The 45,266-nt window shown below is 42.3% G+C and carries 28 protein-coding genes (1 of these 28 cut by a window edge); 4 read left to right on the top strand and 24 right to left on the bottom strand.

What is annotated here, in order from left to right:
- The 14 genes from BUB08_RS12645 to BUB08_RS12710 all read right to left on the bottom strand — a co-directional run.
- Window positions 1–1,072, bottom strand: the 5' portion of a protein-coding gene (locus BUB08_RS12645) for a T9SS type A sorting domain-containing protein (RefSeq protein ID WP_139249694.1). The gene continues 641 nt to the left of window position 1, outside the view; 1,072 of the gene's 1,713 nt are visible here — the first part of the coding sequence; the start codon lies at window positions 1,070–1,072; the stop codon falls past the left edge of the window.
- Window positions 1,073–1,194: 122 nt separating this feature from the next.
- A complete protein-coding gene (locus BUB08_RS12650) occupies window positions 1,195–2,886 on the bottom strand; it encodes a glycoside hydrolase family 28 protein (RefSeq protein WP_073002227.1) in 1,692 nt (563 codons plus the stop codon).
- A gap of 54 nt (window positions 2,887–2,940) precedes the next feature.
- Window positions 2,941–4,329, bottom strand: a complete 1,389-nt coding sequence (locus BUB08_RS12655) for a pectate lyase family protein (RefSeq protein WP_073002228.1) — start codon at window positions 4,327–4,329, stop codon at window positions 2,941–2,943.
- An 81-nt stretch (window positions 4,330–4,410) separates the two neighbouring features.
- Window positions 4,411–6,294, bottom strand: a complete 1,884-nt coding sequence (locus BUB08_RS12660) for a cadherin-like beta sandwich domain-containing protein (RefSeq protein WP_175550002.1) — start codon at window positions 6,292–6,294, stop codon at window positions 4,411–4,413.
- A 164-nt stretch (window positions 6,295–6,458) separates the two neighbouring features.
- Complete coding sequence (locus tag BUB08_RS12665) at window positions 6,459–8,291, bottom strand: RagB/SusD family nutrient uptake outer membrane protein (protein WP_073002230.1); 1,833 nt, start codon at window positions 8,289–8,291, stop codon at window positions 6,459–6,461.
- Between the two features lie 101 nt (window positions 8,292–8,392).
- Entirely contained in the window at window positions 8,393–11,671 is a 3,279-nt protein-coding gene (locus BUB08_RS12670) for a SusC/RagA family TonB-linked outer membrane protein (RefSeq protein WP_083570751.1), read from the bottom strand.
- 371 nt (window positions 11,672–12,042) lie between these two features.
- Window positions 12,043–16,098: a hybrid sensor histidine kinase/response regulator transcription factor gene (locus tag BUB08_RS12675; protein ID WP_073002231.1), complete on the bottom strand. Its 4,056-nt coding sequence runs from the start codon at window positions 16,096–16,098 to the stop codon at window positions 12,043–12,045.
- A 150-nt stretch (window positions 16,099–16,248) separates the two neighbouring features.
- Entirely contained in the window at window positions 16,249–16,599 is a 351-nt protein-coding gene (locus BUB08_RS12680; protein WP_073002232.1) for a carboxypeptidase-like regulatory domain-containing protein, read from the bottom strand.
- A 97-nt stretch (window positions 16,600–16,696) separates the two neighbouring features.
- Window positions 16,697–17,152 (bottom strand): toxin-antitoxin system YwqK family antitoxin, encoded by a 456-nt coding sequence (locus BUB08_RS12685; RefSeq protein WP_083570753.1) that lies wholly within the window; start codon window positions 17,150–17,152, stop codon window positions 16,697–16,699.
- A gap of 234 nt (window positions 17,153–17,386) precedes the next feature.
- Window positions 17,387–18,631: a hypothetical protein gene (locus BUB08_RS12690; protein WP_073002293.1), complete on the bottom strand. Its 1,245-nt coding sequence runs from the start codon at window positions 18,629–18,631 to the stop codon at window positions 17,387–17,389.
- A gap of 69 nt (window positions 18,632–18,700) precedes the next feature.
- Window positions 18,701–21,427 carry a TonB-dependent receptor gene (locus tag BUB08_RS12695; protein ID WP_073002233.1) on the bottom strand — a complete coding sequence of 909 codons (2,727 nt, stop codon included), beginning with the start codon at window positions 21,425–21,427 and terminating at the stop codon, window positions 18,701–18,703.
- A 249-nt stretch (window positions 21,428–21,676) separates the two neighbouring features.
- Complete coding sequence (locus BUB08_RS12700; RefSeq protein ID WP_083570754.1) at window positions 21,677–23,443, bottom strand: sensor histidine kinase; 1,767 nt, start codon at window positions 23,441–23,443, stop codon at window positions 21,677–21,679.
- Between the two features lie 14 nt (window positions 23,444–23,457).
- Window positions 23,458–24,282, bottom strand: coding sequence for a hypothetical protein (locus tag BUB08_RS12705; RefSeq protein WP_073002234.1), 825 nt, complete (start codon window positions 24,280–24,282; stop codon window positions 23,458–23,460).
- Window positions 24,283–24,410: 128 nt separating this feature from the next.
- A complete protein-coding gene (locus BUB08_RS12710; protein WP_073002235.1) occupies window positions 24,411–25,097 on the bottom strand; it encodes a response regulator transcription factor in 687 nt (228 codons plus the stop codon).
- 242 nt (window positions 25,098–25,339) lie between these two features.
- On the opposite strand from BUB08_RS12710, the gene BUB08_RS12715 reads away from it, so the two are divergent.
- Both BUB08_RS12715 and BUB08_RS12720 read left to right on the top strand, forming a co-directional pair.
- The gene (locus BUB08_RS12715) at window positions 25,340–26,335 is read left to right on the top strand and encodes a hypothetical protein (RefSeq protein WP_073002236.1); all 996 of its coding nucleotides are present in this window, start codon (window positions 25,340–25,342) and stop codon (window positions 26,333–26,335) included.
- A 10-nt stretch (window positions 26,336–26,345) separates the two neighbouring features.
- On the top strand, window positions 26,346–27,656 hold the full coding sequence (locus tag BUB08_RS12720; protein WP_073002237.1) for a hypothetical protein: 1,311 nt from the start codon (window positions 26,346–26,348) through the stop codon (window positions 27,654–27,656).
- A gap of 94 nt (window positions 27,657–27,750) precedes the next feature.
- On the opposite strand, the gene BUB08_RS12725 is transcribed toward BUB08_RS12720, so the two are convergent.
- From BUB08_RS12725 to BUB08_RS12735, 3 genes are all read right to left on the bottom strand, one after another.
- Window positions 27,751–28,593 carry a UDP-2,3-diacylglucosamine diphosphatase gene (locus BUB08_RS12725; RefSeq protein WP_073002295.1) on the bottom strand — a complete coding sequence of 281 codons (843 nt, stop codon included), beginning with the start codon at window positions 28,591–28,593 and terminating at the stop codon, window positions 27,751–27,753.
- Window positions 28,594–28,825: 232 nt separating this feature from the next.
- Window positions 28,826–29,914 carry a phytase gene (locus tag BUB08_RS12730; protein WP_073002238.1) on the bottom strand — a complete coding sequence of 363 codons (1,089 nt, stop codon included), beginning with the start codon at window positions 29,912–29,914 and terminating at the stop codon, window positions 28,826–28,828.
- A gap of 314 nt (window positions 29,915–30,228) precedes the next feature.
- A complete protein-coding gene (locus BUB08_RS12735; protein ID WP_073002239.1) occupies window positions 30,229–32,502 on the bottom strand; it encodes an inorganic phosphate transporter in 2,274 nt (757 codons plus the stop codon).
- A gap of 224 nt (window positions 32,503–32,726) precedes the next feature.
- Between BUB08_RS12735 and BUB08_RS12740 the strand changes: the two genes are divergently transcribed.
- On the top strand, window positions 32,727–33,767 hold the full coding sequence (locus BUB08_RS12740) for a sensor histidine kinase (RefSeq protein WP_073002240.1): 1,041 nt from the start codon (window positions 32,727–32,729) through the stop codon (window positions 33,765–33,767).
- Window positions 33,768–33,853: 86 nt separating this feature from the next.
- The gene (locus tag BUB08_RS12745) at window positions 33,854–34,555 is read left to right on the top strand and encodes a response regulator transcription factor (RefSeq protein WP_073002241.1); all 702 of its coding nucleotides are present in this window, start codon (window positions 33,854–33,856) and stop codon (window positions 34,553–34,555) included.
- A 1-nt stretch (window position 34,556) separates the two neighbouring features.
- On the opposite strand, the gene BUB08_RS12750 is transcribed toward BUB08_RS12745, so the two are convergent.
- The 7 genes from BUB08_RS12750 to BUB08_RS12785 all read right to left on the bottom strand — a co-directional run bounded on the left by BUB08_RS12750 (window position 34,557) and on the right by BUB08_RS12785 (window position 44,837).
- Window positions 34,557–35,162: a hypothetical protein gene (locus tag BUB08_RS12750; protein ID WP_073002242.1), complete on the bottom strand. Its 606-nt coding sequence runs from the start codon at window positions 35,160–35,162 to the stop codon at window positions 34,557–34,559.
- 1 nt (window position 35,163) lies between these two features.
- Window positions 35,164–36,621, bottom strand: coding sequence for an RNA polymerase factor sigma-54 (gene rpoN, locus BUB08_RS12755; protein ID WP_073002243.1), 1,458 nt, complete (start codon window positions 36,619–36,621; stop codon window positions 35,164–35,166).
- 60 nt (window positions 36,622–36,681) lie between these two features.
- Window positions 36,682–38,118, bottom strand: coding sequence for an asparagine--tRNA ligase (gene asnS / locus BUB08_RS12760; protein WP_073002244.1), 1,437 nt, complete (start codon window positions 38,116–38,118; stop codon window positions 36,682–36,684).
- 231 nt (window positions 38,119–38,349) lie between these two features.
- Window positions 38,350–39,705: a Gfo/Idh/MocA family protein gene (locus tag BUB08_RS12765; RefSeq protein WP_073002245.1), complete on the bottom strand. Its 1,356-nt coding sequence runs from the start codon at window positions 39,703–39,705 to the stop codon at window positions 38,350–38,352.
- Window positions 39,706–39,739: 34 nt separating this feature from the next.
- Entirely contained in the window at window positions 39,740–41,275 is a 1,536-nt protein-coding gene (locus BUB08_RS12770; RefSeq protein WP_073002246.1) for an SUMF1/EgtB/PvdO family nonheme iron enzyme, read from the bottom strand.
- Window positions 41,276–41,875: 600 nt separating this feature from the next.
- Entirely contained in the window at window positions 41,876–43,276 is a 1,401-nt protein-coding gene (locus tag BUB08_RS12780; RefSeq protein ID WP_217651612.1) for a sulfatase, read from the bottom strand.
- 112 nt (window positions 43,277–43,388) lie between these two features.
- Entirely contained in the window at window positions 43,389–44,837 is a 1,449-nt protein-coding gene (locus BUB08_RS12785) for a sulfatase (RefSeq protein WP_073002249.1), read from the bottom strand.
- Window positions 44,838–45,266: the final 429 nt, after the last annotated feature.

The raw sequence follows: 45,266 nt of genomic DNA on the forward strand, positions 1-45,266 counted from the left end.
CAGCCGGATGTGTTGTAACTTCTCCCGCATTATACGCTGTTTCCGACCTGATATCGTTCTTAACAATTCCCGGCGCATAACTTGTAAACGACGAGTGCATATTTACTCCTGCCCAGTTATCGTTGGTTACACCCGAACTGGCAGTTACAAAATTCCCTTCAATAAAAAACTTTCCATAAACTCCTGCGGACTGGCTGTTTGAACCATTGTCGGCATACGGCTGAATAATTCGGGAGCGGTTTGACGATGTAGCCGGGCCGGCTTTGTAATAATTATTGACAAGATTGTAGTGCCCGCCCTCGCCACCATAAACACTGTTAGCTCCCCAGTTATAAATTACATTATTTCTGAAATCCACCAACTCATTTTCCGCGTTATTGGAGTAACGGCTGCCACAAAACCTGGGGTTCCGGCTGTCGTGATGCGCCAGCAAATTGTGATGAAACGAAGCATTTGCTCCACCCCAGATTCCTCCGTAACCATGTTTCCCTTTATCATGAACTGAAATTCGAAGGCTTTCAGACAAAAGACACCACTGAAGCGTAAAGTTTTCATTGTCGTAGAACGAAACACACTCGTCTGTTGACCAACTCATTGAACAGTGATCAATAATTACATTTTTGTTGTAACGCCCGCCGAGTGCATCGGCTTCCTGGTTGGTTACATTTCCCATGCGAAACCGCAAAAAACGAATAACCACTTCATCGGCCTGCACGGTAACCGGGTAATCCCTCAGCGTAATTCCGTCACCCGGAGCCGTTTGTCCGGCAATAGTAATCCTACTATTCCTGATCTTCAAGTCCGACTTTAGCCGAATTGTTCCGGAAACCTTAAACAAAACAATGCGCGGTCCGGTCTGATTTACGGCATACCGCAAGCTGCCCTCGCTGTTACTATCCTCCAGGGTGGTTACATAAATTACCCTGCCACCCCTACCGCCTTCAGTGTACTTACCAAATCCTTCGGCCCCCGGGAACGCAGGCAAAGCACTGTTTTGAGCAAAAACCGGCGTTGCAAATCCAGTTGCCAGGGCAATAAAAAAGAAGCATTTCAGCAAAACCGGTACTTTCATCTGTATAAAATTTTTTGCTTTCTGAATGTTCAAAAAATATGAAGACATTCAGGAACTCCCATCATTTTAATCACTGCTTTTTATGAATTTTGAATGAAGAAAATTTATGGTCGTTTCATTCCCTATTTCAATTTAATGGTGCTTTTATCAACTTCATCTCCAATTGACACCAAATCAGAAAGCGGCTTTTCACTCTTCCCTTTCAGGAAAATGTGAGCAGACCTACTTCCATTTATGCTGATTCCTTCGCCTCCATTTTGGGAAAAATCCAGCCCGTTAACATCCACGTTATTAACGTCATACATTACAATTGCATCACTGCTTTTCGTCTCGATATTGATATCTGTCATTTTTACTCCTGTGGCATCAACAATTGTAATGCCCTGATCGGCAGACAAAATCATATTATTCAGGCTTATGTTTTCCAGGTTCATTTCTGGAAGTCCCTGCAATAAAACAGCCTGAAGCGCGCCGTCCACAATTATATCTGATATTTTAATATCTTTAAACTGAGGCGTTTCTTCTGTAACAGGAAGCATGTCAGACCTTTTTTCCGTTCCTCCCGCAGCAAGCATCTCCGAGGCTGAAATTCCGCCGTAATAAAGATTGAAAGAAATGGCAAAAGTGGGGATATCTTTCATCTGAATATTCGAAATAAAAATATCTTCAACCACGCCTCCGCGGCCCCGGTTACTTTTAAACCGCAGTCCAACGTCAGTTCCAATAAACGTGCAATTGGAAACATGCATGTTTTTCACTCCGCCCGACATCTCGCTTCCAACGGTAACGCCACCATGCCCGTGAAATACAGTATTGTTTCGAATTACAAGATTTTCGCACGGAATGCCCCGTTGCCGGCCATCTTCATCTTTTCCCGATTTTATGCAGATGGCATCGTCTCCAACATCGAAGTTACAGTTTTCTACCAAAACATTTTTACAGGATTCGATGTCCAATCCATCGCCATTTTGCGAATACCACGGATTTCGAACTGTAACATTCCTTACAATAAGGTTTTCAACAACCAGTGGATGCAGACACCAAGCCGGTGAATTTTGAAAAGTAGGACCGTCAAACAGCACCTGTTTGCTGTTTTGAATACTCACCATTACCGGGCGCAAAAAATCACGGATTTGCTGGAACTCTTCCCTGGTAGTAAGGTCATGACGAATATTTTGGTCTGCATTTTCCATTCCACTTCTAAACTGCTCAGAGGGGTACCACTCATCTCCTTTTTCATTCACAACTCCGCCCGAAGCCACCAGCTTTTTCCAGTGAGATGCTGTAAGTTTACTTCGTTTTACATAACGCCACGCATCGCCAGAACCGTCCCAAACTCCGGTGCCCGTAAAAGCAACGTTTTCAATACTAACACCATAAATTGGAGACATGCAGCGCCAGGTGTTCAACCCTTCGAAACTTGTTTCTACCAGAGGATAGAGATCTTTATTGTCGGAAAAAACAATCAGCGCACCGGTTTCGGCATGAAGTTCCAGGTTACTTTTTAAATGGATTGGCCCTGTTAGCCAAATGCCCGCCGGAATTACAACTTTCCCGCCTCCTTTTTTGCTGACCGCTTCAATGGCATCTGCAAACGCCTGCGTGTTCAACACCTTTCCGCCTTTTTTCGCACCAAAATCAGTGATGCTCACTGCGTAGTCGGGAATTACCGGCTCCTGAATTGACGGCATGTTAAACTCAATTCCGCTAAACTCAATTGTTGCAGGTTGTTCTTCTGTGGAACTTTTCTCTGTGCATGCCGCCGAAAAAATAATCAGCAGCAACGTTAGTTTTGATAATGTTCTTCTTATCATTTTTTTGTTTTTACTTCAGTTAAACAATGCAGGCTCAACCGTCCTTCCGCCAAATCAATTCTCTTTTTTCTTCGCTACCAGCGAATTCAGATAAACTTCAAGATTTGTATACCCTTTGTCAAGTGTAAACAGGTTTTGATCTGCTTTTTCCGGATTCAGGTTATTCCGTTTTTCCCAGCTGTCGGGCATGCCATCGTTATCTGTATCTTTAGGTGGTTTCCCTGATTTAAGTTCGGGCCATCCGCCAACATCATTCTGAGAATCGATAATGCCGTTGCCTCCTCCATCGTAACTTTTCCCGTATTTTTCCTTTCCTGTTTTTGCTTCGGTCACTATTCTTTCATCCACAGCATCGCGCGACAGGCTTGCCCCGGCAGAATCGAGCACCTGATTAAATGCGGTTTTCGCATCGGTTGTATGCACCGAAGAAAACTCAACGGGTTTGCAAAGTCTCGATTTACTGATAGATTCGGCGTCCACGCCTTTTCCCTGAACACCACCATTCCAGTTGTCTTTTGAAATCCCGGGATTCCCTTCCACCACATTTCCATCAATAAAATAAAGCCCGGCCCCTAAAGTATCAGGATTAACCGACGGGCTGAAAAACATTTGGGTAAGATCCAAAATACGATGCCTTGCACTTTTTTTGGTTGCAGCACCTGCTTTATAGTAGTTATTCACGATGTTGTAGTTTCCTTCTTCGCCGCCATAAATACTGTTAAATCCCCAGTTATAAATTACATTGTTCCGAAAATCGGTTTTCTCTTTTTCTGCGCTTCTTGAATAGCGCGAGCCACAAAACCTCGGGTTTCTGCTGGTGTGATCAGAAATAAGGTTGTGGTGAAAAGAAGCATTCAATCCGCCCCAGATTCCGCCGTAACCATGGTCGCCTTTGTGATGGTAAGAATGGTACAAGCTTTCGCTAATGATACACCATTGCATTGTAAAATTCTGGTTATCGTAAAACGAAGCAACCTCATCGAGCGCCCAGCTGAAGCTACAATGATCGATGATTATATTTTTACGCCGAATACCGGTAATGGCATCATTCTCCTCTTTCATTTCGTCGCCCGGTCGCACACGAATATATCGGATAATAACATTATCGGCATCAACTCTGATCCCGTAGTTTTTAAGGCAGATCCCGTCGCCCGGAGCTGTTTGCCCGGCAATGGTAAGATCGCCATGTTTTATGTGGATTGTTTTTTTCAGGTTAATTGTCCCCGACACCCTGAAAATAATGGTTCGCGGTCCTTCGGCTTCAATGGCTTTCCGAAAGCTTCCGTCGCCTTTATCATTTAAATTATCGACAAAAATTACTTTGCCTCCTCTGCCGCCGGTAACGTATTTTCCGCCTCCTTCGGCACCCGGGAATGCAGGGGTTTGCGCACCTGCCGAAAAAACAAAAGCCATCAAAAAAAATACCCACAAATTATTTTTCATCCGATGATGTTTTCGCACAATGAACTAAAAAAAGGGGAGGAACTTAGTTCCATCCCCATGAAACCAACTTTAAATCCTGTATTACGGATAAACAACTTTTACGTAATAGATATTAACACCACTGCTTGGCGAATAGAGATACAAAGATCCGGCGCCACCGGTGTAATTAAACGTCTCCATCGACGAACTTGATCCGAAAGCATTTATCGTCCCAATTACGTTTGTTCCATCGTCTACGTTCAAAATACGGTCAGATGAAGAACTTGAGCTAAGTGCGTAAATTGTTATTGTACATTCTCCTGTTACATTAAATTTTAAGGCACGGCTGGTTGTACTTCCGGAGCCATTAAGTTTCAAGCGTTTATTAAACTCAAAAGCATCCACGGTTTTATTGTTGTTATCGATGGTAACTGTCGGGAAAATAGTAAGCCCGTCAACAGTTGTTTCTTCTGTAATATCACCTGCCGGCAAAAATCCGTCGGCAACAAGCTGGCTTATGTTCCACTCCTTATTTGCGCTTGGTTCTGACGGGGTAAACCTTCGTACAGTTACCGAATAGTTTTTAACACTGCCTTTATCTTCAGAAATAACGGTAATGCTAAAAGGACCATTGTTGCCTAATTTCAGGTTACTATAAGTTGCGTCGCTACCCCCAACCGTTGCATACGGATGGTTGGCAACTCCGGAAAAGGTAACCTCGGTAACTGTAGTATCAATGGTGAAAATATAATCTGTTATATCGGGCGAAAATGCGGGATCGAATTCTCCACCACCTGTTATAACCAGATTCTTTAGCGTTGCATCAGAACTGGGCGCTTCTTTAACAATATTAAAAATATAAGTAGAAACTGATATTCCATCTTCTGCCACAACTTCAATCCGGTGTTCGGTTTCTTCTGCAGTAAGTTCTGCGGTAAGTTCGCTATTGATGGTTTGTTTAGCATGGCCGAGAGTAGGAGAAAAATCAACTCTGCCGGTGCTGTGCGGAACGGTAATGGTATATTCCATCACGTCGCTGTTAAAAGAAGGAACCAGGTCGCCTTCGCTGACAGACAGCTTGGTTAACGTGGATACACTACTTGGTTCGTACACTTCTCCGATAGAAACCCGGATAAGATAGAGATAAATGCCCGAGCCCTGGGAACGAATGTAAACAGTTTCTTTTCCGCCGGTCCAGTTGATCATCATCCGCTGGGGCTCTTCCGATTTGCTGGAAGGAACAACAAGAGTACCGATAACTTCCTGTGCAGTGTACGCCTCCAGAGTACGGCCGGCGCCACCACCATTGGCGTAAACCATAATAATACAAGGCTCGGTTACTTCGAACGAAACGCAACGGTTTTTATCGCCATCGGCAACGATTCTGTCTGTGCCACCACCCTGCAAATCGAGATAATGTGTAAAGTCATAATCGCCGGTACTAACTTCGTTGGATACTACACGCATCGATTTTCCCGATGCAGCATGAAGTTTCAATCCATTAACTTCCAGCGTTTCGGTAAAAGGCGAAACATCGGCAAGCGCCACCAGCTCTCCTTCAGAAAAATTCCATTCGGTTATTTTAACCTCTTTTGCCTTGGTAAGGAAGTAGTAACCTTCCCATTTCGATTCCGTTCCATCTTCTTTAATGGCTTTCACCCTTGCAGAATACTTAACATTTTTCTCAAGGTCTTTAAAATGAACTGGTATATCCTCCGGAAGAATATCGGAAACCGTTTGCGCCAGGTTTTCGCTATTAAAACTAAGAGAATCATTCTTGTAAAGCTCAAGAATATAAGACTTCGCATTATTCACCTTCTTCCAGGTGATGGTAATGTCATCCAGGTTCCCCAGATTCGCCTCAATGTTTGTTGGAGAAAACGGACGGGGATAACTTCCTTCAGTTATTTCATCCGCAAAATCCTTACATCCTGCTATCCCAACAACCAAGGCGATTAGCATTATTAAATATGTTTTTTTATTCATTTTGTTAAAGTTGTTTGTTTTTATTGTGACGGACGAACCCGCTTTATTCTCTTCCAGAAAACAGCTTACTATTTTAAAATGAAGAGATTTTAACACAGCCGATTCTATCCTTTTCATATTCCATATTTTCTCTGTAATGAAAACTTAAAAAACTAACAATATTATTACGGCATATTGTAATCATCGTTGTTCAGTGCACCTTCGCTTGTATTAATGAAGTTCTGCCAAACAGGCCAGTACGGCTGCAAATTCGGATTACGAAGTGCAATGTAATCCCACAACGGAACATCGTTCAGGCTCCACTCTTTTGTTCCTGAATAGGAAGCATCAGGAGCAGCATCAGGATCGCCATAATTGAGACCGTGAATTACGATGCTTTCGCCGTCTAGCGCCGTTTTGTAGTAAATTCGGTCAGGCAATTGCGAATACGGATAAACCGTCCCATCGAACTGGCTTGTATAGTCTTGCCGGTTGTCCCATGCCTGCAATTTGCTCCCGGCTTCATCCATGGCACTTCCAAGCATATTCCAGCGGATGAGGTCGCCCTTACGCAACATCTCTCCTGCAAACTCCAGTCCCCGTTCCTTTACAATCGCCTTAAAAAAAGCATCTTTACTGCCTGAAATACTATTCATATATGCATCAACCATTTCGGGGTTTTCGGGATACGCACGGTTACGAACCTCACGGAAATAAGGCGCTGCAGCACCCGGTCCCTCCAGTTCGTTAATAGCTTCTGCTGCCATTAGCAACACATCAGAATAACGCATGTACAAATAATTTAGTCCGTCGTCGTTTGAACTTTCGTTACGCCAGCGTGCCTGAGACAACCACTCGTAACGGTATTTACCAATGCACCACGATTGTGCGCTTGAAGGAACTTGTTTTCCGTCGGTCCAAACAAAAGGACAAGCTGTTACGCTCCGGCGGGCGTCTTCTTTTTCGTAATCGTACCACAACGTTGGCATAATGAGCGTTGAGCCACCTTTGTTGGCGTGAAGCTTAACATATTTATCTTCTGTAGTGTGCGTTAACCCAAGATCGAACAGAACACGCCCACGGGTAGATGAAAACGGAATTGACCACAATACTTCACCTCCTGCTACGTATGTTTCGCTGCAGAAATCTTTAAAACACTCTTCAAAATCCAACAGACGACACGTTCCACTGTTAATTATATCCAGGCATTCATCTTTTACAATCTGGTACATTTTTTCCGGAGCCAAATCAGGATCGTTACTCAGCGTAAGTTGTGAAGACCCATTGGGAGATGAGGCCAGGTGTTGCGAGTAGCCAGCAGCCGCCAACGCCAAACGGGCACGAAGTCCTTTTGCAAAAGCTTTGTTTATCCTTTCTGAAGATGTTGTAACTCCTATTTCGTTTGGCCATGCACAATAGTTTCCTGCCTCTTCAAGGTCGGCAAGCAGTTGTTTCAATATCTCGTCGCGGTCTACTTTAGGCAGGTTAACTGTTTCGCTGTTGATTGGTTCAAAACGGGCAGGAACATTTCCCCAACCTCTGAGTAAATCATTATAAACCACAGCACGAAGCGTTAACATTTCACCCAAAAGCTGAGCCATTTCCGGACGGTTCTCCACGTCGCCATAGGTGCGAAGGCCGCGGATGGCAAGGTTTGCTCTTTCAATACCTTCGTAAAATTTTGCCCAGGCATTATTTGCAGCGTCCATATTTCCATTGGTCGGGGTGGTGTAATAATTTGCCAATGTTTGGGCAGCATCCGAAGTACTTCCACTAAGCGATTTACGAATTTCCAAATCGGTATTTATTCCGTAGTAGGCGATAAACCGCCCGCGGTATGAATTTGTTTCGCAAAACGACTGTATCACACCGGCAATTGCCTGTTCTGCAAATGTTGCATTAGAAAAGATTGTTTGCTCGTCCAATGTCGATTTGGCCGGTGCGTCTAAATAGTCATCGCAGCTTGCAAATGCAAGCACGCCAGCCAATACAAATATTTTAATCGATATATTTTTCATTCGTTTATATTTTTAATTTTCAACAAGAACTTTTGAAACTCGCATGAATATGTCTCTGTGTAAAAAAGAATTTCTGAGCTCGTTTCATCTTCTTCTAAGTATTAAAATGTTAAGTTCAAACCAAAAACAACTGAGCTAGACCGCGGGTAAGCCGAAAAATCGACTCCCGGTGTAAGATTGGTTTTTCGCCGGGTAGAAACTTCGGGATCAAACCCGCTGTAGTTTGTCCAGAGGAAAACGTTGTATGCCGAGCAGTACAAGCGTATGTTCTGAATTTTAACCTTTTGCAATGTTGATGCCGGTAAAGTGTAACCAAGAGTAACAGTATTTAGTCGCAGGAATGAACCATCCTCAACTGCCCAATCAGAAAATACATAGTTAGCAACATAAGGACTCCACATGGTTGTATTTGCATTCATTGCTGCAAGCTGTTCGGGATTATTCACCAACTCGCCGGTAGCCACATCCAGGTCAGTCCAGCGACTACCAGATTCCATTGTAGTTAACATGTTGCGCATGGTGTATTTATGTGTCATTGTATAATCAACCTTATTGGCATTGTAAACATCGTTGCCGTAACTCCAGTTGAAATTCAGTGCCACATCAAAACCATATGCATTGGCATTGACGGCAAAACCACCGGTATGCAGCGGATTTGCGTTTCCAATAATGGTTTTGTCCAAGTCGTCGCCATAGGTAACTTTCCCGTCTTTTCCATCTGCCCCTCCAATATCTTTCAATTTCATTTTACCAGGGCGCAAATCGCCAACAACGGCAGATGCGTCTACCACGCCTTCCTTCAGAATCCAGGCTCCAGCAACTTCGTCGTAACCTTCAAAGTCAGAAACCTCATAACGCCCGTCACTCAGGTAACCCCACATTTGGCCAACCTGTCCGCCAACTGCTACAATATAATCGTTGTAAACACCTCCTGCTCCTGAACCTGCCCATCCCGAGGCATCGTAAAAGTTGTCGCGCCCAAGTTCGAGTATTTTATTTTTGTTGAAGCCAATGTTAAAATTGAAGCTCAATCCCCATTTCTTTTGTTCAACGGCAATCCAGTTAGCAGAAAATTCTACTCCCTGATTTCTTGTTTTTCCAAGGTTCCTGTACTGATTATCATACCCGGTACCTGAAGTAAGGAATTGTATTAGCAAGTCTTTTGTTGTATTCCGGTAGAGTTCAGATGTCACATTCAGGCGGCCTCCAAGAAATGCCAAATCAAGCCCTAAATTTCGGGTAACAGTGGTTTCCCATTTTAAATCGGGATTTGCCATGGACTTAGAAGGTGCCCAGTAGTTATCCAGAATGGAAACCCATGTTGTTTGCCTCGATTCAAAAATCTGAACCATTTGATTGGATGGAATATTGTTGTTTCCGGCAGTACCGTAACTTGCCCTGAACTTGAGGAAATGCAGCCAGTTTGATGAACTTTCCATAAATGACTCTTCGCTAACAACCCAGGCTGCACTTGCGGAAGGGAAATATCCCCAACGATTGCCCTTGGCAAACTTAGATGACCCATCTGCACGCATAGTAGCGCTTAACAAATATTTGTTGGCGTAATCGTAATTCCAGCGCCCGAAGAAAGAGAGCAGCTTATCATCAGCAGAGTAACTGTTCTTCACCTGTTTGTTGGTGCCAATGTTCAGCGCCATTGCAGAGGCAAGATCAAAACTTTTGTCTAACCCGTAAACTTCAGAAACCAGCGCTTCGTTTTTTGTAACCAGCATTTCCTGACCAACCAGCAAATTCATATTATGGCTTTCCGGAAGGAGGCTTTTGAAGTTATATTGCAGCGTGTTTGTATTTCTGAAAGACTCGCGTATTCTATTCGTAAAAATAATTGCCGGTTGCCCCAGCGGGTCAGTATTGTTTTTTACAAAATAAGTCGTCAATCCATAAAACCGTGAATCCTTGCTGGTGTAATTATCTAAACCGACTTCCGAACGAAATTTCATATTGTTTACAAGTTCCCAGTTGAATGCACCGTTAAGATTCAAACGCTGTTGAACACGGTTCCGGTCATTATCTTTGATGCTTGTAATCGGGTCGTAAAGATTGGCCGCTGCATCGGTATCATCGTCATTTGTAGTTACTCCGCCCGAAAGAGGAATTGGCGAATAGATCATTGCATTTCGCAAACGCCCCTCTGTAGACGAGCCTTTTTCATCGCCTCCTTCGTTTACACCGCTTCCGCTAATTTCGGTATCCGACCAACGTACAGAAAAGTCCAGCTGAACCTTGTCATTTGGATTATTTGTTAATTTCAACGAAAAATTATCGCGGACATAATCAGAACCGTACATTATTGATTTTTCGTCGTAGTGGTTAAAACTGAAAGCGTATTTCATTTTTTCCGTACCCCCGGTCAAACTGAAATTATGATTCTGAGTCTCACCAACATTCCCAAAAGTAATTCCTAACCAATCATTTCCGGGAGAAGCCTGATACATATCAATATCCTGCCAGTTTCCGAGATACCTGGAGTACTCTTCAGGGTCAGGGCTCGTCCAATCGCTGCGTAGCAAAGCCAGTTCATATTGCCAAAGGGCGTAATCAGATGCGCCTAAAACATCAAGTGTTTTGGCAATTTGCTTTACACCATAGTAACCGTTGTAGTTGGCTGTCATTTTTCCCAGCTCGCCACTTTTGGTTGTAACAATAATAACACCGTTTGCTCCCCTCGCACCATATATTGCTGTTGACGATGCATCTTTTAATACATCAATTGATGCGATGTCATTTGGCGAAATATCGTTAATCGAATTTACCGGAAATCCGTCTACAATATACAACGGAGCATTACTTTGAGTAATAGAACCTCCGCCTCGCACCCGAATCATTATTTCCGCATCAGGAGAGCCCTCGGTTGAAACAATTTGTACACCGGCCATTTTCCCCTGCATTGCCTCTGCGGCGGTAGAAACAGGTATTGCAGCAATTTGCTTGGCATTTACAGATGCCACTGAACCGGTCAGGTCTCTTTTCTTTACAGTCCCATAACCAATTGCAACGACTTCGTCCAACTCGGTAGTTTCCATTTCCAACGCTACGTTAATAGTAGTATTTCCATTCACAGGTACTTCGTACAGTTTAAAACCGATGAATGAAAATAACAGTACTGCATCGTTTGCCGGAACTTCCAACTGGTAAGTACCATCTGCCATTGTAACGGTGCCTGTTGTGGTTCCTTTCACCACCACATTAACACCGGGCAGTTCTTCTCCGGAAGCGGCATCGATTACTTTTCCCTTAACCGTAATGTTTTGCGAAAAAACAGTGAAAGCAAAACAAAGTTGCATTAGAATCAAAATCCCTGCGTATCGAAAAGGATTTTTCCAACGCAGAGCCTGATTTGTCTTGTCAGAATTTGCCATAGTTTATTATTCTTAGATTTAAATGTTATTTATTTAGTTGTAGCTATCTTAATATCAAATTGAGTAAAACAATTAATAATACCACAAGAAAAACAACAGAAAATAAAATGATTCTATTGGTTTTCTTTAGATTTTTTTGGATCTCTCCCATAGTTTTTCGTTCGTTAATTCATAGGATAGCAAGTTATAAGCAAAAACGGAAAATCAGGGTTCTGTTTTTCCCAAATCCTGTTGTGCGGTTTCCCTAACAACGGTGTATTTCCCAAAATGCGGGCTATATTTCTCATCGCTTTAACCGACACCAAGAAACAAGCTACTACACCACTGAATAACAGTAGATTAATTGGGATTACTCAAAAAAAAACTAATAGTTACTTTTTGTCCTTTTTAGAAAGGTACTCGGTGGCACTCATGCCAAATTCGCGTTTAAAGCATTTTCGAAAATGAGAAAGGTCTTTAAAGCCGACAGCATAAGCAATTTCCGAAACGTTCAGTTTTTCCTGTTCCAGTAACTGGACGGCACGTTTTAACCTGATATGACGAATAAACTCCTTTACTGTCATATTAGTAAGCGCGTGTAGTTTGCGGTAAAGCTGCATCCGGCTCACTCCCACTTTGGTCGCAAATTTTTCAATATGAAGGTCGCTGTCTGCAATATTCTCTTCCACCACATCAATAACTTTTTGCAGAAAGCGCTCGTTGGGCGAAGAAAGAACAACGTTGGTGGGTTCCAGCACCATTGTTGCAGCATATTTTTCTTTCAGCACGTCGCGCATCGACAGCATATTTTCAACTTTAGCCTGCAGAACCGTTAAATCAAAAGGCTTGGTAATGTAATCGTCGGCACCGGTAATCAGCCCCCGAATTTCGTTTTCCTTCGAATGTATTGCAGTGAGCAACAGAACCGGGATGTGAGAAGTACGCTCGTCATTTTTCAGACGTTTGCACAATTCGTATCCATCAATTTTAGGCATAATAATGTCGCTGATAATAACATCCGGAATCGTTTCGAGAGCGGCTTTCCAGCCATCTTCACCATTAACGGCTTCCACAACCTGGAAGAAAGCATCAAAGTGACTGCGAATAAACTGGCGCACATCAGCATTGTCTTCAACAATCAGCATAATTTTTTCGCTTATTTTTTCTTCCTGGGAATCGGGAGAAGCAGCTGCTTTCTCCGGCTGAGTTTTTTCTTTAATTGTCGAGCCGGTTTCTATAGCAGCCTTGTAAGGAATCCGAACAGTAAATTTTGTCCCTTTTCCCGGCTTGCTGGTTACAAATATATTCCCTTTGTGCAGGTGCACCAACTCTTTAACCAAAGCCAGCCCAATTCCGGCGCCCGCATCTTTATCGCTGTCGTCCGACTGGAAAAACCGCATAAAAATCTTCTCTGTATTTTTATTCGAAATCCCTTTTCCTGTGTCGAGGATGCTGATTTCAATAAACTGCTTTTCCTCTCCCGGCTCCGAAAAATCGTCTCCTTCAGAATCAAAAACCAACGACAGTTTTACTGAAACTGCTCCTTTGGCCTCTGTAAATTTAAAGGCATTTGAAAGCAGGTTGTTTAATATTTTCTCAATCTTATCGGGGTCAAAAGCGACAAAGAGCCGGTCTTTTAAAGTGCTAAACGTAAGTTTTATTTCTTTCTCAATCGCGTAATCATTAAAAGAATCAACCACGTTACGAATAAAGCTGACGATATCACCATCGGCTAAATCGAGTTTAAGATTTCCGGTTTGCAGTTTTCTGAAGTCGAGCAACTGGTTAACCAACTTATTCAGATTGCGGGTATTCCGGTGCATCAGCGTCAGGTTTTCCAGCACTTCTCCGTCAATATTTTCTTTTCGGAGAAGTTTTTCCAGCGGGCCGAGAATTAACGTAAGCGGCGTTCTGATTTCATGCGAAATATTGGTAAAAAAGTTCAGCTTCATCATATCCAACTCGTGGAGCTTTCGTGCGTTGGAACGTTCAATAATCAACTGGCTTTTAATCTTTTCCCGATTTGTAAAAAAGCGGACGATTACATAAACCAGCGTAAGAATCAGTATTACAATCAGCGCAATAAACCAGTTTGTTTTCCAGAATGGAGGTAAAATAGTGATGCCAAGCTGCAATTCGGGCCCGTCTTCCTCACTTTCGTGAAAAACCTTTTTCACGCGCAACGTGTAATCTCCCGGATTCAGGTTGGTAAAAGTTGCAACACGATCAGCCGAAGGGCCAATCCAATCGTCGTAAAACCCTTCCAGTTTATAGGCATATAAATTGCTCTGACTATTCACATAATTCAAAGCGGCAAATTCAAGGGTAAAAACATCCTGCCGGAAATTTAAAACGAGATGATCTGTCTCTGAAATGCTCTTCTTCAGAATATCATTTTTACTGTTTCCGACTGGAACCGACTTGTTAAACACTTTGAGGTCGGTAAAAACCAGCGGCACGTCAACATCGACTGCAATAATTTCGTCGGGGTTAAACATGTTAAAGCCGGAAACACTTCCGAACAGCAAATTGCCTGATTCTGTTTTATAAGCTGCACCGTAGCAAAACTGGTTATTTCCCAAGCCATCTTTGCTTGTAAAATTCTGAAAAACCTTTTTATCGGGGTCAAATTTCGACAGCCCGTTTGAAGTGCTAACCCAAAGATTATTCTGGTCATCTTCCTGAATACACAGCGACTGATTGTTAGCGAGGCCACTTTCTTCGCCATAATATTTTAAAGGCCCAGACCCCAGCGAATACAAAGCAATCCCTTTGTCTAAGGTTGCAATCCATATTCTGCTGAGCCTGTCTTCGTACATTGTTCTGCTGTGCTCGAAATACCGGGTTGTAGCATTTTTTTCGGGATTGAAAATGATTATTTCGTTGATGCTGCCCATCCATAAATTTCCTTTGGAATCGGGTTTTATCCAGAAGATTTGCTCGTTTCCGCTAAGTTGCGGATAATGAATAAACGAGTTGGTAGCAGAATCAAACCTGTCGATTCCACGGGTTGTGGCAATCCACATCCGGCCGCTTTTATCGAAACATAAATCCCAAACCCGGTTATCAGAGAGGCTGCTTTTTGAGTCAGGATTGTGTTGATAATTGGTAATTGCACCGGTTTTCAAATTAATTACATCAATTCCGCCCATATAAGTTGCCACCCAGAGGTTGCCTTTGCCATCGTCGAGAAAAGCTTTAATACAGTTCTTCGACAGCGAATTTTTCTGTGATTTATCGGCCGTCAGGTAAGAATATGTTTTTGTACGCGGATTATATATATTAATTCCTCCGTCTTCGGTTCCCAGCCAAATATTGTCGTTGTCGTCAATCCAGATTGCATACACAATGCTGCTGTTCAGGTACCTCGAATTGCCTGGCAACGCCGTAAAATTATGAAATACCTGCTTGCTTTTTGCCAGCAGATTCAGGCCGCCGCGGGTTCCAATCCAGGTTTCACCTTTGGCATCATGAAAAACAGAAAGCACTGAATTATTGGACAAACTACGCGGTTCCTGCAGGTTGTGCCTGAAAAACCCGGTTACACCAAACCCTTTTGAATATTTAAAAAGGCCGCCGCGAGTTCCAATCCAGTATTCGCCAAAAATACCTTTTGAAATGGCCCTCACGGTTTCGGTTCGGGATGCGGCAGGGAGCAAATCAACTTTCGTGTAATTGCCCGTTTCCGGCTCAATAATAAAAAGGCCTGAAGAATACGTTCCAACCCAAATATCACCTTCATCATCCAGGTAAATTTCCCAAATTTCGCGGTTTTCATTTTCTCCGAAAGGAAGATCATAATAAGTCAGCCTGCCACTTTCTCTACTATACATGTAAAGCCCGTCGTTCGATCCTATCCACAATTGGTTTTTTCGGTCGAAAACCAGGTTTCGGATGAACTTTCCTTCAACAGAAAATTCTGAATTAACAGGTTTTATAGGGGCAATACTATTCGCCGAATCGAGAACAAACACATTAAAATCAGTAGCCAGCCAAAGTCGTTTGTCCTCATCTTCGAGCACATCGTTCACCGAAAGCTCGCGGTATTGAAAACCCGGAATATGCTGCAACGGCTGCGAAAAAGTTTCTTTCTTCCGATCGAAAATATTCAGCCCGCCCTTTTCTGTTCCTACCAGCAAATTTCCCTGACTGTCTTCCTTAATTACACGAACTAGACTACCTTTAATACTTGTTGAATCATCATCGCCGGCGGAAAAATTTACAAAGTTGTACCCGTTGAAACGGCTCAATCCCTGGCTGGTGCCGATCCACATCCAGCCTTTGCTGTCCTGAAAAATACGCTGAATCTGATTGTTTGGAAGGCCGTCTTCCTGCGTAAAAATATCGAAACTGTATTCAGATTGCGCAGCAGCCTTTTCAACCTGAATTGTTAAAAAAAGGCACAACACAACCCACCTGCAAAAAAAACTAATATGTTGTTTATTCAAGCACACAGGTTTGAGTTTACACATATGCGAAAATAGCAAGTTTTTGCAATGATCGCTAATGAATAAACTCAAACAAAAAAAGGCTGTCCATTTTCTATAGACAACCTTTTTTCAATAACAAAGCTTTATTGTTTTTAATACTTATCCGTATTAATTTGAGTTCTTCAGCTGAATTTTCACCTCATTTTTTTTGCCGTCCAACTTCAGTGTTTCGGTGGCTTTATTGTATGAAATGTAGTTTGCAACAATTTTGCAATCGCCGGGTTTTACATTTTCAAATGTGAATTTTCCATCGAAGTCTGTGTATGCTTTTTCGGTTGTACCTTCGAGCTGTACTTCTACTCCAACCAGAGTTTCACCCGAGTCAGAATCATAAACGGTTCCGGTAAGAGCAACTGCAGCAGTGCTCTCCATGTCTGTATTTGTTTTTTCACCTTTGTCTTTTGCTGAAACAGCTACTGCCAGCATGAGTACGACTAAGCCAAGAAATAATTTTTTCATTTTTCGTTGAATTATAATGAATTCAATGCAAAAATAGGTTGGCTGGGTTAAATCGCAATTAAGGAAATATTACAGTTCAGTTACATTTTCAGAAAGGTTAGTACTTTCTCTTGTTCACGAGATTTCCTTCGCCGTCATAATTTTTCCAAACCCCCACTTTTTCGCCATTCCGGTATTGAAGTTTGTATAGCAGATTTCCCTGGTCGTTCCAGATAATCCACTTGCCATGCTTCTTTCCTTTTTTATATCGGGCAATGGAAATAAGTATGCTTTTATTATTGTACATCTCCCATTTTCCGTGCATCTCATTGTTTTTGAATGCACGAATTTCGTGTAGCTGTCCGTCTTCAAAATAGATTTTGGTTTTCCCGCATTTTTTGCCCTGCTTAACTTTCATCTCTGTGTCTACCTTCCCGTTATCGTGGTAGGTTTTATAAGTACCAGAGTAAAGCTCAGATCCCTGATAATAAATATCATCAATCTGTTTTAAATTTTGTGCATTAACAATAAGTGTACACAACAAAACTCCTATAAATAATACTACCTTTTTCATGATAGTTCCCTTTCTTTATTATTCACGTTAACATTATTTCGCTAACTCAAAGTTAGTAAAAAACAACAATTTGTAATATTCCTCAATACTTGTCTCAAAAAAGAACTCCGGCAAAAATCCGGAGTTCAAAGAGAGGTCAGCAACCTCCCTGTCATCAAACACTGCGTAGCAATAATTTCTAAGCATTATCAGGTAAAAAGGAGGAAGGAGAAAATCCTTCTTCCTTTTTTTATGTTATTGTGCAGCTACATCGAATCCCAATCCCCAAGGCAGGCTTTTTACCCAGCCAAATGCTGAAACATCGGCACCTCCTGTAGGCATGCTGGTTGCTTCTGTAACCTGTACAGACGAATAAGTTGTTCCTTCGCCTTTGTTGATTTCTTTTCCGGCAAGCGGGTTGGTTACGTAATAGGTTACGTTTATGCTGGTTTCTTCGGTTGCGTCACCTTTGCCATCGCTTAAGTCAATAAGATCTTTTATTGTACCACCGTCAGCAATAACAACACAGTTGGTGATGGTTGCAGTTGCACCACGACGAACTTTTATTGCATCGTGCATCAGGCCACCGTCGCCAGTTTCTTTTGAATCTGCTGTGTTTGTTGCTTTTGTTACAATGGTAATGTTCTTCATTGTATAATTAGACTGATGATTATGAGAAGAACCATTTCCATCGAGGTTACCATCAGATTCGATACCGCGTGGGTCACCTTCGGTACTGGTGTAACCGGCAGTCCAAATACCGTAAGCATTATCGAGCGTACCAGACCATCCTTGGGTTACGTCAAACATATCGTCATCAGAATCGACAGCAAGAAAGTTTTTTACGCTTACTGAACCGCCAAACCATTCAACTGCATCGTCGGCAGTGCTGGGAACATAAACGTTTTCGATAACTGTTTTACTACCTACACCATTAAGAGTAAGTCCATTGTGTTCTTTGTCAGAACCACTTTTTGAACCGGTGTGAGCAAGTACCAGGTATTTAATTCTTCCTGAATCATCTTTATCAACATTACCTCCGTAGGGGATGTTTGAGTTAACCTCGGTGCTTCCTTTGTTTGTTCCAACTTCTCCTGCACCTGAAACATACGCACCGCCATTAATTACAAGGCCACCCCAGTCACCGGGCTGTCCGTTTTCTCCTCTTTCTGACATCATGATGATAGGATCATTTGCAGTACCTTCTGCAATGATTTTACCACCCTGTTCTACGATAATATAAACCGAATATCTGTCATCCGGAGTACTTCCATATTTTCCTTTAATTACTGTACCGGCAGGGATGGTTAAAGTTGCCCCGTCTTTTACGCTAAGCGTTCCGGTAAGTAAATACTCAGGTCCAACCAATGTTCTGTCTGAAGTAATGGAACCAGACAATTCAGTTCCTTCAGGATCAACAATAGGTTCTTCTGATTCGTTTTTGTCACAAGCTACTGCAAGCATAGCTACGCAGGTTAGCAAATAAAATAGTTTTCTCATTTTCTTTGTTTTGATGATTAAAAAAACTTTAATTAAACTACTGGATATCATTTGTTTTTAATGTTCTTCTTAAAAATTATAAGAAACGCCCATGGTCAAAGACAACCCTTTTTTATAGTTCGAAAGAACCACCGGGTCGGCGTCTACGTCTGGCTCTCTTGTAAGCTCGTAAGATGGGTTCAACAGGTTGCGAAATTTGGCGTTTATTCCCCAATGGGAAGCGAACTTCGAGCTGAAAATAAAGTCGAGTGTTGGTACCGCTTTTTCTATTGTGTTTTTGAAGCCGCTTGTTCCAACCGTGTAAAGTTTGTCGCTTGTATAGTTAAGAACCAACGTTGCATTCAGGTTGGTTTTACTCTTTCTGTAATTGTACGAAATATCAGAATTAAGAATAAAAGGAGCGGCACCTTCCAACGCACTTTCTTTGTCGGTAAAAGGAATGTCGGGAACTCCCCATTTGTTCGGTGTAAAATCGAACTGCACCAGCGAGTAGATATACGAAGCATTTACTCCCAACGAGAGTTTGTTCATTTGCTCTTCAACAGCCTGCTTAAAAATGTTTTTGCGCAGCTCAACCTCCAACCCTGCTGCAGTTGCATAATCGGCAATATTTCTGTAGGTAAGGTACCCGGCAGCGCTGTATTCTTCAAGTCGCGAAATAGGGTCTTTAATGTGTTTGTAAAAACCTCCTACTGAAAGCAGTTCGTCAGTCGAAATGTAGTAATCGTACTTAACGTCCACGTTGTAATTTTCAGAAGGTTGCAGGTCGGGGTTACCCTGGCTGCTAAACGTTTCGCCAACATATTCAAAAGGCGCCATTTCTTTTGCCTGTGGCAATGTATATGTTTTGCTCAACCCCAGCCGGATTGCATGATCGTCGGCTAAACTGTACCTTGAGTTTAAGCTGGGCAGCAGGTAATTCTTATTAATGGTTGCAGTTCCCGGAGTGGTAATTACCGTTTTGTAATCCACGGTGGTATTAACAAGATCCATTCTGACACCACCCGACACAACAAGCTTGGGCGTAAACTGGTAAGTTGCATTTACAAACCCGGTATGTACGTATGATTTTACCGTGTAGGTATTGTTGTAAATATCGATGTAAAAATTTGTCCCCGCTTCCCGAATTCCGCCAAGCCCGTCCTGGTTAAAAAACTGGTCGAGATCCGGATTTTCCGGGTTGAAAGTATATGCCTTGTTGTTTAATTCCAACCCGTAAATTATGGCTTTAAAATCTCTGTCGATAATGCGTCCGTTGTAGCCAAAATCGATAGAAGATGAATTGCCTTCTTCTGAAGATAAGCTGTAATTAAAAACCGCTTTCAGATTGAGGTCCAACTCATTCAAATCAGAATCAAAGCGCTGTTGGGAAGTTTGCGAAGTGTAAAACCTCAGCAACCCGTCGTCTTGCGACTGAAACATGTTATTCACGCGCCTGTCTGGCTCGCTGCCTTTTACATAGTTTAACGACACTCCCGGATTGAATCTGATTTTATCGGTCAGTTTCAACTCTGCCGACAGTTGATTTATCAGCAACGTATTGTCGTTAATCTGTTGCCGGCGGGTAATAGACGGATCGCCCGCTTCACCTCCCCGGTTTTCAATTTCCGCGTCGTACCCTACATATTCGCCAAAATACCCTTTATTGGTGTGAATATACATAGCGCTATACGAAAGCACGTTATCGCGATTCAGATTGTAGAGGTAATTTCCCATTAACAAATGAGAAGTATTACTAATGTACTTTTTGTACTTTTTATCTTCGTCGATTCTTCCGGTAGTTGCTGTTTTTCGAACCGTTCCTTCGTTGTAGAAGTAGTCCTCGTTGTATGCACCCACCAGATAAAAGCTCATTTTCTCATTGCTAAGTAAAGAACCGCCGGCCACGTTGTATGCCTGGTTCATTCTGAAGTTTTGCACAGAAGGATTAAACTTGTTTTTAAAACCATACTCGGTTGCCGTTGCAGAACCGGCATCTTTTGCGAAGCCCAGACTGCTGTTTCCGTCTGTAACCAAGAAATCTTTACCCATTGTGGCGGTATTCATTCCCCACGAACCACTGGCCGACAACTCTCCGCTACCAACAAGTTCTTTAGACGAAATGTCAATAACAGCTCCGCCTACATCGCCTATCATTTCTGAGTTAAATGCTTTTTTTACGCCAACGGCCTTAATAACGTCAGACGAAAAGAACTCCAGCGAAATGTTTTTGTACTCGGGGTCTTCCGACGGCACCGGAAAGCCATTCAGCGATGTTGAGTTGTAGCGGTCGCCCAAACCACGAACGAAAACGTTTTTAACGCCGTCCTGTTTGTTCACGCCCGAAACTTTGGCTACAGCTCCTTCTGCATCGCTAATCCCTTTTCTGGAAATCTCCTGGGCACCAATTGCCTGGGTTGCCAGCAGCGCGTTCTTCTGCTCAACAAGCAACATGTTTTCCGACTCGCGATTAGCTTTTGCAACTACTTCAACCCCTGCAAGTTCTAGGGTTGCCGGAGACAGCTCCACGTTCAATACTATTTCTTCGTTTGCTTTTACTTCAATTTCGAACTCCTGTGGATCGTATGAAATAAAAGAAACGACTAACGTATAGTTGCCGGCATTAATGTTTGGTAGAAGGTAGTTTCCGTCAAAATCGGTGATGGTCCCCTGACTGGTTCCCTTTAGTAAGATGGTAGTTCCGATTAATGATTCCTGGGTTTTTGCATCAGTTACCATTCCTTTAATACTCCCTTTTTGAGCTACTACTGAAATGGTCTGAATTAGCAGTAAAATGCTAATAACAAATCTGTTCATACTTTAAAAAAATGCAGTGTTTATGACTTTTGTAATAATTTACGCTGCCAAAGCAAAGCCATAATTATTACAAGTGAATTAATACTCCTTTAAAGTATAATTACATTTTGTTAATCGATTTGTAACAATTACACAAAGCACCGGGAAGCCTATGTAGAATGCAGGTTTCCGAAAGGTTTTGCAACTTCCGACGCACTAAAATGCGGTTTTATGTGAACCTTATTTCTTAAGAGAATGTGAAGAGAATGCCTATTTTTTTGCCAGGGAAAACAAAAATTCGATCCCTCCTGTCGGACGGTTCTTTACAGAAATCTCTCCTTTGTGCAACTGAACGGCGTTTTTAACAATAGCCAGGCCAAGTCCGGTTCCGCCGGCTTCCCGCGTCCGCCCGTGGTCAACACGATAAAAACGCTCGAAAATCCGTGGCAGGTGCTCGTCCGGAATTCCGTTTCCTGTGTCGGAATAGGAGAAATAGCAAAAAATGTCGTCCTCGTGGTACATTTTTATTTCAATCGCTATTCCTTCGCCTCCGTAATTAATTGAGTTTTCAATAAAATTTTGAAAAATGGAATGCAACAACGATTCGTTTCCCCAAATAACAACTTCCTTCGGAACATCATTGACAAACACAATTTTCTTTTGATTTATCCGGTTGGCAAAATTCTCATACACTTCGTTAACAATCGAATGCACATTGGTGTATTCAAACCGAAAAAGATCGCCGGCGTCTTCAATATTTGTAAGTAACGAAACATCGTTAATTAAGCCGGTAAGGCGCTCCGACTGCAAAAATGCTTTCTCCAGAAAATACTTTTGCTTTTCTTCCGGAATGGGCCAGTTGTTCAGTATGGTTTCGAGGTACCCTTTTATGGACGCAAGTGGTGTTTTCAACTCATGGGCAATGTTCGACGTAAGTTGCTGCTTCATCAGCCTCCTCTTTTCAAGGCGGGTAATATCAATAAGCATTACTTCGAAACTGCCATCCGGAAAAATAATGCTTTGCACTTTAAAATATTTCTCTCCTGCCGAAATAGTAAAGGTTAGTTTTGGGAGCTTTTCGGGAGTGAAAACGGCTGCCCTTTTTCTGTTTTTTCGAAGAAATTTATTGAGCTTCCGAAACTCTTCCATTCTGAAAATGGATGCTGTGGACTGAATATTCTTATTCGAAATAATATTAATGTACTGTATAAAATGGCTGTTTGAAAGAGACTGCCTTTTCGTCGGCGAGAAAAAAGCAATTCCTTCGTTCAGCGCATTGAGGTGATTAAACAGTTTTTCTTTTTCGTTGGAAAGCTCGTCTTTGGTTTTTTTCAGCTTATTGTAAATACCAATTATCTGGCCGCCGATAATTCCCAGTTCGTTGTCGGGAAATGGCGTCCCGGGCTCCACCAGTTCATTTCGCCCTGCTCTCACGGCAAAATCTTTTAGTTTGGTAATGGCATCGGCCAGCCTCGAAGTAAAAAAGTAGAGCATAATTCCGATTGCCGCAAAAACAGCTGAAATGAAAAAGATAAAAGCCTGCTCCGCTTTCAGAAAGTTTTTTATTTGAATATCGTAAACAACCGCCGTGCGCACAAAATAGTCGGGAAAATTTCGGGCGTAGTAATAATATTCCTGGTTGGTAGTTTCTGAGTGCCTAATATTGGAACCAGCACCGTTCTGGGCCGATTTCTGTATTTCGGGCCGCAGCAAATGATTTTCCATCTCGGTGTATTCTTCCACAAAACTGTCGAAAAACACTTTGCCCTGTTTCGAAATCAACGTAATACGAATGTTGGGTTGCGGCAGCAGCTCCTGCAACTCTGCAATCCGCCCAACTTCGTTGTTCTCAATTAAATCATAACGATTTACAAACCGATGTGTTATCTCTGCAATATTATCGAGTGTATTTTCGAGTTGAGATGTGCGGTATTCTTTTTCGCGATGGTACTGAAATGTCAGAATTGCTACGGTAAAAAGGATAAATACAATTATGAAATAGAAAAATATTTCGCCCCTGAAAGATTTGCGTATCACGTGTTGCTAAAGTATTATAATGAATAAATTGGTTGCTTTTCCAACGGCGCCTTTTGCAAAACCGTTGCAAGTTTACGGTAAGTTTTTATCAGGCTCAACGTGTAACTAAGCATGTTTTTGGTTTCGGTTAACGTATTCAGAAATAAAGTAGAATTCCGGTTATTTACCAGTTTCGTTTTAATTCTTTTGATCTGCGAAATCCCCATGCTTTCAAGGCCTTTGTTCAGGTTTTCGCAAAACTGGACTAAACGCTCAGTCTGCCCAAAATCATCGTGCTTAATAAAATGAACGGTGTGGCTTAAAAACAGGTTAATATCTACAATAAGATTGTTCAGCTCCTCTGCCTGCGACTTGACAAACGGCCTGTGGGTGTTGCTCAAATGTTCGTACAAAGGGTCGAGAAACAGCGTAAGCGAACCCGCCATTCTCATCTGGTAATCTTTTAACTGAATGTAGTAGTGCCCCGATTTTGAGTCCGAATCGATTACCGACTCCGGACTATAAACTTTGTTTTTATCCAGCTTTTTGCTCAGTATTTTTTTGAGGTTTTCGGCATCCCGGAGGCTGATTAAATCTTCATTCAAAAAACCCGACATCCCGAGGGAATAAATGGCATTGGTTTTTTGCAACGAATCAATTAACTGCTCCTTGCTTTTTTTCATGAGTTCAGCCGCATGTTCATTTCCGGCGGGAATCTGTTCGCCGCTAACAACCGCCAACTCTTTTTTCTTATAGTGTTGGCGAAAGTGCAGCGTTAAAAATACGGCAGCAGGCAACAACAAAAAAATTAAAAACCTGAAGCCTGTTGATGCCAACCAAAAAGTAAAAATAAAAGTCATGGGAATTGAATTAATGACTGAAATATTAACGCAAAAACTTTCCATCTTTTATCTGTTGATTAAGTCTGAATCAGTTTTTATTTGCCGGTTCCAAAACGAACGTGAGTTCATGTGGCAGCAACCGTTTTTCAATTTTTGTCTTTAAAGCAGTAGCCATACCCCGACTTTCCTTTAATGTTGGTAGCGTAAGCCCCTATTTTTTTTCGCAGCCGGGCAATATTTACATCAACATTGCGCTCAGTTACAATTACGTCATCGTCCCAAATTCGTTTCAAAATTTCATCACGACTGATGTATTGATCCATGTTTTTCATCAGTAACAGCAATATTTCAAACTCTTTGCGTGTGAGGCTTATATTTTGTCCATCCAGAAAAATTTCTTTCTGTTTCTGGTTTACAATTAGCTCTTTATAAACAATATTGGTTTTTTCATCGGCTTTTTTCTTCCCTCTCTTCAGAATGGCTTTAATGCGGGCAACCACTTCTTTTATGGAGAACGGTTTTGAAATATAATCATCGGCACCCACGTTAAATCCGGTCAACACGTCGTTTTCTTCACCTTTTGCCGTCAGAAAAATAATGGGTACCTGAAAACCCCTGTCTTTACGAATAATGTTGGCTGTTTTAAACCCCGAAATTCCTCCCATCATTATGTCAAGCAAAATTAAATCGAAATCCTCAATCGGCTTGTCCAGGGCTTCTTCTCCGGAGTGTGCAATATCAATAGAAAAACCTTCACTCTCCAGGTTAAACTGTAATATTTCGCACAGGTCTTTTTCATCGTCAACAATCAAAATTTTTTGACTCTCTTCCATATTCCTTTTTGTTCTTGTTCTGTTAAAGTTAATGTAAATTTTTTTACACCTGATTATTAAGAAACTGTTAATACAACGTCATTTTGTTTTATCTTGAAGGACGTCAGCTCTTTTTTTGGGTATTTGCATCTCATTTTCACCGGTAAAATGGTATAAATAAAACAAAGTTGTTACAATTCAGTTACAGAAAAATTAATTGTTATTAATATATATTTGTACTAAGCCCTGATTATTTTTGGAACATGAAATTAAAAGAACTGTCCTTATTCTTCTTTTTTCTTCCGCAGTTGCTGTTTGCGCAGGAAGGTGAATTTGTCCCGACGGGAAAGCCGTTTGCTACCATTTATGCCAATTTTCATCGCGGCATAACAGGAAGCGCAGTAGACGAAGGAGCATTTGAATTGGTGCGTGGATACATTGGCTACGAATACAATTTCAGCCCCGATTTCTACGCAAAAATAAATGTTGATGTGGGCAGTCCCGACGATTTATCGCCCGTATCGAAAATAAGAAGGTACGCCTACTTCAAAAACGCATACCTGCGATACACCCAAAACCAGCTAAAAATTGAATTCGGACTCATTAGTACAACACAGTATAAATTACAGGAAAAGATATGGGAACGCCGTTACCTGATGAAAACAATTGCAGACGAACACCGGCTGGGGGCTTCGGCCGACCTGGGAGTTAATTTCTACTACAAATTTAACGAGCTGTTAGATGCCGATTTAACGATAATGAACGGAGAAGGATACAGCAGCCTGCAAATGGACGATGTGTTTAAATACAGTGTGGGATCGACATTTAAAATACCACGAAACTTCACTTCCCGAATCGTTTACGACATCATGCCGAAAAAAATTTCGGAAAGCACGCTGCTGTTTTTTACTTCGTACGATTTTCGTTCGAAATGGAACCTGGCAGGGGAAGTCGTTTACCGACAAAACAACGGCTGGAAGGCTGATTACAACATACTGGCATTATCTTTTTACGGGAAATATAACCTGAACGAAAAATACCAGTTATTTGCCCGGTACGATAAAGTAGAATCAAATATTCTGGAAGGCGAAACACTGCCGTGGCACCTCTCAAACGACGGAACGGCAATTGTTGCAGGAATCCAGTTCAGGCCCTTAAAAAAAATAACCATGGCACTGAATTACCACGACTGGTACCCGTGGGCAGCCAACATGGAAGGTGGCGGTTTCATATTTTTTGACCTGGAAGTAAAAATGTAAAAGAACAACCATGAGTCGCATAACACTTACAGTTTTACTCTTATTCATATTTTTTGCGGGATGCCGTAAAAGCGATTATTTTGTTGAAGGAAACACAGGAACTTTTCGAGATGACGGAAGCGGAACCGGAACCGTTACCTGGACCAAGCAAAATGAATATATTTTAGAAGGATTCGTATTTGTAAACGACGGGCAGACCCTTACTATTGAACCGGGCACAGTGGTGCGATTTCGCAGCGGCCAGGCAGAAAATGCAAGTGCCCTGGTGGTAGCCCGCGGCGGGAAAATTATCGCCCGGGGGACCAAAGAAGAACCCATTATTTTTACTTCGGAAAGCGACGATTTGCTGGGGTCCGTCGAAAAAAGCGCACGCGGTTTATGGGGAGGACTTATTATTCTGGGAAATGCACCTGTTAACCTAAGTTCAGGCGAAGCGCAGGTTGAAGGAATTCCCTATTTCGAAACCCGGGGATACTACGGAGGAGTTGACGAAGACGACAATTCAGGAGTTTTGCGTTATGTTTCGATCCGGCACGGTGGAACCAACATTGGTGCCGGAAACGAAATTAACGGGTTAACCCTTGGCGGGGTTGGACGTAAAACCGAGATCGATTTTGTGGAGATTATTTCCAATGAAGATGACGGCGTTGAAATTTTTGGCGGAACTGTAAACCTGCGGCATATGGTGATTTCCGGCTGTGGCGACGACTCTTTCGATTACGACCTGGGCTGGAACGGAAACGGACAATTTTGGCTTGGTGTTGAAAACAACTATACAGGAGATAACCTGATTGAGGCGGGAGGCGGAACAGCGCCCGTTATCGGATTTCCGCATTCGCTGCCCAAAATCTACAACGCCACGCTTGTTGGAAACGGACAAACAGGAAACGGCGCACTGGCGTTATTCGACCGGTTTGCCGGTGGAATAATTGCCAACTCAATATTAATAAACGATTCGAAAGGAATTCTGCTCCAAACAACCAACGGTGACAACGATAGTTTCAGCCAGTGGAAAAACGGCAAGCTCGAAATTAAAAACAATCTTTTCTACAATGTTCCGACAGGAGGAGAAAGTCCGATTTTTAAGCTCTCCGGAATTTTTAGCCCGGAGATGGAAAATGAGTGGGCCGCATATTTCAGTGCCGGAAAAAATGAATTCAGAGATCCGGGAATCGACATCGAATCAGGCAACTTTGTGCCAGACCCCAAAATAACCGGCCACCTGAGCGAATACCCCGACTCCTGGTTTCAGCAGGTAGATTTCAAAGGTGCTTTCGGCGAAAACAACTGGATTGAAGGGTGGACGCTGCTTGCTGAATAAGCCGGCTTACACCACAAAATAATACAAAAAAAACAGCCCGCCGGAGCGAGCTCTTTTCTACGTGAATAACTAAAAATCTATGAAAAATTGCTGTTTAAATTAAATTGGCAAATGCAAACTCCCGAACAATTTTCTGATAAAGCTGGCGTCCTTCGGGTATTTCCAACTCATCAGACTGCTGCTCTTCATCTTTTTCTTCCTCGCTTTGAGAAAAAAGACTCCACCTTCCGTCTGCATATTCGGCTGCGGTAAAATGCTCCACCCAGTCGCCACAATTAATGTAGCGAATTGGTTTTCCTTCGATCTCCGCCTCTTTATCTTTAGGAACATGAGTGTGCCCGCAAATCACTGTATCGTATCCCTGAATGGCAGAAGCTTTCAGAATTTTTGCTTCAGTTGCTGAGAGGTTAAATTCATCTCTGATTAAACGGTGTTTTATATTCTTGTACAGAATGACTTCATCTTTTCCAAAAAGCTGAAAAACCGGATTCAAAAGTTTATTGAACAGGGACAAAAACCCTTTGGCTGCCGCACCAACTTTGGCAAGCCACTTTGTCCGGTGAATTGAAGAATCGAAAATATCGCCGTGGAAAATCAGTGTTTTTAATCCGTCCATTTCCAGAACCAGCTGGTTCACAATCTCTAAATTACCAAATTTACTTGGTGCAAACTTCCTCAAAAACTCATCATGATTTCCTGTAATATAATGAACCCGAACGCCTTTTTCCATCATTTTTATGATTTGCCGAACCACTTTCAAATGGTTCTTGGGAAAATAATTCCGGCTGAAACGCCACGAATCTATGATATCGCCATTCAATACAAGATCTTTAGGACAAATGGATTTCAGGTACTTTAATACCTTTTTGGGTTTACTGGCATACGTTGCCAGGTGCAAGTCGGAAATAACAGCAACATCCAATTCTCTTCCTTCCATGATGCTAAAATTCAGTTGCACAAATTTCTGAATATGAAATGAATGAACTGTTGCAATTTTATTACGCTTTGAATAAAATAGGAAAAGGAAAAGACTGCCTAACATCACTGTTTGATAGCCGTTTATCAACAAGCAGAAGGCGGGTCAGGAATGTGTAGACAAAACCCGGCGGTCAACAACATTGGTTGTCTGGTATGTTGTTGTTTAAAGAAAGACGGTACTCAAACGGTGTTTATTTGAAAAACACCTCAATTTCTTCCCAGGAAACCAGTTTGAAATTCTGACTTCGTTTCTTGCGGCCATCGTAGTTGTAACCATCCTGAGCGATAAAAAGCCCTTTAGGAAAGCCGGGAAGCGGTGTGCTTACAACTTCAATCCCATCCGTTTCCTCCACACCGTCAACTTCACCATCGGCAATTCTGAAGCTGCCAAGGTATTTATTGCTGCCCTGCCGCTCGAAAACAGCATACGAGTAATTTCCCTGCGACGAAGCAACCAGGTAACCGTTGCCGTTGCCCGAATCGTAAATGGCAAGCCCTTCAATGTCGTATTTTATGTTCGTATTCTCTTCGGAGCTGTTAGCGATAAAAACGCCCTCGTCAGAACCTGTTGGTTCAGCATTAAATTTCCAAATACCTGCCACCTCTTTTCCCAGATAAAACAGACCGGTTTCATCGTCGGCAACCATGCCTTCGGTTTGCGTGTTTACGCTAAAAGCCCTGACCAGAATGGCATCTGCTTTCCCATTGTTATCGAACAGTTCCCATTGTTCCACTTCGCCATCTTTGCTGTTCATAAAAACAAAAAACTTCCCGGTTACTGCACTTTTGTACATGCAAAGTCCGTACACTTCATCCTTCATTTCTGAAACGATTGTGCGCGCATGAATAGAATCGAGCACCCCGTTTTCTCGAACGCGGAATAAAGAAATGGAATGGGAAGAACGATTGCTGGCAGCCAGAATGTCTAGTTTCTCTCCGTTTAATGTAAAACCGTACCGCAAATCGCAATTGTTCATCTTTCCGGCAGGATAGTAATTCAATTGTTCGCCCGACAAATTGTATGTGGCCAAACCACCCTTTTTATCGGTACCGATGATTACCGACTTCTCCGGATTTTCAGAATCAATCCAAACGGCAGGGTCGTCAGCGGCATCCTCATTTTTGTTTTGAGGCACAGGCGTAGTTTCAAATTTTGCAGCAACTGCATTTTTGATATGTTTTCCCGCAATGCGCGAACCTTCGCTGGGCCGGTTGCAAGCGTATATAACAGAAACAAAAAGCAGAACAATAAAAAACGGGTGTTTTACACTAATTTTCATCGGGTTAAAATTTCAATTTTTTATGACATCAGATTGAATTTGCATGAGATTTTAATCATCTCACCTGGCGTAAGTTCCAGGCTCATGCTCACTTCATACTTCAAGGTTATCAGAAAAAACAGACCGGAAGCCTTGCTTTAAGCAAAAGCAGGCCTCTCGTTACTATTTCATAAAAGCATTTAATTCTACAAGAACTTATTAAAACACTCCCTTTGGCATTTCCCGAAAAACACAACCGTCAGAATATTCCACACAATTATAACCCGAATGGAGTTACTTGTTCTCCGTTTTTTTTTGCAAAAGAGACGTTAAAACTATTTCAGCTTGCTTGCTTCCTGCGTAACCATAATAAAATCGCGATGCGCTTTTATCAGGTTAATCGCATGCAACAACATATTTTTTGTTTCTGAAATGGTGTTGAAGAAAAGTACTGAATTTCTGGTGTTAATTTCCCGTGCTTTAATACGTTTTATCTGGGTGATTTCCATTCCTTCAAGCAGAACCAGAATTTCATCCCGTTGCTTTATCAAATCATTCGTACATTCAAATTTATCTTCTTTCACCAGGTTCACGGCAAAGTCGAAAAACTTGCTTATCTCCATTACCAATTTACTGAACTCGTCGATTTGTGATTGTACAAATGGCTTGTGATTGTTATTAACATGTTCGTAAAGCGGATTTACCAGAAAGTTAAGCGAATGCGCCAACTCTCTCTGGTAGTCAACTATCTGCACGTAAAAGTGTCCGGAATCCACATCCTCCTCAATTTTAGAGATTGTGCTCAACACCTTATTTTTTTGTTTTTTCGATTTTTTATTCAACGTGTCTTTCAGGCTCAGCGACTCTTTCAGTTTTGATCGGTCCTCGCTCAGAAAACTGCCAATACTATCGGAATAAACCTGGTTGGCCGTGTTAACATATTTCACCACCTGTTTCCTGCATTTTTCCATTACCTTTTCCGTTTCGTCTTTTTCGGTAATGGTATCATCTTCTTCAATCGCGTCTTTTGCACTTCTTTTTTTGAAAAGAATATGCGTACGAACAACCATGGTTACAGCAATTCCAACAAAAACCACAATCATTATCATACCTCCAACAGAGATAATCCATGCCACAATTGCTGCCACTGTAAATGCAATAATCGCAGTTAAAAACCATCCGCCGATAACGGTAAACACACCGGAGATGCGATAAACGGCACTGTCGCGGCCCCACGCCCGGTCAGACAGCGAAGTTCCCATAGCAACCATAAAAGTTACGTAAGTGGTAGATAAAGGAAGTTTATACGATGTACCAATTGCAATAAGAATACTTGCCACCAAAAGATTTACCGAAGCCCGTATTTTGTCAAATGACGGAGCATCGGGATTTACGGAAGCTGCCTCAACAGGTTCGAACCGACTCTGTATTTTATCGGTTAACGATGCAGGAACAATCTTTTTCAGATTTTTCTGAAAGCTGGTTGAGCTTCTCACAATAACCCTCGCCACCATATTGGAATTAAACCGCTCATTTCCTTCGTTCTGCCTCGATAAATCCAGCGAAGTATTTACCACAGACTGTGCTTTCTTCGAGAAAATCAGGGTGGAAATCATGACCAACCCCGAAATAAGCAACATGTATGTTGGCGTACCGACTTTCCCTGCCAGCATCTCCATCGAAAAAGCATCCGGGGCAGTTGCTCCTGCCGCCATCCACGCTTTAAACGAGTTATACCCGGCCAGCGGCACACCAATGAAGTTAACCAGGTCGTTACCTGCAAAAGCCATTGCAAGGGCAAACGTCCCGATAAGAACCGTAATTTTAAGTATTTTAATGTTGAACAGCCACTTTAATAGCTGGATAAAAATCACCCACACCACAAAACTGTAGATCAATAATTTACCGGTATGTGTGGCTACCCACTCTCCCAGTTTCTGCCCGTTTAACACTTCAATTTCGGCAAAGGCAGAACCAGAAATTCCTTTAATTAAAATGAAATAAGTGATTGCTGTTACGGCAAAACCGCCAAATACAGAACCAAAATATTTCATGTTTTTATGGTAGTTGAATGTAAAAATAAGCCGCGTAATGTATTGCACAATAGCACCAATAGTGAATGCAATAAGCACCGAAAGCAAAATCCCCGTAATAATGGCCAGCGCCTTTTCGGAGTTAATGTAATTAGACAACTCTCCGAGAGAGCCTCCTATTTGTTGTATTTTTACAATGGAAACAGCCACGGCCGACCCAAGCAGCTCAAACACAATAGAAACCGTTGTTGACGTTGGCATTCCGAAGGTATTAAACATATCCAGCAGAATAACATCGGTAATCATAACTGCCAGAAAAATGACTATGATTTCGGAAAAAACAAACATCTCCGGATGGAAAATCCCTTTTCTGGCAACCTCCATCATACCGCTTGAAAATGTTGCTCCAATAAGTACACCTAGTCCGGCCATTAGAAAAATAAGCCATTTGGGAGCTGCTTTCGAACCAAAAGCCGAGTTCAGAAAATTCACTGCGTCGTTACTAACTCCAACAACCAAATCAGAAATAGCGAGTGCGAAGAGGACAACAACAATGATAAGGTATATATTTTCCATTATCTAATTTTTAGGGCAGGCAAATATAAAGTTGAATTAAGTTCTTATCACTGACTAAAATATTAAAAAAATATTAACTATCCATCAAATTTTTATTAACGCTTAAGCCGGGCTGCCGGGTTCGTCGAAAAATGAATCAACTTGCAGCCTAATTATTAGATAATTAAAATAGTAAGCCTTGCTGTTGGCTTATTTTTTAATTTTGAATCTCAAAACAGGTAAATATGAAAACTTATTCTTCGCGGCAACTGACCCTTTATATTTCTGTGCTACTCACAGTACTTGTAGTTCTTATACTTTTTTTTGCTTGCCGGTTTTCACCGGGAATTGTTGTAGTTATTGGTTTCGCCGCGGTCTTTTTCCTGTTTTCATTCTTTTACGTGAATTACATCATAAACAGATACATTTCCGACAAAATACGACCGGTTTATAAAACAATAAAAGACCTGCCTCTAAGCGGTAAAAAGCTGGAAGAAAAATCATCCGACTCCACTAACCTCCTTTCCAATGTAAAGTTTGAAGTAGAAGAGTGGGCCAAAGCCCAGATGAAAGAAATTGAAAGGTTGAAGGAACTGGAACGGTACCGCAAAGAGTTTGTGGGAAATGTTTCTCACGAGCTGAAAACTCCTATTTTCAATATACAGGGGTACATTCTTACTTTAATTGAAGGAGGACTTGAGGATCCAAAAATTAACATGCTTTACCTGAAACGTACAGAAAAAAGCATCGACCGAATGATATCCATCGTGGAAGATCTGGAATCCATCAACAAACTCGAATCGGGAGAACTGATGCTGAACCCTGTGAAGTTCGACATTGTAAAAACCGCAAAAGACGTGTTTGAGATGGAACAATGGCAGGCTCAGGAAAGAGATATTTCGCTCGAAATAGTAACTCCGCCCGTAAAACCAATTTTTGTAAGAGCAGACCGAAACCGTATTCTGGAAGTGATGACAAACCTTGTGGTAAATGCCATTAAATACGGAAAGAAGGGTGGCTTTGTTCATATTTCGTTTCACGATTTGGACGACAATATTATGGTTGAAATATCTGACAACGGAATTGGAATCGAGAAGAAAAACCTGCCCCGCGTATTCGAACGTTTTTACCGGGTAGACAAATCGCGGTCGCGTGAGCAAGGCGGAACCGGGCTTGGACTTTCCATTGTAAAACACATTATCGAAGCACACAACCAGTCTATTAACGTCAGAAGCGTGCTCGACCAGGGGACCACATTTAACTTCACCCTTGAAAAAGCAAAATAATAGAGATACCTTTGTGTGATTTCTTCTTTGTGAAGTGGTCAGAAAGAAATAACTTATACCTTTGTCAATTATAACATTTAATACCGATGAGCGACAATAAATTCAAAATTTTGCTGGTTGATGACGAAATCGATATTCTTGAATTCATCAGCTATAATTTAGAGAAAGAAGGATACACTGTTTTTACAGCACAAAATGGAGTTGAAGCAATTAAAGAGGCCGAAAAAAACCAGCCTCACCTTATTATCCTTGATGTGATGATGCCCGAAATGGATGGAATTGCAGCCTGCGAAGAGATTCGCAAAATCCCGTCGTTGAACAACACGGTAATTGCATTTCTGACAGCACGTGGCGAAGACTATTCTCAAATTGCAGGTTTTGAAGCGGGTGCCGACGATTACATCACCAAGCCTGTTCGACCAAAAGTATTAATCAGCCGCGTAAAAGCTTTGCTTAAGCGCACCGGAGAAGCAGCCAGCCCTGTTGCCTATTCTGACGATGCCAGCACGGTTTCAATCGGTAACCTTGTTATTGATAAAGAACGCTACCTCATCCGCATGGGCGACAAAGAAATGGTTTTGCCCCGCAAAGAGTTTGAGTTGCTTTCGTTACTGGTTTCAAAACCAGGGAAAGTATTTACCCGCGAAGAAATTTATTCCACAGTATGGGGAGAAAATGTGGTTGTTGGTGACCGTACCATTGATGTACATATTCGCAAACTGCGCGAAAAAATTGGCAACGAACACATTAAAACCCTGAAAGGTATCGGGTATAAATTTGTAGAATAGGTCAGACGAAATAGACCACAAGATAAAGAGTTACGAAGCCGAGCGCATAGCCGGCTTCCAAATGCCAAAGCCTGTTCTTTTCGAGAATAAGGCGTGAAGTGGCAACCAGCCCCGAAACAACAATTACCGTCACAATTGCCCAAACCGGATTAATTCCGGTACGGAAAGAGAGTGCCAGCAGAGCGCCCGTTAATCCGCCAATTGCAGCCATGTGCCCGCTTATTTTCCATTTAAGCGAAAGAATAAGCAACAACACAATAATTAGAACCGAGGCAACCAGCAATAATTTAAATACCGGATAAGCGTTAATCCTGTTTAATAAAAAATACCCCGCGTAATAAGATACCGATGAAATTATCAGGGGCAATGCACGCTGGCTACCGGTTTCGAAGGACAATTTGAATTTCGGGTTTAATGCGAGCAAAGCCATCATTAAAAGCGGTAAAATGCCCGTAGAAAACAGAACCACCAGCAACACAAAACGCTTGGCTTCCCAAGTGATAAACGAAAAGTAAAAATTGGAATTGAAGAAAAGCAGAAATCCCAAAGTCGGTATAAATACCGGATGGAAAATCACGGAAATTATCTGAGCGATTTTTTTTGCCATGCTAAAGTTTCTTTCTCAGGCGGGCTACCGGAATACCAAGTTGCTCGCGGTATTTTGCCACAGTCCGGCGGGCAATGTTATACGATTTTTCTTTGAGAATATTAGTCAGTTTCTCGTCGGTTAACGGCTTCAATTTATCCTCATTATCAATACAATCCTGCAATATTTTTTTGATTTCTCGGGTTGAAACTTCTTCGCCGTCATCTTTCTGCATCCCTTCAGAAAAGAAATATTTCAACGGAAAAATACCAAAATGAGTCTGGATGTATTTACTGTTAGAAACCCTCGAAATAGTGGAAATATCAAGATTGGTTTTTTCTGCGATATCTTTCAAAATCATGGGGCGCATTTTGGTTTCGTCGCCTTCCTTAAAATACTCTTTCTGAAAATTGATAATTTCAGACATGGTCAGCAGCAGCGTCTGGTTCCGCTGCCTGATGGCGTCGATAAACCATTTGGCTGAATCGACCTTTTGTTTCACAAAAACCATTGCATCTTTCTGGTTCTTGTTTTTACTTTTGGTCTCTTTCACCATCGCATGCAGCATTTCCAGGTAAGTGTCGTTAATTTTCAAATCCGGAACATTCTGCTGGTTTAAAGAGAGATTCAGCTCCCCATCGATATTGTCAAGTATAAAATCGGGAATGATATGCTGGTTAGCCTTATTCAACGGATTGCTGTATGAACTGCCCGGCTTGGGATTCAGTTTCAGAATCTGTTCAATCCCGTCTTTCAGCTCCTCATCAGAAAGCTCCAGCTTTTTCTTTATTTTCTCGTAATGTTTCCTGGTAAATTCCTCAAAAAAGTCTAAAACAATCGATTTTGCCAGCTTATGATTCCCGTTGCCTTTTCGGCTGAGCTGTAAAAGCAAGCACTCCTTTAAGTCGCGTGCTCCCACACCTGCGGGGTCGAACTGTTGAATAATTTTCAGAATCTCTTCCAGCTTCTCCTCTGGCACATCCAGATTCAGATTGAACGCCAAATCGTCGCTGATAGAAATGAGGTCACGTCTTAAATAGCCGTCATCATCAATGTTTCCGATAATGTACTCGGCCAGTTGCCGATCTTCTTCCGAAAGAGTAATCATACCCAGTTGGTCGTAAAGGCTTTCGTGGAAAGTCATACCCACCGAAAAAGGAATATCGATGTATTTATCGTCTTTCGAGTAGTTGTTTGTTGTGGTTTTGTACGTTGGAATTTCGTCATCATCGTTCAGGTAATCGTCAAACGAAAACTCGTCGTTATCGATGTCCGATTCCTGCTCCTGATCGCTGTTATCCGGTTCCTCAATTTCCTCAGGACTATCCGATTCGAGTTCCAACACCGGATTTTCTTCCAGTTCTTTTTTTATGCGTTGTTCGAGCTGAATAGTAGGGATTTCCAAAAGCTTAATCACCTGTATTTGTTGAGGCGACAGCTTTTGAAGCAGTTTCTGTTGTAATGTTAATCTCTGCTCCATTTCCCTGATTTAAACTCCGTAAATTTACTACTTTTTTCTATGGAGTTCAAACGCGGCGTACTAGAATTCTGCATTTTTGGGCGTGCGCGGGAAAGCAATCACGTCGCGGATATTGCCCATTCCGGTAACAAACAGAATAAAACGTTCAAAACCTAATCCGAAACCACTGTGAACCACGCTGCCAAACCTTCTGGTATCCAGGTACCACCACATTTCTTCGGCAGGAACATTCATCTCCTTCATGCGGGTTTCCAGTTTTTCGAGCGATTCTTCACGCTGCGAGCCACCAATAATTTCGCCAATTTGCGGAAACAAAACATCCATTGCGCGAACGGTTTTGCCGTCGTCGTTCTGTTTCATGTAAAATGCCTTTATATCGCGCGGGTAATCGGTTAATATTACAGGGCATTTAAAATGTTTTTCTACCAGGTAGCGTTCGTGTTCGCTTTGCAGGTCAATTCCCCAGTCAACCGGAAACTGAAATTTATTCTTTTTGAACGGTTTCGAATTTTTCAGAATATCAATGGCCTCGGTATAAGTAAGCCGGACAAAACTGCTGTTAAGTACAAACTGAAGTTTTTCCACCAAATCCATTGAGCGCTGGTCCTGCGGTTTACCTTTTTCTTCCTGTTTCAGCCGGTCTGCCAAAAAGTAAAGATCGTCGCTACAGTATTCCAGTGCGTAACTGATGAGATATTTAAGAAACTCTTCGGCCAAATCCATGTTGTCCTTCAGATCATAAAAAGCCATTTCGGGCTCAATCATCCAAAACTCGGCAAGGTGCCGTGTTGTATTTGAATTTTCGGCACGGAATGTTGGACCGAATGTATAGATTTCGCCCAGCGCCAAAGCACCCAGTTCGCCTTCCAGCTGCCCGGAAACCGTTAAGTTGGTTGGCCTCCCAAAAAAATCTTTGCTAAAATCCGGTTTACCTTCTTCGGTAAGTGGAGGATTCACGGCATCGAGCGTAGAAACGCGGAACATTTGCCCGGCGCCCTCAGCATCGCTTGCTGTAATAATGGGAGTATGCAGGTAATAAAACCCTTTTTTGTTAAAGTATTTATGAATGGCAAAAGCCATGGCATGGCGAATGCGGAAAACCGCACCAAAAGTGTTTGTACGAAAACGCAAATGTGCATTTTCACGCAAAAATTCCAGTGTATGCTTTTTCGGCTGAATGGGATATTTATCGGGATCGGCTTTCCCCAGCAGCTCAATTTTTTCAGCTAACAGCTCAACATTCTGGCCTGATCCCTGAGATTTAGATAAGGTTCCTTCTACTGCCAGGGATGCTCCTGTGTTGATTTCGTGAAGCAACTGTTCGTCAAACTTAGCAACATCGGCAACCACTTGTAAATTGTGTATGGTCGACCCGTCGTTCAGGGCAATGAAATTCACGTTTTTACTTCCGCGTTTTGTTCTTACCCATCCTTTTACAAGCGTTTGGGTTTCCGTTTTTCCGTTCGTCAGAACTTCTTTTATTTTTAATCTTTTCATTACTCTACTGCTTTGTTTAATCTGCTGTAACACTAAATAAGCTAAAGGGTACAAAAGTAAATCTTTATGATGACTTTTAGTCCCGTACGTGTTGAATTTTTCGATATCTGAAGAAATAGTAAAATAGAAAAAGCCATTCGTTAGTACGCGAATGGCTTATGCCTAGTTGATTGATTTGTAGTTTGATTTACTTGAAATCAATATATTAAATCGTCCAAAAGGATTTTCAGATTAGCTTCTTTCAAGCGTTCCCGGAACCGGAACAGTGGCTTTTTCCATATAACCAATGTCGCCCATAATGTAGGTTGTCGGACCGAGTTTCATATCTGAGTTCATCATTTCGTCGAAAGTAACTTCTTTTCCGGTGTATGCAGAAACCCTTCCCATTATGGCAACCAGGTTCGACTCGGCTGTTTGTTCAGCTTCGTTAAACGGAATATTCTGGCGAATGCAGGTAACCAGGTTAATGTGTTCCTGTACATACGGGCTTGTTTCAGAACCCTGAGCTTCGAACAACTGATTTCCGGCAGCGTCAACAATCTGGTTTTTACCCCCGGCAGTAGTAGCAATTGCCTTTGTTCCGTGGAATATTTCGTAAACACCGTTGGCACAACTGTTTATCTGGCGGCACATGCTGTGTACATGACGGCCGTCTTCATAAACATAATCCACACTGAAATTATCGTATTGATCACCCGTTACCCTGCGTTGGCGCGAACCAAACCCAACTGCTTTAACCGGATGTTCGCCAATAAACCAGCTTGCCACATCAATATTATGAACATGCTGCTCTACAATATGATCACCTGAAAGCCAGCACCAGTTCACCCAGTCGCGAATCATCCATTCCATTTCGCTCCAGCTCGGGTTATTATCGCGGTGCCACAACTTACCTCCGTTCCAGTAAACATTTGCCGATACAATCTGGCCAATGGCATTGTTGTTAATTTCCTTCCACAGGTTAACATAGTTATGCTGGTGACGACGCTGTGTTCCGGTAACAACTTTCAATCCCTGGGAATCGGCCATTTTTGCTGCTGCAATAACCTGACGGATTCCGGCAGAATCAACAGCAACAGGTTTTTCCATAAACACATGTTTACGGGCTTTTACAGCGGCTTCGAAATGTTCGGGCCTAAATTTTGGCGGAGTTGCCAGAATAACGATATCAACGCCGGCGTCAAGAACTTTTTCGAAAGCATCGAACCCGACAAAACAATTTTCGTCAGGAACTTCCATGTTCTTTTCGTTTTTCAGCTTTTCCTTGAGGCTGTCAACACGATCCTGGAAAACATCGCCCAGGGCAACAATCTTAAGGTTTGGGCCGGCATCCAAAAAGTTAATGGCAGCACCCGAACCACGTCCTCCGCACCCGATAATCCCTGCTTTCAGTTCCTGTCCGTCAGGAGCTGTATCGAGCATCGGAGGCAATTTATATTCTCTTTTTTTGAAATCGTATATACCGGTATCACCTGCTGTTCCTCCTCCGGCACAGGATGATAATGTTCCTACTCCCATGGCGCCCACTGCTCCAACTGCAGCTGCACTGGATAAAAATTTCCGTCTTGAAAAATTGTTACTACTCATAATCGATGATTTTAGTTGAATTTAGGACTCTAAATTAGTTAATTTTCCCTGTATTTTCGTCAAATTCACAAATAACTCTAAACCCAATATAGTTGCAATCGGAGAGCCACCAAATGCTTTTGGGCATCTGCGGATCGGTACGCAGCCAGTCTACTGTGCGTGTGTAATCGCGCCAGGCGCTTCTTACGTCTCCCGCCGGACTGCGGAACGAACCTCCTTTTACCACATGTTCTTCTCCGGTAGCAGGCCCCTTCGGGTCAACTGCCCCATCGGCAAGCTGGGTAAACGCATCTTCTGCATACCAGTCAGAACAATACTCCAACGCATTTCCCAACATGTTTTTCAAGCCAAACGGATTGGCTTCGACCATGTCTGGCTCCTGAGTTCTTCCCATCCCGTTTTTCTCGTAAATAACATATTGATTAATAATGTCACTTTCTTTTCCGAAAAGACTTCCAATAAAACCTTTTTCGCCAAAATCTTTAGGCTGGCCCTCGAAAAAGTAAGGCGTTTCTGAGCCTGCTCGAGCTGCGTATTCCCACTCAGCCTCGGTAGGAAGGCGATAGGTTTTACCGGTTACTTTCGACAACCATTTGCAATAGGTTTCGGCAGCATGAAACGACATGGTAATTGCCGGGCGAACTCCCATTCCCCAGTTTTGGTCGGGCTGACCATACGGAGGTGTAGGCCCGGAAATAGCATCTACGTCATCTTCGGTGCGCGCGCCTTCAGTATCGGTTGAACGCCCTTCTGCGGCAGTTTTTTCGTAAAAAGCAAGGTATTCTTTCCAGGTAACCTCAATTTCTGCCATAAAAAACGGGCTGATTTTTACTTCTTTCTGCGGACCTTCATCGGCATCGCGCATCTGTTCATCCGCGGGACTTCCTATTTTAAAAGAGCCTCCGGGAATGGCTTTCATATTAAACGATATTGTTGTATTGGGAATTGTTTCGGTGAAACTCTCGTGGGCTGAAACAGCAGCAGGTTCGGTAAAAACTTCCAGGTTTTCGTCGCTGCCCATTCCAAAATCGACATTGGCTGCATGAATAGCGTTAGGATCAAAATGCCCTACATTTAAGTGGCAGTTGATGCATCGCAATTCTTCTTCGTTCTGGCTGTAATACAAGTGCGCATCCTGTCCTTCTTTACTAAGGGTCAGCGGAAACAAATTCTGGTGGCAATGCAGGCACGACTCTTTAAAAACGTGGTGTTTTGCATATTCCAGTGTTGACTTCTGTTCCCAATTGAAATCGGCGCTGTCTTTAAAAACCAGCCCGTAAACATCGCGGGCAGCGGCAATCATTTTTTCTTTCAGATACCCCTGTCCTTTTGGCGGCAGGTGGCAGTCGACACACCCCACACGAAATCCGGCCGGATTATCATAATGAGTGGACAGTTTCCAGGAATCAAAAACATGCGGGTGGACATGGCACACTTCGCACGATTCGTTGGTTGATGTATATTCCAATGCTTTATTAGAATAGATGGTGACAAGCAGTCCCAGTACAAAACCAATAAAGAGTACCAGAAGCAATTTTTTTCTCAGGTGATGGACAAATTTTTTAAACATTCTAAAAAGGTGTTAGAAAAAAGAAGATTGATTTATTCGAAAATCCAAAAATAATAATTTATCAAAGGAGTGCAGACTAAATTATTGTTTCAGCGCTAATTTAGAAACAATCAACTTTTTTCGTACCGAACATAATCCACTCATATCATTTTAATGACGAATTTTTTCCTGTTTACACCTATATCAAACCTAAAAAAAGTTTGTTCGCCACTTTTTGGTAAAACCAATTCCAATGAATTGAAGGTTTTCGGCAATTGGAGAAAATTGCTCAAAACAGAGCAACATATTCTAATATCTGCGCCCTGCATACTTTTGAGGCGCCCTGCAGGCATATAGGACACCCTGCCTGTTTTCACCCCGTCCTGCATAAACTTCAGGCATCCCTGCGGCGCAGGATTACAAAATATTGCCGCAGGGCGGGTAAAAGTGGAGCAGAAATCATCAAAAACGCTGCAGGATGGGAAAAAAGCCCGCAGGGAATACAAAAAGTGGCGCAGGACGAAGAATGGGGCTGCAGGACAATGACTTTTACTGAAACAACGCAAACAGCAGAGCATTTTCAGGAAAGCCAATCCGGCAAATCTACCTGCTTATCGAGCATTAGTTTTCTGAGTGCTTCTTTTTATCTTCAATAAAATACGGATTAAAACTGTATGATGAATGCACGGCATAAGGCGCTTTCTTCTGTGGCAAAAAAGCTTTTAATTCATCCATGTCTTTCCGGAATTGTCCTTCTTTGGTTGCCAGGTTGTTCCATTCGTTGGGATCGTTGCGATGATCATAAAATTCCTCTGAGCCGTCGTTGTAACGAATATACCTGAGGTATTCCGATCGAACAGAATGGTTCTCCCAGCCATAGGTCGTAATTGCGTATGAAGGAGGGAGACCATCCGCTTTTCCGGCCAACATAGGAATCAGGCTGGCACCTTCGTTTTGCGGATTAGACTCCATCCCGCAAAGCTCAAGAAGTGTTGGATAAATCGAAAGCATTTCCACCGGAGCGCTTACAACTGTACCTTTTTGCACTCCCGGCCCGGTAAAAATCAGAGGGGCATTGGTTGCCTCCTCCCACAAGCAATGTTTGGCAAACGTGTTTTTTTCTCCCATCCGGTAACCATGGTCACTCCACAACACTACTACTGTATTTTCAGCATTTGGTCCGTTTTCAAGAGCATTTAATATTTCACCGATATAAAAATCGACAAAAGAGATACATGCCAGGTAAGCTTGTATCATTTTAGGCCACTCGCCACTTCTGATAGCCCATTCAGTAGTAGGCATCATGGGCATATCGTCAATTTCGAGCGCAATGGCAGGCAAATCGTCCAAATCTTCTTTCAGATAAGGTGGAGTTTCAATATCCGCTAAAGGATGTAAATCAAACCATTTTGGGGGAACATACCACGGGACATGTGGGCGAAGAAAGCCTACAGCAAGAAAAAACGGCTGTTGGTAATCTTTCTTTAGCCTATCGATTGCCCATTGCGCCGAATGGTAATCAGGCATAAGTGTATCTGACTCCGGAAATGCTCCCCAATCGGTACTCGTATTTCCATATCCGGCTTTATTTATTCTGCCATTCCATACAAATTTATTTTGTGGAGAAGGGCCGAATCCGGGAATTCTGCCGCCTGATTCGTCTAAAATATTGGCTGGTGCGTGCCCATGAAAAATTTTACCAATTCCCATAGTGTGGTAGCCGTTATTCTTAAAATACTCGGGAAGAAAAACGACATCTGCTGTAACCGGATTGTCCTGCTTTATTTTGTCATCGTCAATCATCCCGTAAATACCTGTACTTGATGGACGCAACCCTGTCATTACCGATGCGCGCGATGGTCCGCACAAAGGAGCCTGACAATGGGCATTTGTAAACAGCGCCCCTGCCGCAGCAAGCTTATCAATATTCGGGGTTTTGGCGTTGGGATGGCCATTCATACATCCCACCCAATCGTTAAGATCGTCGATACATATCATCAGCACATTGAGACGCTTGTCCACTTGTTCCATTTTGTTTTCCGCACAGGCATAAAAAAGTACCACCAAGCAACTCACCGCAATTAACCGAAAGATTAAATTTTTAAAACTTACCCGGGCATTGCTTTGATTTATACTAATTGGCATTGCTTAATTTTTTTGTGAGCATTTTATTCAACCTCTCTACTTCTTGCTTATATTCCGATTTGCCGGCTAGGTTCATTGTCGCCACTTTACTGCCGGAGTGGTCGTACAATTCTATGGCCACAACTTCTTCGGGATTCTCATATTTTTGCCAGCGGGTAAAACGGTAATTCTCTGTACGCATGGAATATCCCATGATCTCCATTTTTCGATCATACCCAAGACTTTTACCCCTCGGATATTGACTAATGGCAGCATCTTTAATTTCAACCTCAGGGTTTTTCAGCACAGGAACCAGTGACTGTCCATCCAAATGCCGTGGTTTTTCTAATCCGGCCAGATCGCACAAAGTAGGATAAACATCAATAAACTCTGCCAGAGACCTTGTTTGTACGTTTTTCGCCATTCCGGGAGCAGCAATAATTAAGGGGGCATTTGTATCGAGCTCCATATTGGAATGTTTACACCAGCTTCCGTATTCGCCCAGCTTCCAGCCATGGTCTCCCCACAAAACAATAATTGTATTTTCGGCAAGCCCGTTCTCTTCCAGAGCATCCAGCAATTTTCCTATTTGCGAATCAATCATGCTTACAGCGGCATAATAACCATGGATAAGTTTGCGGGAGGTTTCATCATCAAGATAACCGGTTGCCGGGATATCATGATATTTTCGGAGCTCTCCAAATGTAGCCAATGAAATATCTGGCATTGCATCGGGCGACTTTCTCGCCGGCACACTAATTTTGGATTCGTCGTATAAATCCCAGTATTTTCGGGGCGAGACGAAAGGCAAATGAGGTTTTATAAACCCTACCGCCAAAAAAAATGTACTATCCTTCAGCTCCATTATACGGTCAGTTGCAATCTTTGCAATCGCGGCGTCAGTCATGTTTTCCTCCGGCTCATCAGAACAATAATATGGCAGCCGCTGACCATCTATTGACGGAAAATCACTTTGAAGATTAGCTGTATCTCCTCTGGTGATCTTTTGAATATTATTCAGAATCTCGCGCTGTTCCCATTTAGGCACCGACCAGGATTTACGATCATCCTTATTCCCATGGCCGGTATGGAATATTTTCCCCGTGGTTTCCGTTCGATACCCGTTATTTTTAAAGTGTTCAGCCAAGGTTACCACATCAGGTATTTTTGTGCGAAAAAAAGTTTGCAGATCATAAATGCCTATTGCATCCGGGCGTAAGCCTGTCATCATACTGTTTCGGGAAGGAGCACAAACAGCTTGCTGACAGTAGGCTCTATGAAATAGCACACCCTCCTTTGCCAACCTGTCGATATTTGGGGTAACCATATACTCGGCGCCATAACAATTTAGCTCAGGGCGCAGATCATCTACTGCAATAAAAAGCACATTGGGCTTTTGAGCCTTGCCTGTTACTACAAACAAGGTTGAAAAAAAAGCAATCAAAATTATTCGGTTCATTAGTATTGATAAGGTTTAATTGTTTTATAAGTTGCAGTAAAAAAACTATTTCAAAAATTGTATAAGCTACAAACAACACAGATTCAACCCTAAAAACAGCCACCCTTTCTTTTCTATCATCACTTACAACTGATATGAAATGATGCCCTAATTATGAACTGACGTCAACCATTCGTATAGTAGCTCCTTTTGATACTAAATATACGAATCTGCTTATAAAAGCTAACTGCCAAATTCAATAAAATGTAAATTCGAGCTTTCTTTTTCGATTAACAACTATTCTCCGCTTCCGTAAAAGTTTAGTTCATAAGTATAGACAAACAAATCAATTAGCCCCGGATTATTCGCGAATATGGGCAGTATGTGTTCTGGAAAGACGAAAGTAAATTGAAAAGATACTATGCTTAGCAATTTGTAAATCATTGATTT

Origin of the sequence: Mariniphaga anaerophila (assembly GCF_900129025.1) — a bacterium.
GTDB classification, from domain to species: domain Bacteria; phylum Bacteroidota; class Bacteroidia; order Bacteroidales; family Prolixibacteraceae; genus Mariniphaga; species Mariniphaga anaerophila.

Coding starts and splice junctions, on each gene's coding strand:
- BUB08_RS12745 (WP_073002241.1), top strand. CDS start 33,854: ATGAGCGACAATAAATTCAAAATTTTGCTGGTTGATGACGAAATCGAT.
- BUB08_RS12725 (WP_073002295.1), bottom strand. CDS start 28,593: ATGGAAGGAAGAGAATTGGATGTTGCTGTTATTTCCGACTTGCACCTG.
- rpoN (WP_073002243.1), bottom strand. CDS start 36,621: ATGGAGCAGAGATTAACATTACAACAGAAACTGCTTCAAAAGCTGTCG.
- BUB08_RS12665 (WP_073002230.1), bottom strand. CDS start 8,291: ATGAAAAATATATCGATTAAAATATTTGTATTGGCTGGCGTGCTTGCA.
- BUB08_RS12750 (WP_073002242.1), bottom strand. CDS start 35,162: ATGGCAAAAAAAATCGCTCAGATAATTTCCGTGATTTTCCATCCGGTA.
- BUB08_RS12685 (WP_083570753.1), bottom strand. CDS start 17,152: ATGAAAAAGGTAGTATTATTTATAGGAGTTTTGTTGTGTACACTTATT.
- BUB08_RS12720 (WP_073002237.1), top strand. CDS start 26,346: ATGAGTCGCATAACACTTACAGTTTTACTCTTATTCATATTTTTTGCG.
- BUB08_RS12730 (WP_073002238.1), bottom strand. CDS start 29,914: ATGAAAATTAGTGTAAAACACCCGTTTTTTATTGTTCTGCTTTTTGTT.
- BUB08_RS12710 (WP_073002235.1), bottom strand. CDS start 25,097: ATGGAAGAGAGTCAAAAAATTTTGATTGTTGACGATGAAAAAGACCTG.
- BUB08_RS12695 (WP_073002233.1), bottom strand. CDS start 21,427: ATGAACAGATTTGTTATTAGCATTTTACTGCTAATTCAGACCATTTCA.
- BUB08_RS12735 (WP_073002239.1), bottom strand. CDS start 32,502: ATGGAAAATATATACCTTATCATTGTTGTTGTCCTCTTCGCACTCGCT.
- BUB08_RS12785 (WP_073002249.1), bottom strand. CDS start 44,837: ATGAACCGAATAATTTTGATTGCTTTTTTTTCAACCTTGTTTGTAGTA.
- asnS (WP_073002244.1), bottom strand. CDS start 38,118: ATGAAAAGATTAAAAATAAAAGAAGTTCTGACGAACGGAAAAACGGAA.
- BUB08_RS12770 (WP_073002246.1), bottom strand. CDS start 41,275: ATGTTTAAAAAATTTGTCCATCACCTGAGAAAAAAATTGCTTCTGGTA.
- BUB08_RS12705 (WP_073002234.1), bottom strand. CDS start 24,282: ATGACTTTTATTTTTACTTTTTGGTTGGCATCAACAGGCTTCAGGTTT.
- BUB08_RS12765 (WP_073002245.1), bottom strand. CDS start 39,705: ATGAGTAGTAACAATTTTTCAAGACGGAAATTTTTATCCAGTGCAGCT.
- BUB08_RS12740 (WP_073002240.1), top strand. CDS start 32,727: ATGAAAACTTATTCTTCGCGGCAACTGACCCTTTATATTTCTGTGCTA.
- BUB08_RS12650 (WP_073002227.1), bottom strand. CDS start 2,886: ATGATAAGAAGAACATTATCAAAACTAACGTTGCTGCTGATTATTTTT.
- BUB08_RS12690 (WP_073002293.1), bottom strand. CDS start 18,631: ATGAGAAAACTATTTTATTTGCTAACCTGCGTAGCTATGCTTGCAGTA.
- BUB08_RS12660 (WP_175550002.1), bottom strand. CDS start 6,294: ATGAATAAAAAAACATATTTAATAATGCTAATCGCCTTGGTTGTTGGG.
- BUB08_RS12670 (WP_083570751.1), bottom strand. CDS start 11,671: ATGGCAAATTCTGACAAGACAAATCAGGCTCTGCGTTGGAAAAATCCT.
- BUB08_RS12680 (WP_073002232.1), bottom strand. CDS start 16,599: ATGAAAAAATTATTTCTTGGCTTAGTCGTACTCATGCTGGCAGTAGCT.
- BUB08_RS12655 (WP_073002228.1), bottom strand. CDS start 4,329: ATGAAAAATAATTTGTGGGTATTTTTTTTGATGGCTTTTGTTTTTTCG.
- BUB08_RS12715 (WP_073002236.1), top strand. CDS start 25,340: ATGAAATTAAAAGAACTGTCCTTATTCTTCTTTTTTCTTCCGCAGTTG.